At 56.4% G+C, this 55483-nt stretch carries 60 protein-coding genes and 1 tRNA gene (1 of these 61 cut by a window edge); 33 read left to right on the forward strand and 28 right to left on the reverse strand.

The window, feature by feature from the left end:
- Positions 1–357 precede the first annotated feature (357 nt).
- The 4 genes from CLV44_RS05960 to CLV44_RS05975 all read right to left on the reverse strand — a co-directional run bounded on the left by CLV44_RS05960 (position 358) and on the right by CLV44_RS05975 (position 2471).
- A tRNA-Met gene (locus tag CLV44_RS05960) sits at positions 358–434 on the reverse strand.
- A 47-nt stretch (positions 435–481) separates the two neighbouring features.
- Positions 482–856, reverse strand: coding sequence for a PilZ domain-containing protein (locus CLV44_RS05965; RefSeq protein ID WP_106591202.1), 375 nt, complete (start codon positions 854–856; stop codon positions 482–484).
- Entirely contained in the window at positions 856–1656 is an 801-nt protein-coding gene (locus tag CLV44_RS05970; RefSeq protein ID WP_211298092.1) for an OmpA/MotB family protein, read from the reverse strand. Before CLV44_RS05970 ends, CLV44_RS05965 begins: the two co-directional genes overlap by 1 nt.
- The gene (locus CLV44_RS05975; protein WP_106591203.1) at positions 1653–2471 is read right to left on the reverse strand and encodes a motility protein A; all 819 of its coding nucleotides are present in this window, start codon (positions 2469–2471) and stop codon (positions 1653–1655) included. Before CLV44_RS05975 ends, CLV44_RS05970 begins: the two co-directional genes overlap by 4 nt.
- 74 nt (positions 2472–2545) lie before the next feature.
- Here CLV44_RS05975 and CLV44_RS05980 point away from each other — a divergent pair, with 74 nt between their 5' ends.
- The gene (locus tag CLV44_RS05980) at positions 2546–3409 is read left to right on the forward strand and encodes a DUF72 domain-containing protein (protein WP_106591204.1); all 864 of its coding nucleotides are present in this window, start codon (positions 2546–2548) and stop codon (positions 3407–3409) included.
- A 2-nt stretch (positions 3410–3411) separates the two neighbouring features.
- On the opposite strand, the gene apaG is transcribed toward CLV44_RS05980, so the two are convergent.
- The 5 genes from apaG to CLV44_RS06005 are packed head-to-tail and all read right to left on the reverse strand — an operon-like array spanning position 3412 to position 9841.
- Positions 3412–3798 (reverse strand): Co2+/Mg2+ efflux protein ApaG, encoded by a 387-nt coding sequence (gene apaG / locus CLV44_RS05985; RefSeq protein ID WP_106591205.1) that lies wholly within the window; start codon positions 3796–3798, stop codon positions 3412–3414.
- Between the two features lie 18 nt (positions 3799–3816).
- Complete coding sequence (gene rsmA / locus CLV44_RS05990) at positions 3817–4650, reverse strand: 16S rRNA (adenine(1518)-N(6)/adenine(1519)-N(6))-dimethyltransferase RsmA (protein ID WP_106591206.1); 834 nt, start codon at positions 4648–4650, stop codon at positions 3817–3819.
- A 4-nt stretch (positions 4651–4654) separates the two neighbouring features.
- Positions 4655–5647: a 4-hydroxythreonine-4-phosphate dehydrogenase PdxA gene (pdxA, locus tag CLV44_RS05995; protein ID WP_106591207.1), complete on the reverse strand. Its 993-nt coding sequence runs from the start codon at positions 5645–5647 to the stop codon at positions 4655–4657.
- A gap of 2 nt (positions 5648–5649) precedes the next feature.
- Positions 5650–6939 (reverse strand): peptidylprolyl isomerase, encoded by a 1290-nt coding sequence (locus tag CLV44_RS06000; RefSeq protein ID WP_106591208.1) that lies wholly within the window; start codon positions 6937–6939, stop codon positions 5650–5652.
- On the reverse strand, positions 6926–9841 hold the full coding sequence (locus tag CLV44_RS06005; protein WP_170069280.1) for an LPS assembly protein LptD: 2916 nt from the start codon (positions 9839–9841) through the stop codon (positions 6926–6928). Before CLV44_RS06005 ends, CLV44_RS06000 begins: the two co-directional genes overlap by 14 nt.
- 118 nt (positions 9842–9959) lie before the next feature.
- Between CLV44_RS06005 and CLV44_RS06010 the strand changes: the two genes are divergently transcribed.
- From CLV44_RS06010 to djlA, 3 genes are read left to right on the forward strand one after another with little or no spacing between them, the layout of a single operon-like run.
- Positions 9960–10997 (forward strand): aminoglycoside phosphotransferase family protein, encoded by a 1038-nt coding sequence (locus CLV44_RS06010; protein ID WP_106591210.1) that lies wholly within the window; start codon positions 9960–9962, stop codon positions 10995–10997.
- Positions 10994–11680: an N-acetylmuramate alpha-1-phosphate uridylyltransferase MurU gene (murU, locus tag CLV44_RS06015; RefSeq protein ID WP_106591211.1), complete on the forward strand. Its 687-nt coding sequence runs from the start codon at positions 10994–10996 to the stop codon at positions 11678–11680. Before CLV44_RS06010 ends, murU begins: the two co-directional genes overlap by 4 nt.
- A gap of 9 nt (positions 11681–11689) precedes the next feature.
- Positions 11690–12508 carry a co-chaperone DjlA gene (djlA, locus tag CLV44_RS06020; protein ID WP_106591212.1) on the forward strand — a complete coding sequence of 273 codons (819 nt, stop codon included), beginning with the start codon at positions 11690–11692 and terminating at the stop codon, positions 12506–12508.
- On the opposite strand, the gene CLV44_RS06025 is transcribed toward djlA, so the two are convergent.
- Complete coding sequence (locus tag CLV44_RS06025; protein WP_106591213.1) at positions 12483–13463, reverse strand: DUF3530 family protein; 981 nt, start codon at positions 13461–13463, stop codon at positions 12483–12485. The genes djlA and CLV44_RS06025 overlap by 26 nt on opposite strands.
- 110 nt (positions 13464–13573) lie before the next feature.
- Between CLV44_RS06025 and rpe the strand changes: the two genes are divergently transcribed.
- From rpe to CLV44_RS06090, 13 genes are all read left to right on the forward strand, one after another.
- On the forward strand, positions 13574–14248 hold the full coding sequence (rpe, locus tag CLV44_RS06030) for a ribulose-phosphate 3-epimerase (protein ID WP_106591214.1): 675 nt from the start codon (positions 13574–13576) through the stop codon (positions 14246–14248).
- Positions 14248–14928, forward strand: coding sequence for a phosphoglycolate phosphatase (locus tag CLV44_RS06035; RefSeq protein ID WP_106591215.1), 681 nt, complete (start codon positions 14248–14250; stop codon positions 14926–14928). Before rpe ends, CLV44_RS06035 begins: the two co-directional genes overlap by 1 nt.
- Positions 14929–15047: 119 nt before the next feature.
- Complete coding sequence (locus CLV44_RS06040) at positions 15048–16187, forward strand: trypsin-like peptidase domain-containing protein (RefSeq protein ID WP_106591216.1); 1140 nt, start codon at positions 15048–15050, stop codon at positions 16185–16187.
- A 20-nt stretch (positions 16188–16207) separates the two neighbouring features.
- Positions 16208–17335, forward strand: a complete 1128-nt coding sequence (locus tag CLV44_RS06045) for a phosphoribosyltransferase domain-containing protein (protein ID WP_106591217.1) — start codon at positions 16208–16210, stop codon at positions 17333–17335.
- A complete protein-coding gene (locus CLV44_RS06050) occupies positions 17325–18083 on the forward strand; it encodes an HAD family hydrolase (RefSeq protein WP_106591218.1) in 759 nt (252 codons plus the stop codon). The genes CLV44_RS06045 and CLV44_RS06050 overlap by 11 nt, the downstream gene beginning before the upstream one ends.
- On the forward strand, positions 18076–19173 hold the full coding sequence (locus CLV44_RS06055) for a cysteine protease StiP domain-containing protein (protein ID WP_106591219.1): 1098 nt from the start codon (positions 18076–18078) through the stop codon (positions 19171–19173). Before CLV44_RS06050 ends, CLV44_RS06055 begins: the two co-directional genes overlap by 8 nt.
- Positions 19170–20132, forward strand: coding sequence for an HpcH/HpaI aldolase/citrate lyase family protein (locus CLV44_RS06060; RefSeq protein ID WP_106591220.1), 963 nt, complete (start codon positions 19170–19172; stop codon positions 20130–20132). Before CLV44_RS06055 ends, CLV44_RS06060 begins: the two co-directional genes overlap by 4 nt.
- Before the next feature lie 137 nt (positions 20133–20269).
- Complete coding sequence (locus tag CLV44_RS06065; RefSeq protein ID WP_106591221.1) at positions 20270–20854, forward strand: TerD family protein; 585 nt, start codon at positions 20270–20272, stop codon at positions 20852–20854.
- Positions 20851–22002 carry a TerD family protein gene (locus CLV44_RS06070; protein WP_106591222.1) on the forward strand — a complete coding sequence of 384 codons (1152 nt, stop codon included), beginning with the start codon at positions 20851–20853 and terminating at the stop codon, positions 22000–22002. The genes CLV44_RS06065 and CLV44_RS06070 overlap by 4 nt, the downstream gene beginning before the upstream one ends.
- Before the next feature lie 47 nt (positions 22003–22049).
- Entirely contained in the window at positions 22050–22499 is a 450-nt protein-coding gene (locus CLV44_RS06075) for a tellurite resistance TerB family protein (protein ID WP_106591223.1), read from the forward strand.
- A 10-nt stretch (positions 22500–22509) separates the two neighbouring features.
- Positions 22510–23541, forward strand: a complete 1032-nt coding sequence (locus tag CLV44_RS06080) for a TerC/Alx family metal homeostasis membrane protein (protein ID WP_106591224.1) — start codon at positions 22510–22512, stop codon at positions 23539–23541.
- A 36-nt stretch (positions 23542–23577) separates the two neighbouring features.
- Positions 23578–24153, forward strand: coding sequence for a TerD family protein (locus tag CLV44_RS06085; protein WP_106591225.1), 576 nt, complete (start codon positions 23578–23580; stop codon positions 24151–24153).
- Positions 24154–24180: 27 nt separating this feature from the next.
- On the forward strand, positions 24181–24759 hold the full coding sequence (locus CLV44_RS06090) for a TerD family protein (RefSeq protein WP_106591226.1): 579 nt from the start codon (positions 24181–24183) through the stop codon (positions 24757–24759).
- A gap of 79 nt (positions 24760–24838) precedes the next feature.
- Here CLV44_RS06090 and gatB read toward each other — a convergent pair whose 3' ends face one another.
- The 3 genes from gatB to gatC are packed head-to-tail and all read right to left on the reverse strand — an operon-like array spanning position 24839 to position 28069.
- The gene (gatB, locus tag CLV44_RS06095; protein WP_106591227.1) at positions 24839–26293 is read right to left on the reverse strand and encodes an Asp-tRNA(Asn)/Glu-tRNA(Gln) amidotransferase subunit GatB; all 1455 of its coding nucleotides are present in this window, start codon (positions 26291–26293) and stop codon (positions 24839–24841) included.
- Positions 26294–26296: 3 nt separating this feature from the next.
- Positions 26297–27754 carry an Asp-tRNA(Asn)/Glu-tRNA(Gln) amidotransferase subunit GatA gene (gene gatA / locus CLV44_RS06100; RefSeq protein WP_106591228.1) on the reverse strand — a complete coding sequence of 486 codons (1458 nt, stop codon included), beginning with the start codon at positions 27752–27754 and terminating at the stop codon, positions 26297–26299.
- Between the two features lie 27 nt (positions 27755–27781).
- A complete protein-coding gene (gene gatC, locus CLV44_RS06105) occupies positions 27782–28069 on the reverse strand; it encodes an Asp-tRNA(Asn)/Glu-tRNA(Gln) amidotransferase subunit GatC (protein WP_106591229.1) in 288 nt (95 codons plus the stop codon).
- Positions 28070–28269: 200 nt separating this feature from the next.
- On the opposite strand from gatC, the gene CLV44_RS06110 reads away from it, so the two are divergent.
- The 6 genes from CLV44_RS06110 (at position 28270) to CLV44_RS06135 (ending at position 36381) form a co-directional block, all read left to right on the forward strand.
- The gene (locus tag CLV44_RS06110; RefSeq protein WP_106591353.1) at positions 28270–29307 is read left to right on the forward strand and encodes a rod shape-determining protein; all 1038 of its coding nucleotides are present in this window, start codon (positions 28270–28272) and stop codon (positions 29305–29307) included.
- 96 nt (positions 29308–29403) lie between these two features.
- Positions 29404–30216 carry a rod shape-determining protein MreC gene (gene mreC / locus CLV44_RS06115; RefSeq protein WP_245912618.1) on the forward strand — a complete coding sequence of 271 codons (813 nt, stop codon included), beginning with the start codon at positions 29404–29406 and terminating at the stop codon, positions 30214–30216.
- Positions 30209–30694, forward strand: a complete 486-nt coding sequence (gene mreD / locus CLV44_RS06120) for a rod shape-determining protein MreD (protein ID WP_106591231.1) — start codon at positions 30209–30211, stop codon at positions 30692–30694. The genes mreC and mreD overlap by 8 nt, the downstream gene beginning before the upstream one ends.
- Before the next feature lie 5 nt (positions 30695–30699).
- Positions 30700–31272, forward strand: coding sequence for a Maf family protein (locus CLV44_RS06125; RefSeq protein ID WP_106591232.1), 573 nt, complete (start codon positions 30700–30702; stop codon positions 31270–31272).
- Positions 31273–31311: 39 nt separating this feature from the next.
- Positions 31312–32781 carry a ribonuclease G gene (gene rng, locus CLV44_RS06130; protein WP_106591233.1) on the forward strand — a complete coding sequence of 490 codons (1470 nt, stop codon included), beginning with the start codon at positions 31312–31314 and terminating at the stop codon, positions 32779–32781.
- Between the two features lie 12 nt (positions 32782–32793).
- Positions 32794–36381, forward strand: coding sequence for a YhdP family phospholipid transporter (locus CLV44_RS06135; protein ID WP_106591234.1), 3588 nt, complete (start codon positions 32794–32796; stop codon positions 36379–36381).
- A 5-nt stretch (positions 36382–36386) separates the two neighbouring features.
- Here the strand turns inward: CLV44_RS06135 and yjgA are convergent, their stop codons facing one another.
- The 12 genes from yjgA to CLV44_RS06195 all read right to left on the reverse strand — a co-directional run bounded on the left by yjgA (position 36387) and on the right by CLV44_RS06195 (position 45190).
- On the reverse strand, positions 36387–36905 hold the full coding sequence (gene yjgA, locus CLV44_RS06140) for a ribosome biogenesis factor YjgA (RefSeq protein ID WP_106591235.1): 519 nt from the start codon (positions 36903–36905) through the stop codon (positions 36387–36389).
- 11 nt (positions 36906–36916) lie between these two features.
- Positions 36917–38266, reverse strand: a complete 1350-nt coding sequence (mgtE, locus tag CLV44_RS06145) for a magnesium transporter (protein ID WP_106591236.1) — start codon at positions 38264–38266, stop codon at positions 36917–36919.
- A 70-nt stretch (positions 38267–38336) separates the two neighbouring features.
- Positions 38337–38606, reverse strand: coding sequence for an HPr family phosphocarrier protein (locus CLV44_RS06150; protein ID WP_106591237.1), 270 nt, complete (start codon positions 38604–38606; stop codon positions 38337–38339).
- Positions 38599–39483, reverse strand: a complete 885-nt coding sequence (rapZ, locus tag CLV44_RS06155; protein ID WP_106591238.1) for an RNase adapter RapZ — start codon at positions 39481–39483, stop codon at positions 38599–38601. Before rapZ ends, CLV44_RS06150 begins: the two co-directional genes overlap by 8 nt.
- 1 nt (position 39484) lies before the next feature.
- Positions 39485–39946 (reverse strand): PTS sugar transporter subunit IIA, encoded by a 462-nt coding sequence (locus CLV44_RS06160; RefSeq protein ID WP_106591239.1) that lies wholly within the window; start codon positions 39944–39946, stop codon positions 39485–39487.
- A 21-nt stretch (positions 39947–39967) separates the two neighbouring features.
- Positions 39968–40258 carry a ribosome hibernation promoting factor gene (gene hpf / locus CLV44_RS06165; RefSeq protein ID WP_106591240.1) on the reverse strand — a complete coding sequence of 97 codons (291 nt, stop codon included), beginning with the start codon at positions 40256–40258 and terminating at the stop codon, positions 39968–39970.
- 51 nt (positions 40259–40309) lie between these two features.
- Positions 40310–41830 carry an RNA polymerase factor sigma-54 gene (locus CLV44_RS06170; protein WP_106591241.1) on the reverse strand — a complete coding sequence of 507 codons (1521 nt, stop codon included), beginning with the start codon at positions 41828–41830 and terminating at the stop codon, positions 40310–40312.
- Positions 41831–41880: 50 nt separating this feature from the next.
- Positions 41881–42618, reverse strand: coding sequence for an LPS export ABC transporter ATP-binding protein (gene lptB / locus CLV44_RS06175; protein ID WP_245912619.1), 738 nt, complete (start codon positions 42616–42618; stop codon positions 41881–41883).
- Positions 42618–43127, reverse strand: coding sequence for a lipopolysaccharide transport periplasmic protein LptA (gene lptA, locus CLV44_RS06180; protein ID WP_106591242.1), 510 nt, complete (start codon positions 43125–43127; stop codon positions 42618–42620). Before lptA ends, lptB begins: the two co-directional genes overlap by 1 nt.
- Positions 43117–43680, reverse strand: coding sequence for an LPS export ABC transporter periplasmic protein LptC (gene lptC / locus CLV44_RS06185; protein WP_106591243.1), 564 nt, complete (start codon positions 43678–43680; stop codon positions 43117–43119). Before lptC ends, lptA begins: the two co-directional genes overlap by 11 nt.
- Complete coding sequence (locus CLV44_RS06190) at positions 43674–44219, reverse strand: KdsC family phosphatase (protein ID WP_106591244.1); 546 nt, start codon at positions 44217–44219, stop codon at positions 43674–43676. Before CLV44_RS06190 ends, lptC begins: the two co-directional genes overlap by 7 nt.
- Entirely contained in the window at positions 44219–45190 is a 972-nt protein-coding gene (locus CLV44_RS06195) for a KpsF/GutQ family sugar-phosphate isomerase (RefSeq protein ID WP_106591245.1), read from the reverse strand. Before CLV44_RS06195 ends, CLV44_RS06190 begins: the two co-directional genes overlap by 1 nt.
- A 188-nt stretch (positions 45191–45378) precedes the next feature.
- On the opposite strand from CLV44_RS06195, the gene CLV44_RS06200 reads away from it, so the two are divergent.
- The 9 genes from CLV44_RS06200 to hisD all read left to right on the forward strand — a co-directional run bounded on the left by CLV44_RS06200 (position 45379) and on the right by hisD (position 51958).
- Complete coding sequence (locus CLV44_RS06200; protein WP_106591246.1) at positions 45379–46188, forward strand: ATP-binding cassette domain-containing protein; 810 nt, start codon at positions 45379–45381, stop codon at positions 46186–46188.
- 2 nt (positions 46189–46190) lie between these two features.
- A complete protein-coding gene (gene mlaE, locus CLV44_RS06205; RefSeq protein WP_106591247.1) occupies positions 46191–46973 on the forward strand; it encodes a lipid asymmetry maintenance ABC transporter permease subunit MlaE in 783 nt (260 codons plus the stop codon).
- Positions 46974–46975: 2 nt separating this feature from the next.
- Complete coding sequence (gene mlaD / locus CLV44_RS06210) at positions 46976–47434, forward strand: outer membrane lipid asymmetry maintenance protein MlaD (protein WP_106591248.1); 459 nt, start codon at positions 46976–46978, stop codon at positions 47432–47434.
- Between the two features lies 1 nt (position 47435).
- Positions 47436–48098, forward strand: coding sequence for an MlaC/ttg2D family ABC transporter substrate-binding protein (locus CLV44_RS06215; RefSeq protein ID WP_245912620.1), 663 nt, complete (start codon positions 47436–47438; stop codon positions 48096–48098).
- Complete coding sequence (locus tag CLV44_RS06220; RefSeq protein WP_106591249.1) at positions 48073–48375, forward strand: STAS domain-containing protein; 303 nt, start codon at positions 48073–48075, stop codon at positions 48373–48375. The genes CLV44_RS06215 and CLV44_RS06220 overlap by 26 nt, the downstream gene beginning before the upstream one ends.
- A gap of 93 nt (positions 48376–48468) precedes the next feature.
- Positions 48469–48708 carry a BolA family protein gene (locus CLV44_RS06225; RefSeq protein ID WP_106591250.1) on the forward strand — a complete coding sequence of 80 codons (240 nt, stop codon included), beginning with the start codon at positions 48469–48471 and terminating at the stop codon, positions 48706–48708.
- A gap of 19 nt (positions 48709–48727) precedes the next feature.
- Positions 48728–49990: a UDP-N-acetylglucosamine 1-carboxyvinyltransferase gene (gene murA, locus CLV44_RS06230; protein WP_106591251.1), complete on the forward strand. Its 1263-nt coding sequence runs from the start codon at positions 48728–48730 to the stop codon at positions 49988–49990.
- 16 nt (positions 49991–50006) lie between these two features.
- The gene (gene hisG / locus CLV44_RS06235; RefSeq protein ID WP_106591252.1) at positions 50007–50657 is read left to right on the forward strand and encodes an ATP phosphoribosyltransferase; all 651 of its coding nucleotides are present in this window, start codon (positions 50007–50009) and stop codon (positions 50655–50657) included.
- Positions 50654–51958 carry a histidinol dehydrogenase gene (hisD, locus tag CLV44_RS06240; RefSeq protein ID WP_106591253.1) on the forward strand — a complete coding sequence of 435 codons (1305 nt, stop codon included), beginning with the start codon at positions 50654–50656 and terminating at the stop codon, positions 51956–51958. Before hisG ends, hisD begins: the two co-directional genes overlap by 4 nt.
- A gap of 85 nt (positions 51959–52043) precedes the next feature.
- On the opposite strand, the gene CLV44_RS06245 is transcribed toward hisD, so the two are convergent.
- Entirely contained in the window at positions 52044–53195 is a 1152-nt protein-coding gene (locus CLV44_RS06245) for a trypsin-like peptidase domain-containing protein (protein ID WP_106591254.1), read from the reverse strand.
- 84 nt (positions 53196–53279) lie between these two features.
- On the opposite strand from CLV44_RS06245, the gene CLV44_RS06250 reads away from it, so the two are divergent.
- Positions 53280–54041: a Nif3-like dinuclear metal center hexameric protein gene (locus tag CLV44_RS06250; protein WP_106591255.1), complete on the forward strand. Its 762-nt coding sequence runs from the start codon at positions 53280–53282 to the stop codon at positions 54039–54041.
- 44 nt (positions 54042–54085) lie between these two features.
- On the opposite strand, the gene CLV44_RS06255 is transcribed toward CLV44_RS06250, so the two are convergent.
- Complete coding sequence (locus CLV44_RS06255) at positions 54086–54634, reverse strand: Z-ring associated ZapG family protein (RefSeq protein ID WP_106591256.1); 549 nt, start codon at positions 54632–54634, stop codon at positions 54086–54088.
- Between the two features lie 145 nt (positions 54635–54779).
- Positions 54780–55483 carry the 3' portion of a FadR/GntR family transcriptional regulator gene (locus CLV44_RS06260; protein WP_245912621.1) on the reverse strand. The gene runs 31 nt beyond the window's last position, so only the last 704 of its 735 coding nucleotides appear in the window; its start codon lies beyond the right edge, outside the window; the stop codon is at positions 54780–54782.

Below are 55483 nucleotides of genomic sequence, written 5' to 3' on the forward strand. Positions count from 1 at the left end.
TGCAGATGTTCATGAAACGGACCTGGGCGCTGGAAGCCTCCTGGGGCGACCGTGGATTCCATAAGGCGCGCATCAGTGACGCCATCTTTGCTGACAACGCGCCGCTGGGCCCGGGTCAGACCTTCGGGAGGTCATAAAGGCTGAAGCTTATATTGCCGACCCTTGAGTATGTCCGCCGATAACCATGGCCGGTAATACCAGAGGAGCGGTGTGAAAGGGGAGTTGGTCAACGTGACATGAATTGAGCGTTTGGCCGCTCCGTAGGTCCAGCCATAGACCGGTCCCGCCACAGACATTTGCCGTAACTGCCAGACACGAAAAAGCCGGCACCTTTCGGTAACCGGCTTTCTCTAAATTTGGTAGCGGGGGCTGGATTTGAACCAACGACCTTCGGGTTATGAGCCCGACGAGCTACCAGACTGCTCCACCCCGCATCAACTTGGTGCGAATATTAAGGACTTACGGCGCATAGGTCAAGTCTTTATTCCGTTTTGTTGTCCTGATTGCGGATCTGCTCGGACTGGTATCCGGTAATGAACTCCGATAGCAAGCGCTGTTGCTGTGGGTTGAGCTCGGAAAAGTCCGCACACCAGATGTGTCCACTCTTGCGTACCAGGCGCAGCGTACATTCAATTGTGAAAATGCGCTCTGCAATCTTGAACTTGATCACTGCTGCACAGTACTGGAGCGTCAACTGGGTTTCGGTGGTGAAGGCCAGGCCGGTCGCGGAGATGTTGTCTACCTTGACGGGCTTGCCATTTATTCTTACCCGCAGCGGAGCGTCGGGTCCTATCTTGAGGCGGAAGGCGCGACGTCCGCTATCGGTTATATCCGGAATGCGTATGATGGGTTTCATTATTCTAATGCCCGTTTTTCCAACACAAATTCAATGCGACGATTGATGGCTCGATTTTCCGCCGAGGTATTGGGTACCAAGGGTAGCGCCGAGCCATAGCCGGTCGCTGTCAGGCGTTTGGGATTGATACCGGCATCGACCATATAGCGCAGTACGGTTGTAGCACGTACTGCCGACAGCTCCCAATTGGAGGGGAACTGAGCGGTGCTGATCGGGATATCATCCGTGTGCCCTTGTATCTCTAACTTATAGTTCGGATTTTGCGCCAGTGTATCCAGCAAGGCATCCAGCATCGGCAGCATGGCGCGGTTAAACGTTGCCGCACCAGAGCCGAAAAGTACGCCGCCCTTGACGCGCAGTGAAAGTTTGCCATCTTTGGGCGTGCCTATTTCAATAGCATCCTGCATTTGCATTTGTTCGAAAGCGTCTTTCAGGTCGCTGTTCAATTGTTGCCAATCCAGCTTCAGGGCTTGTGCCTGCAAGTCAGCGTCGGACTCCTTGAGCTCTTCACTGCTGCCGCTTTTTACGGGGGATTGAAGGATGACATCATTGATATCGCTGGGGCTGCTGGTAGGGGCGTTATGCTCCAGCGGCACGATACTGTTGGGCGCGCCCGAAACTGCCCGCTGAAAGGCCCCCTGGAATGAGCGCATGGCCTCGGCGAAACGCTCGTTCTCCAGATTGGACATGGAAAACAGCAGCACAAAGAAGACCAGTAGCAGGGTCATCAGATCCGCGTAGGTCATGAGCCAACCCGGTGCGCCGGACTCGTCTGTCAGCTCGCGCTTGCGGCTGCTCACGAGCGTCGTTCCTGTGCAGGCGACTTGGCTTTGCTGGCGCTCGCGGCCTTTTCCTTGCCGATTTTGATGGGTTTGCGCTGCGCTTCTGGCAGGTAGGATGCCAACTGTTCATAGACATGCATGTAATGGTCGTTGGTCAGAATGCTGATGCAGCCCTCACGAATGATCTCAAGGTTGGTCACCTCGGTCAGGGTACGTGCGTGAAGCTTGCCGGCGATGGGCAGAAACACCATGGTTGCCAGCACTGAACCGTAGAATGTTGTGAGCAGGGCAACGGCCATGGCCGGACCGATAGTATCCGGGTTGGACAGCTGGCTCAGCATCTGGATCAGGCCAATCAAGGTGCCGAGCATGCCAAATGCGGGTGCCGACGCAGCCATTTTGCGGAATACATCCTGAACCGAATGATGGCGTGCAATCAGCGAGTCGATCTCATTTTGCAGAGTGTTGCGGATGACCTGCTCCGAGGCGGCTTCCGACAGCAGGTTGCAGGCACGCTTGAGTACATGAGAGTCACTTTCCACATCGCCCAGCTTAAGCAAGCCGTGACGATGCGAGACGCGGCTGAGTTCAAGCATGGTGTCGATCATTTCCTGGGGATTAGTATTGTCCCGGGTAAAGACAATCCAGGCGGCCTTGAAGGCGTTGAGTACATCCTTGAACTGAACCGTCAGCAGGATGGCGGCAATGGTACCACCGGCGACGATCATCAGACCGGGGACATTAACGAAGACGTCGGCATTACCACCCAGAAAAATAGCGCTGATGATCAGGGCCAGACCTGAGATAATGCCTAGTAACGATGCGAAATCCATGTGTTTGAGCACCCTGTGTCAGCCTGTTGGCTGAGCTGGTTTAAACGAAAGTCGAGTATAACAATAGCAAAGCGATGCCGTCAGACTACTTTATTGGCCTACCGCAATGGAAACATCCGCAATGGAGCCGTTCGCTGCTGCAGGATCCTGTGCAGGGCGAGCTTGAGCAATATGCGGCGAGCTTCAACTCGGTAGAAGGGAATACTACGTTTTATGGTTTGCCGAGTGCAGCCAGTGTGTGCCGCTGGGACGAACAAACGCCTCCCGGCTTTCGCTTCTGCTTCAAATTTCCGCAGAGTATCAGTCATCAGGGCGCGCTGCGGAATGTGGATGCAGAAGCGAATGCGTTTCTCGACCGCCTGCAACCGCTGGCATCAAAACTGGGCATGTTATGCCTGCAGTTGCCTTCACGTTTTGGGCCTGAGCAGCTGCCAGATCTGATTCGTTTCCTGAGTGGTTTGCCGGCGGGGCTGCGCTATGCGGTCGAGGTGCGTCATCCCGCCTTTTTTCAGGAAGGGGACGATGAGCAGAGGCTGAATACGATTTTGCAGACGTTCGGCGTGAACCGGGTCAGTTTTGATACCCGTGCCTTGTTTGCCCATCCGCAACCGGATCCGGTGACACAGGAGGCGTTACAGCAGAAGCCACGGCTGCCGTTACGGGTGTTGGCGACCGGTGATGCACCGATGCTGAGGTTTATCGCGCCGTTGGATTTGCAGCAGGGGCAGCGTTGGTTGTCGCCCTGGGTGGACCAGGTTGTACGCTGGATCGGTGAAGGGCGTACGCCCTTCATTTTCATGCATACGCCCAGCAATGGTGAAGCGCCGGAGCTGGGTCGCTGGTTTGCACAGCAGTTGCAACAGCAGCAACCGCGCCTGCGCTCCGGATTCTCGGATTGGTCGTCATTCCGACGCGTGCGCCAGCCCGGCCTGTTTTAAACTCAGTGCAGGGCGTTTGGCTGTGCCAGAGTGAAGGTCTGGATGGGAGCGTCGAATGTTACTTCATCAGTTGTCGTCATGTGATACACCCCCTGCATGCTGCCAACCTCGGTAGCCAGTACTGTCCCGCTGGTGTACTGGTAGGTTTGGCCGGGTTCAATGACGGGTTTCTCACCGACAACGCCTTCGCCTTCCACTTCCTGCACATGCTCGTTGCCATCGGTGATACGCCATTGGCGGCTCAGCAGTTGGACACTTTCCGTGTTGTGGTTGGTGATACTGATCTGGTATGAAAACACGAAGCGGTGTGCATCAGGCTCGGACTGGTCCGGCAGGTACGCAGTGACAACATTGATTTCGATATTGTGGCTGTAGTCGGTGGCATCCATCAGTTCGGGACTATCCTTTCAGTTCGGTTCGCATGGGGGCGTGTTCGCAGCGGCATCCGTCAGCGCATCGCTGATCGCCACAAACTGCGCCAGTGTCAGCCGTTCCGGGCGCAGGCCTGGGTCAATCCCCAGCTGTTGCAAGCGCTCGGCATCGATCAGCGGCTTGAGATTGTTGCGCAATGTTTTACGGCGCTGGCCGAAAGCCGTACGCACCACGTTCTGCAACTGGCGCACATCCTTGGCCGGAATCGGTGGCTCGGTATAGGGTACGAGACGGACGATGGCGGAGTCGACCTTGGGCGCTGGTGAAAAGGCTTCGGGCGGTACGATGAACAGCGGCTCAACCCGGCAGTAGTACTGGGCCATGATGCCCAGGCGGCCATAGTGATTGTCGCCAGGGCCAGCGGCCAGGCGATCCACGACCTCTTTCTGCAGCATGAAGTGCATGTCATGGATAAGGCCGTTGAAGCTGAGCAGGTGGAAGATCAACGGGGTCGAAATATTGTAGGGCAGGTTGCCGACGATGCGCAGCGGGCGTTCATCCTGTTTGAGACTGGCGAAGTCGAACTTGAGGGCATCGGCTTCATGGATGGCGAAAGTGTCGGCATAGCGGAAGAATTGGGTGCGCAGGATGGGCACGAGGTCGCGGTCCAGCTCTACGGCATCCAGGTGGCCATCACAGGCACTCAACAGTTCTTCGGTCAGCGCGCCCAGACCCGGGCCGATTTCGACCATATGCTGGGTGGGCTTCGGGCTGATGGCACGGATGATACGACCAATCACGCCCTGATCATGCAGAAAGTTCTGGCCAAAGCGCTTGCGGGCCTTGTGTCCTACGGGTTTTTTACTCATTGGGTCAATTACCTGATTGGTGGCGTGCCATGTCCAGTGCAAACTGGAGTGCGGTCAGCAGACTGCCGGCGTCGGCGCGGCCGGTACCGGCCAGATCCAGCGCGGTGCCGTGATCGACCGATGTACGGATAATCGGCAGTCCCAGGGTGATATTGGCGGCTCGGCCGAAGCCTTTGTATTTCAGTACCGGCAGTCCCTGGTCATGATACATCGCCAATACGGCATCGGCGTCCTGCAGATGGTGTTCGGTGAACAGTGTGTCCGCCGGCAGCGGACCGACCAGGTTGGCACCGCGCGCACGGAAGGCATCGAGCACGGGGGTAATGGTATCGATCTCTTCTCGTCCCATATGTCCCCCTTCACCGGCATGAGGGTTGAGGCCTGCAACCAGAACGCGCGGGGCATCAATACCGAACGAGCGAGTCAAATCCTGCAGCAGAACGTCAATGACCTCTTCCAGCAATGGTCGGGTGATGGCTGTTGGTACTTCTGCCAAGGGCAGGTGGGTGGTCGCCAGTGCAACCTTGAGCCCTTCTGTAGCCAGCATCATCACCACCTTGCGGGTATGGGTCATCTCCTCAAGGAATTCGGTGTGCCCGCTGAACGCGATGCCAGCGTCATTGATCACGCCCTTGTGTACCGGTGCAGTGACCAGGGCATCATAGGTGCCGGCCATACACCCCAGCGTTGCGATGCGCAGGGTGTCGAGTACGTAGGCAGCATTGGCGGGATCAAGCTGGCCGACCTGGCTGGGAGCGGTCAGCGTGACCGGACAGCAGTAGAGGCTGCCCGGCGGTGCCGGTTGTGCGGGCGCAGCGTCATGGAACGGCAGAATCTGCAGCGGCAGGCCGAGCAGTGCGGCACGCGCCTGCAAGAGTGTCGGGTCGGCAATGACAATCAGCTGGCAGGAGTGTGCCTGCTGAGCCAGTTGAACGCAAAGCTCCGGGCCGATGCCGGCCGGTTCGCCCGGGGTGATGGCAATACGAAGGCAGGTCACGGTCAGATCTTGCGCTCAATGTAGGCCTGAGAGCGGATCTCGCGCAGCCAGTTGCTCAATTCTTCAGTGAACTTGCGCTGACGTATGCTGCTGCGCGCACGGGAAGACAGCATCTCGTCACCCAGATCCTGGGTGCGGTAATCCTGTACTTGCAGGATGTGCCAGCCGAAACGTGACTCGAACGGTTCACTGATTTCGCCTTTGGTCGTGTTGTTCATCACCTGCTCGAATTCAGGCACCATCTGGCCATCCTGGGTCCACCCCAGCGAGCCGCCCTGAGAGCCACTGGCAGAGTCGTCACTGTAACGGCGAGCAAGCTCGTCGAAAGGCTGGCCTTCACGCAGGCGCTGATACAGATCGTTGATCTGTCGCTTGGTCTGCTCGGGACTGCGGATTTCATTCGGTGTCAGCAGGATATGACGCACCAGACTCTGGTTGACCAGCTGGACCTTGCCGCCGCGCTTGTCTTCCACCAGTAGCAGGTGGAAACCACCGGGCGTGCGCACCGGCTGGCTGATCTCGCCCGGTGACAGGCGACGGATGGCGTTGGCCAGCGGCTCCGGCAACTCCGATTCGCGGCGCCAGCCCAGCTCGCCTCCCTGCAGTGCGTTGGGGGCGTTGGATACGGCGATTGCCAGCTCGGCAAAAGGTGTCCCCTGTTCCAGCTGACGTCGTACGTCCAGTGCCTTGGCTTCGGTCTTGCGGATCATCTCCGGTGTGGCACCTTCAGGCAGAGCGAGCAGGATGTTACGCAGCTGGAATTCGCCCTCTACCTGCTGCTGGCCCAGTTCGGAATCGAGGAAGTTCTGCACTTCCTGCTCCGACACGCTGATGCGCCGGTTGACACTGCTCTGCTGGACCTGGGTCAGCAGGATCTCGCGACGAATCTGCTCGCGTGCCTGGGCATAATCCTGACCCTCGGCAATCAGCGCGTCACGGAACTGCTCCAGAGTCATATTATTCTGCTGCGCGATGCGGCCAAGCGCCTCGTTCAATTGGCGGTCGGAAACGCGAATGCCCTGACGTTCGGCGATCTGGAACTGGATGCTTTCCAGAATCAGACGGTCCAGTACCTGTTGGCGTAACACATCTTCAGGCGGCAAACGGGTTTCACCCCGGGCGGCGATTTGTTCGCGGATCAGCTCCAGGCGTTGGTCCAGCTCGCTTTCCAGTACGATGCCTTCATTGACGACGGCCGCAATGCGGTCCAGTACTTCAGCCTGTGCAGGTGCCATGGGAGCGGTCAGCAGTATCAGCGCCAGCAGGGGCTGTCTGAGTTTAGAAAGCGCCATTTTCATCCTCGTTATATCCGGTGATATCTTCCAGGAATTCACGTCCTTCGCCCTGGCCGAAAGCGCCCAGGCCACGCAGTACGAACTGCAGGAAAATGCCATTGTCAGTTTCAAATTCTTCCGCGTTGCCGGCGGTATCGGGGTCAACAACCCAACTGCGGCCGGTCAGGCGGACCTTCCAGCAGCAGCTGGCATACTCGACCCCTAACAGGGTTTCGAGGTTTTCATTGTTTTCCAGATCCTGCTGCCAGCGGCCATAGCCGGTCCAGCTGTGGTTCAAAGGCCAGCGGAAAGCCATGTCCAGCTGCTGGTTGCCGTTCGGATCTTTCTCGATATTATCGCGGTAGCTTACATACAGCAGCCGTTTGTTATCCGGCAGGTAGCTGAGCTTGTAGTTGTGCTCAAGCAGTTCATAAGTGTCGCGCTCAATTTCGCCGTTGTGGGTCAAGCGCAGGTTGCGGGTGAAGTTCCAGTTGGCCAGTGTGGCCAGGTTGGATGCACTTTCCGTTGAGCCGTTGCGCAGGTCACCGGGACGTCCGGCATACTCGCGATCGGCAAAGTAATATGCCTGGGCAGCTCCCAGCCGCAATTTTTCGATACCTTGCTCGGAATATACGGCGCTGGATAGGCCTATGGTTGCCTGCTGGGTGTCAGCGACGCGGTCGTTGCCACTCCAGCCGGTTTCGTTGAACAGGTTGTAGTAGGTAAAACTGAGCTGTGAAGAGTCAAACGCAGGAATATCATTCTGTTCATCAGCGTCGACATCGGCATGCAACAGGAGCAATCTTGGCTCCAGAGTCTGGGTATAGTTACCATCAGCCAATTGGAACGGACGCTCGAGAACCAGACCGCTGTCCATACTGAAAATGCCGGCACTGATTGAGCGACTACCGTTGCGGGCGGCATCCTTGTCATTTTCCAGATCGTATTCTGAATGCCAAAGCGTTGCTGCTGGGCGCAGGTAACCCCAGGTATTCTCGAATGCAGCACTGATGCGTGGACGTACATGAACACGATCCCCGATAGTAGCGGCTGCTGTGCCGGCAGGTGCGTACACACTATCCAGGTCTCGCTCGAAGCGGGTGTATTCTGCCTGGTAGTTTAGATTGAACACACCCGCCAAGTTGTTTTGGTAACCGTTCAGCAAAAGCTGTGGTACTTTTTCATAGGGAGTGGTGCCACCGATGGTTTGATAGCCTTGAGTACGCAGCGTCAGGTTCCATCCTGGCTGCAGGTAGCGCAGCTCGAACAGCTGGTCCAAGTGGTCGTCACGCTGTACTTCTAAGCCGGTTCCCAAGTCTTCGAAGTAATCGTCATCGCTGACGCGTGTGAAGTCAATCCGGCTGTGAAGATTATCCAGCGGTGTTCCGATGTGTTCAAAACCGAGCAACCAGCGGTCATCTTCGTAGCGGCTGTCACTGCCTAACCAGGCCGTGTTCAGACTGTTGTGAGACCAACGATCCATATAGCGGAACTCGTTTTCCAGCAACAGGCCACGCTCACCGATATGGCGCAGTGTCAGGGTGTCGTCAAAGTTGGCCGCCAGGTTGAAATAATAGGGGATGGAAAGATCGACCCCGTCACTGACCGAGTAGCTGATGCTTGGATACAGGAAACCGGACTGGCGACGATCATCAATCGGGAATGACATGTAAGGCGTGTACAGGATCGGGATGCCGGCAATATCCAGGGTGGCGTTGCGCGCAACACCACGACCGGTCTCGGGATTCAGTTCAATCGAACCGGCAGCAATCTGCCAGGCGTTGCTGCCCGGTTCGCAATAGGTGATCGCACCTTCATCCAGGCGAATGCGGCGGTCGCCGTAACGGGTGATCTGCTGGGCCTGGCCACGCATATGTTCCTGGTGCAGGACATATTGGGCATTGCTGAAGCGGGTGTCGCCGCTGAGCATATTGCTATCGGCCTGGTCGCCGAGCAATAGCAGCCCTTGCTCGCGGTAGCGCACCTGACCGAACAGGCGCGCTGTGCTGGTGTTCTGGTCATACTCGCCGCGGGTACTGGTGATCAGGCGGCCACCGCGTTGAACCTGGATGCCGCCTTCCATTTGGGTGACGCCGCCGATCTCGGTGCTGGAGGTCAGCGCATTGACATACACAGGCTGCTGATCCAATGGGCGGTCGTCATCGAGAAAAGTAAATTCCGGTTCGATGTAGCGGCCATAGCATGCGCCTGGCGCTTCACCCGGGGCATAGGCATACCAATCCAGCGCAGCCGCACTGGCTGGCGTGACTGGCTGGATAGAGGAGCCGGCAACCGCCGCTGCAGCGGGTGTGGAGCCCGGCACTTCCTTACAGGCCCATTCGCCGTCACTGGCTGCACAGTTCCATTCGGGTTTGCCGGTGTTCGCTCGGGCGGATACCTGGCCGGAAACTGGCATGGCGCGGGCAGCAGATGTCGCTTGCTGAGATGTTGGCTGGTTGCAGTCCCAGCTATCACCGCTGGCAACACAGTCCCACTCGGTTTGCGGAGCCGTTGAGACTACAGAAGGCACAGCTGTCGGCGGGGTTTGCGGGTTGGCTGGTGGCGGTGGCCAGTTGATCGTCGTTGGCGGAGTAGAGATGGCAGTACTGATTATCTCAGTAGCCACTGGGGCGGTGCTATCAATAGATTGTGCAGCAGGTGTCGAGCTTGTATCAGCAGTATCCGTTGTCTGTCTACGAGACGCGGCTGCAGGGGGCTGTGTCTGCACCGGGGCCGGTTCTGCCACGGTATCCGTTTGCTGCATCAGCGTGTTGTTGACTTCACAGTCCCATTCGCCGGTTGGCGTCAGGTTACAGCTCCACAGGCGTTCCGGGCCTTCTGCTGCATGCAGTGTTTGAGCACTGATCGCAGCGGCTACCGCCAGTGTGAGTTTGAATGCAGCACGGGTGTTAAAGGGCATCAGATCGCCATCCAGTTGCGGTCGAAGGCCGGTTTCACGCCAGCCCGTAAGTCGAGTACCATATCGAGCCATGCATGATAAAGCATTCACAACTTCAAGTGCTAGAGGATAAGAGCGAATGGGGCCGAGGCTGAAGCAGCTTTCACAATGGGTACAGCAGCAGGCAGCTGACCAGGAAATGCAGGTTGGAACCGAGCTGGAACCGGTTTCCGGCGATGCCAGTTTCCGCCGCTATTTCCGTGTGCGGGGAGAAGAGGGCAGCTGGATAGTGGTCGATGCGCCGCCGGAGCACGAAGACTGTGAGCCGTTCATCGCCATCGCGCAGGGTTGGCAGGCACTGGGTATTCCTGTGCCGCGCGTGATCGCCAGTGATGTGGAAAATGGCTTCATGCTGTTGGATGACTTCGGCGATCAACTGCTGTTACCGGCGTTGAACGAAGGCAGCGTTGAAGCGCATTACGCGCAGGCGCTGGAACTGCTGCGTCAGATCCAGCGCGCGACCAATCCGCAACTGCCGCCCTATGATCGAGTCATGCTGGCGCGTGAAATGGCACTGTTCCCTGAATGGTTCCTGACGCGCTTATTGGGGCTGGAGCTGTCCGAAGACGAGTACAAACTTATTGGTCTGGTGGCACGGCTTTTGATCGAATCCGCACAGGCACAGCCGCAGGTAAGCGTGCACCGGGATTACCATGCCCGTAACTTGATGTTGCGCGATGGTGGTGGGCTTGGCGTTATCGATTTCCAGGACGCGGTACAGGGGCCTGTGACCTATGATCTGGTATCGCTGTTGCGTGATTGTTATATCGACTGGCCGGATGAGCAGGTGCGCTTCTGGGTCGAGGCGTTCCGTCAGCGTTTGCTCAAGGACGGTATCGAGGTGAGCGAGGCCGGTTTGTTCCAGCAGCAGTTTGACCTCATGGGCATGCAGCGTCACTTGAAAGTGCTGGGTATCTTTAGCCGGTTATGGCTGCGTGATGACAAGGCAGGGTATCTGGACGATCTGCCGCGTACCCTTGCCTATGTTTACCGTGCCTCGGCACATTACGAAGAGCTGGATACCTTTACCCGCTGGTTGAAGCAACGGGTGATTCCTGCATTCGAAGCGCATTCGCACTTCAGTGGTCGGCTGCCTGAGGACTGGTTGTCGTTATGAAAGCGATGATCCTGGCTGCAGGGTTGGGAACACGAATGCGGCCATTGACCTTGAATACCCCCAAGCCGCTGCTCCAGGTTGGCGGTAAGTGCCTGATTGAATACCACATTGAGCGATTGGTGGCAGCGGGTGTGACCGATATCGTGATTAACCATGCCTGGCTGGGCGAGCAGATTGAGGCGTATCTTGGCGATGGCGCACGCTACGGCGCCCATATTCGCTATTCGGCGGAGTCTGAACCGCTGGAAACAGGGGGTGGGATTCGCAAGGCGTTGCCGTTGCTTTGTGGCCGTGATAAATCTGCGTTTCTGGTACTGAACGGCGATCTGTTCAGTACTCAACCATTATTGCCGTTGCTACAGCAATGTCCGCCGCCGGGTGGCGCGCATCTGGTCTTGACGGAGAACCCGTCCTGGCATCCGGAGGGTGATTTTGCGTTGTCGGAGCAGGGGCAGGTTAGTGCCGAAGGGGCGTCACGACTGACCTTCAGTGGTATCAGCGTGCTGACCCCTGAGCTGTTTGCCGGAGTTGATGCGACCGCGTTTGCATTGGCGCCGTTACTGCGTGAGGCAATGGCGCAGGGGCGGGTCACCGGCAGTCGTCTTGATGGGTATTGGGAAGACGTGGGCACGCCTGATCGATTGCGGGCGCTGGATCAGCGCCTGTCTGCCGGTACTATTTGAGGATATTTCATGCAGGAACTGATCGCACAACTGAAACACAACCGCACTGGCCTGGTGATTGGTGGTTTGATCGGCCTGCTCAGTGGTGGTCCGGTCGGATTGCTGCTGGGCGGTACCGTCGGCTTTCTGTTGCAGCGTGCGCTGCGTCGCAAGTTGCAGGACTACAATCCGCAGCAGCTCTTTTTCCGCGCAACCTTCAGTGTTATGGGGCGGTTGGCAAAAGCAGATGGCCGTGTGTCCGAGCAGGAGATCCGTTTTGCCCGTGAGGTGATGACGCGCATGGGGCTTAGTGATGCCCGTAAGCGCGATGCGATCGCATGCTTTAATGAGGGCAAGGACGAGGATTTTGACTTAGCCCAAGTGCTGCGGCCGCTGTCGATTCTGTTACGCAATCGCGCGGCGGTGAAACTGATGTTCATCGAAATTCAGCTGCAGGCGGCGATGGCGGATGGCGAAGTCAGCCCGGCAGAGCAGGCTGTGCTCCAGCAGGTGTTTACGCTGCTGCAGTTTACGCCGGAAGAGGTCGAGTTGTTGATGTCACGGATGCGGGCGGAAGATGCCTTTCGACGTCATTCATGGGAGTCGCACCAGCAGAGCGGATTCAATTCGGCCGGTTTGCTTGAAGATGCCTATGGTGTGTTGGGCGTCAGTGCGGATGCCACTGATGCCGAAGTGAAAAAGGCATGGCGCAAGCTGATGAGTCAGCACCACCCGGACAAGCTGATTGCCAAGGGTGTACCGGAAGACATGGTGCAGCTGGCCAAGGAGCGAACGCAGGAAATTCAGGCAGCCTACGACCGAGTCAAGTCGGCTCGCGGGATGCGCTGATCGGTTTGCTGCCGGGAGAGGTCTGAACCGGAAGCGATGGCGTTTCTGTTTTCTTGCCTCTGAGCTTGCGGCTGTCATCCAATATGATCCGTTCCAACAGTCCACGGACATGTCGCGTCAACCAGGGCATATCGGCTTGCCAGCCACGAAACGCACCGGGCAGACGGCTTTGGTGGTAGTGCTTCAGACTAGCGCGCTGGGCTAGCAGGCGCCGTTGGCGAGCGTCAGGCTCTGCGTTGGGATAGCCCGGCAATGGTGCATGATACAGATCGATCAAAGTACGCCGCCCGGTCAGGGGCAGAAGAGCCTCCAGGGACTGCTCGGTTTCGGGTGAGGGGCGTGGATCTATCAACAACAAATTGACGCCATCATCTTTGCCTTGTGCCCAGGCAGCACTCCAAACCGCGCTGCGGCCCATGCCGGTGATGATGCGCTGTCGTAGATCGGGGGCGCGCCGAACCAGTGTGTTGTGAGCTTCCTGTAGACGTTGTTGCATCTGCTGTGCAAAAGACATTGCCGGTGGTGTAGCATTTGAGCTTGGATCGGTATTTTCATCAACCGTCAGGTTTGTGGCTGTAGCAGTACCTGTCGTTTGAGCCGTGCGCTGCGGGGTTTGGTTGCTGGGCAGCTCAGGTGGCTCGACTGCAATGACAGTCCAGCCGTGTTCCGGTAAATAGGCCATGAGTGCGCGCACCTGTTCCAGCCAGCTATTGCCGCTGCCAGGGTCCGGCAGCAACAATACAGCGCCCAAGGGCTTGGGTGTCATGGCCGGCCGATACAGCAGGCGAAACTGATCGCCCTCGACATTCACGTCTATCAGCTCATGGCTGCCGCCCAGTTGTTGCAGAATGTATGCCTGTGGGGTGTCACTACCGGCGCTGTAGCGCGGCAGGTCGGCGGCAGAGGAAGCGGGGGCGCTGATCAAGCAGGCCAGCACAAGGAGTCGTTTTAACATGCCGTGATTATCGGCTGATCATGGTTTGGCCGCAAGCATGGATAGAGCTGCTGAATCCGACGCCCGCCTTGGGTACAATAGCGCCATTGTTAACCAGCGAACGAGTTCCCATGGCCGACTTCAAAATTGCCCCTTCGATCCTATCTGCCGATTTTGCCCGTTTGGGTGAAGAGGTTGAAAACGTACTGGCTGCCGGTGCGGATATTGTCCACTTCGATGTGATGGACAACCACTATGTGCCCAACCTGACGATTGGCCCGATGGTATGCAAGGCGCTGCGCAAACATGGCATTACTGCGCCGATTGATGCCCACCTGATGGTCAAGCCGGTGGATCGCATGATCGGTGAGTTCATCGATGCTGGTGCCAGCTACATTACCTTCCACCCGGAAGCCTCCGAGCATATCGACCGCTCACTGCAGATGATCCGCGATGGCGGCTGTCAGTCCGGTCTGGTATTCAATCCGGGCACGCCGCTGCACTACCTTGATCACGTGATGGACAAGGTGGACATGATCCTACTGATGTCGGTAAACCCGGGCTTTGGCGGCCAGAAGTTCATCCCGTCTACGCTGGATAAGCTGCGCCTGGTACGTGAGCGTATTGATGCCAGTGGTCGTGATATCCGACTGGAAGTGGATGGCGGTGTGGGTATCGCCAATATTGCCGAGATCGCGGCGGCAGGTGCGGATACCTTTGTGGCTGGCTCAGCCATCTTTAATACCGATGACTATGCGGCCACGATTGCGGCAATGCGCGCAGAGCTGGCCAAGGTTGGCGGCTGATGCGTAGTCTGTTCAACGGTGAACTGCCACGGTGTGTCATGTTTGATCTGGATGGCACCCTGGTAGACAGCGCGCTGGATCTGACCGCGGCTGTGGATAACATGCTGCAGGCACTGGGACGGGTGCCTGCAGGTGAAGCGCAGGTGCGCCAGTGGGTCGGCAACGGTGCGCCGGTGCTGGTGATGCGTGCGCTCAGTGGCGAGATGCATCCGGCTGATGATGCGGTGGAGCCGGAACTGTTTCAGGCGGCGTTCGATGTCTTCCTGGCGGCGTACACTCAAAGCAACGGCCGTTACAGCAAATTGTATCCCGGCGTGGAAGAACTGCTGGTACATCTGCAACAGGCAGGTGTACCCATGGCGGTCGTCACCAACAAGCCGATGGCCTTTACCACGCCGTTGTTGAAAGCACTGAAAATCGATCACTACTTCGATCAAGTGCTGGGTGGTGACAGTTTGCCAGTGAAAAAGCCGGATCCGCTACCGCTGCTGACCGTGCTGGAAGCCTCCGGCTGTGCATCGGAGTGGGCGCTGATGTTGGGCGATTCCCGTCATGATGTTGATGCGGCGCGTGCTGCAGGCTGTCCGGTCGTGTGTGTCAGCTATGGCTATAACCATGGTGAACCGGTGGAAAACTGCTCACCGGATCGGGTTGTGGACAGTTTCGTTGAGTTGATTTAAAGCTGACGGTATTTGAGTTTTCAGGTTGTGTGGGATCGACTTTTATCCTGTTTAGCTAAGTGATAACGTACTGTTATCTTCATACCCACTGTTTGTATCAGCACACGGAGTGTGCCTTCATGAAAGTTATTGCTTTAGGCGCAAATGTCTCCATACCAAGTAGTAAATGTACCTGGATGCTGACGTCAGCCAAGCACTCCTCTCTGGGTGAATATGCCGCTCTGGCCCTGTTGCCGGTTGATGCCAAGCGCCAGCCGCAAGGCAGTCCAGCACTGTTTCATGTTGAGCAGTCATGGATGGAGTGGCAAGGCGATCCGCATACACCTCGTTGTGATATTGACCTCGACAAACTTCCTGATGGAAGTGATCGAGTACTGCTGGTGTTGTACACATTTTCTGCCCAAGGGCCTGTCAGCGAACTTGCAGGTGTGAAATTGCAGGTGAATGCTCAGATTGAACATGAAGTCGATCTGAGTGGGCATGGTGACGCAGCAATGATCATCGGAGAGTTCTACTGTCGTGCAGAGCAGTGGAAGTTTCGTGCGTTGGCAGAAGGGTCGGCCTATGGATTGGCGGCATTGGGACGCAGGTTGGGCATAGATATTGATGATGCTCATCCACGTAAAAGTGCAGAGGCTTCTCGACTCGGAGGGGCGCCTGCGCAGGCCAGCGGTTCAGGCTTTGCTGTGACACATAATCGTATTTTGACATGTGCGCATGTTATTGAAGGCATGAGCGATATCTATATCACTTCGTTTGAAGGACGCTACCGGGCAGAACCGGTGATGGTTGATCGTCAGAACGACTTGGCGCTGCTGCGCGTTCAAGATGTACCTGCGCTGATACCTGTTGTATTCAAAAACGGTGTGGGTTGTCAGTTGGGCGAAAAAATAGTGGCTTTGGGTTTTCCGCTGTCCGGGTTGGCGGGTGGCGGGGTGCATGCGACCAGTGGAGACGTATCTGCTCTGTTTGGCTTGCATAATGATGCCAGTCTGTTGCAATTCACCGCACCTATTCAACCGGGTTCTAGCGGTAGCCCTGTGTTGGATGGCTCTGGCGCTGTGATCGGTATGGTTACATCGACAGTACCCGATGCTCAGAACATGAATTTCGCTGTGAAATCCGTGTTATTGGTCGCTTTTCTCGCGGCCTGTGGTGTCGACATACCTTCGAACTCCCTCAACCGGGATTGCCCCACTGCGGAAATGATCCGCACGCTTCAACCCTCTTTGTGGCGTATTGAGGCGAGAAATACATAAATTTTCTGAGCATGAATTACATGGATAGCATCACATCCCCCGAAAGACATAATGTGCAGCTGATGCGTGGTCAGCTGGAAGTCATGGTTGATCATGCAGTTATTGAACCTGATCGCTTGTTTGATATTGCTGAGCGTCGGAATCCCCGGCGAGCCTTTCTATTTGTATCCAAAGTGTTAGGTCGTCACATTCCTGCACGCCCATCGCTGATGTCAGCCAGCGCTCAGCAGTTGGCTGATGGTATACCGGCTGATTTGCCCGGGCCCGTCTTGGTGGTGGGTATGGCAGAAACGGCTGTCGGTCTTGGTGCCAGTGTGCACCGTGCTTTCAGTACAGACCGTGATGATGTGGTTTACCTGACCAGCACTCGACACCCGCTGGGTACTGAACTCTTTACTCGATTTGAAGAAGAGCATAGTCACGCGAGTGCTCACCTTATCCACATGCCTCAGGACGATACACTCCGAGCGTTGATGTTGAATGCTCGCTCACTGGTCATGGTGGACGATGAGGCTTCAACCGGGAAAACATTTATTAATCTTTATCAAGCCTTGGTGAATGCAGGCTTGAAGCATGTTGAGCGAGTCGTGACATGTGTGTTGACGGACTGGTCATCCGGCAGTGTCGGTGAGTCGATCGGGGTTCCTGTGTCTCAAACGTCCCTGTTACAGGGGCGCTATCAGTTTATTGAAGATCCTGAAGCTCCTCTGCCAGAAATGCCCGAAGTCGCGACGGTATCTGCCGGGGAGTGGCCGGTTCGCCCCGACAATGACTGGGGACGGCTGGGGACGCGTAATGTAAATGACACGCTGGCTCCAGGACTTCAGGTTCGTCCGGGTGAGCGTGTGCTTGTTGTTGGCACAGGGGAATTTGTATGGCGGCCTTTTTTGCTGGCTGAGCGTTTGGAGCGTGAAGGCGCTGACGTATTCTTCAGTTCTACGACGCGTTCTCCGATCGCTCGCGGTCATGCGATCAAGCATGCGCTTGCGTTCACGGATAACTACGGCCTTGGTATTCCCAATTATCTTTATAACGTCCGTCCGGGTGAATTTGATCGAGTGTTGATCTGCTCGGAAACATCCGCTCAAGCCGTTAGTCGAGAGCTAACGGAGATATTGCAGGCAGAGGTGATCGTAGATGCAGGCTGAGCGCCCATTAGTGTTTGTTGATCTTGATGACACTCTGTTCCAGACGGCTCGCAAAATGCTGCAGGGGGCTTCCCGGTATACCGCCACCCTCGATGCAGAAGGGCAACCTAATGGCTATATGAGTTCAGTGCAGAAAATGTTTGCCGATTGGTTGCTTGCCAGCGCAGATGTCGTACCGGTTACTGCTCGAAGCACCGATGTTTACCGAAGGGTTGTTCTGCCTTTTACCCAAGGAGCCGTGTGCTCTCATGGCGGTATTATCCTCCGTGCTGATGGCACACCGGATCAGGATTGGGCGATGCAAATGGCAGCTACACTGGAGCCCTTGCAGGAGCGGCTTCATGCCTTGACTGTCCATATCCTGGAAGCAGGAGAGATGATTGGTGTGTCATTGCGTACATGGGTCGTTGAGGAAGCGGGTATAGGCCAATATGTAGTGGCGAAGCACAATGGTGCTGGGGACGCCGTGTTAGGTGACGTATTGGCTGTAATCAAAGCCAAAGGTCTGGTAGCCGGTATGCATGTCCACCGTAACGGGAATAATTTGGCACTCCTTCCTGTGGGTTTAGAGAAAAAACATGCCGTACAGGAATGGCTGCGCAGGGATAGAGAAATACATGGAGAGCGTCCTGTTCTGGGAATGGGTGACAGTATTACTGATCTTGGCTTCATGCAGTCATGTGATTTATGGGCAACCCCTTCGGGCAGTCAGTTGGCTGCTCTGGTAGAGGATAATAGTCATGACTGACAAACTGGCTGCGCTGGAAACGGTAGGCAGTGGCAGTTATGCCACTGCCGATGTGCATTTTCTGTTGCGCGCTGTAGAAGTCGATACAACGGATATCGAAGAAAAGGAGCGCTTGATACAGAGCGGTCAAAAGCATTATTCCGACATGATAAGTTTGGAACGTCCGCCTTCTGAGATGCACATGGCACTGTATACGCAGGCAATGGAGCGCAACAGCTGCCGAATGTCCAAGGATATACAGTCGTTGGCGCAAGCGTTACACACTTTGTATGCTGGAGAGCCTTTGGCTCTGGTGTCGTTTGTCCGTGCAGGCTTGCCGCCTGGGGTGCTTTTGCGCCGTGCGCTTGAAGGGATGGGCCTAACAACGCGACATTACGGTATTAGTATCGTGCGTGACCGGGGGATCGATACCGTTGCACTGGACGCTGTAATCGAAGCTCATGGCGCAGCTAATATTGTTTTCGTGGATGGATGGACTGGCAAGGGAGCTATTGCCGGTGAATTGCAAACGGCACTCAGTCAAGATCCACGTTTTCCGGAGAAGCCTCGACTCGTAGTACTGGCCGATCCGTGTGGGCGTGCCTGGCTGGCGGCTTCTGCAGATGACTGGGTTATTCCGTCCGGCATTCTGGGGGCTACTGTTTCCGGGCTGGTATCGCGATCTATCTGGCCGACAGATGACGGCCTGCATGGCTGTGTTGTTTATGAGCATCTGCGGGAGCATGACATGACCCGTGCGTTTATTGATCATATCGACGCCGAACGGGTGCAATTGGGGCCAGTTGCTTCAGCGACGCCGTGGAGTGAGAGTAAAAAAGAGTCCCTCCAGATCAAGGCTTCAGGGGTCATCAGCATGCTGGCCGAGCGCTTTGATGTCACTAACGTCAATAGAATAAAACCAGGCATTGCAGAAGCGACTCGTGCTGTATTGAGGCGGGTTCCTGACCGTGTTCTGGTACGTGATCGCGGGGATGCTGATGTGCAGTTGTTACAGTATCTGACTGATCGGGCTGGCGTCGCAGTCGAAGAGGTGGGCGATGATATTGCGCCATATAAAGCCGTTACCATTATCAAGGCGGTAGGCCAATGAGCATGCCTTCACCTTATGCATTGGGTGCCACCCTTTACATGCCAGCCACCCGCGGAGATCTGCTGGATGTAGTGTTTCGTGACAAGCTTCCCTCGCTTAGATCTCTGGTGATATGTCTGGAAGATGCGGTGGCCGAGATCGATGTGGCGACGGCCTTGGCTAATCTGTCTCGACTGTTAAGCGCAATCGACCAGCGGGGAGGGCGTCTTGAAGAGGGGCCCTTGCTATTTGTACGACCCCGCGATGCGAAAATGGCCGAGATACTGAATGAGTGGTCATTGATCAAACATGTCGATGGCTTTGTTGTGCCCAAGCTGACGTTGGGAAACCTTTTATCTTGGCAGAAGGCGGTAACGAATCCAGAACTTTGCCTGATGCCTACACTGGAAACACCGGATGTTTTCAGTCCGGAATCCATGACGAATCTGGCCGAAGCGCTTCAGGAAACCCTTCACGACCGTATCATAGCGCTAAGGATTGGAGGGAACGATCTACTAGGTGGGTTGGGGCTGCGGCGCAACCCGGTTACGACGCTTTATAGCACACCGATGAGCTATGTGATCTCGATGCTTTCAGGCGTGATGGGGTCGCACGGTTTTGCGCTGACAGCACCGGTGTTTGAGCAGCTATCGACGCCGAGGCTTCTTGAGCAGGAGCTGGAGCTTGATGTGGCGCATGGACTTGTTGGAAAAACAGCGATTCATCCGGATCAGATCGATATTATTCACGATAAATTGCGTGTCAGCCTGGATGATCTGAATTCGGCACGCCAGATTGTTCAGGAAAAAACGACAGCGGTATTCAAGCATAACGATGCAATGTGTGAGCCTGCGACGCATTACAAATGGGCTACCAATATATTGGAACGCGCCAAGTGGCATGGGGTTCAGCAGCCGTGTGAGAGACATGGTCGCGAGCCTTTTCAGGTGCAGGCGCGTGTGGCAGATTTCGGCTGCTGATGGCTTCTTGGCGTATAAAAGGCTGTCGAAAGCATAATAAGTAGATGGCCAGCAGCCCAAACGATTGAACGAAATAGCCGAACTTGATGTCGGTAGAAATGCGAACTCAAATTACTAACGTAACAAGGAATGTGAAAATGGCGCTGACGCTGAGTAAGAATCAAAGTATTTCCCTGGAGAAAACCGCCGGAACCGGTTTGACGTCTATCAGCCTTGGTCTTGGCTGGGACCCTGTGAAAACCGGTTTCCTGGGCAAGCTGATGGGTGGCGGCAGCATCGATCTGGATGCTTCTTGTATCCTGTTCGATCAGGGGCTTCAGCCAATTGATGTTGTCTGGTTTCGGCAGTTGGCATCCAAGGATGGTTCTGTCACTCATTCCGGAGACAATCTGACTGGGGAGGGTGATGGTGATGATGAGACTATCCATGTAAACCTGCCGAATCTGCCTGCTGCGGTTAAGCACTTGGTATTCACCGTGAACAGTTTTACCGGTCAAAATTTCGAGAAAGTCGAGAATGCGTATTGCCGCATACTGGATCAGGCAGGTAATAAGGAGTTGGCGCGCTTCAATCTGTCTGAAAAGGGCCAGCACACCGGTATTGTCATGTCCACCCTGACTCGAGAAGGCAGTGGCTGGCAGTTTAAGGCCATAGGCCAAACAACTCGTGGCCGCACGGTTGACGATTTGGTTGGCTTGGCTGCTCAGGCGGTACGTTCATGATAGCACTGGTGCCTGGAGGTAACGCTCCGGTCACATCCGGGCAGGTTTACGTCAAAATCGATTACACACCTGTTCCCAATGCCGATATTGATGTGTCCGGTTTTGCCTTGGGTGCGGCTGGAAAAGTACGTGGCGACGGTGACATGTGCTTTTATGGTCAGACCCGTGTGCTGGACAGTGCTATCCAGATGACAGAGTCATCGGCGGGCCTCGCTGTTTTTGTATTGGATTTAAGTCGGTTGGAAAGTGGGATCGACAAGGTGGCGTTAACCGCGACAATCCATGAGAACAAGGCAAGCTTTGACCGTGTATCTCGGCTATCGGTTTCTGTTGGCGATGATATCGTTGCCGATATTCCTACTACAGGAATGCAGGAGACCGCTCTGATTCTTGGCGAAATCTATCGGCGCGCAGAGGGGTGGAAGTTTCGTTGTGTTGCTCAAGGCTTTGCGGGAGGACTTGAACCATTAGCTGAGCACTTTGGGGTTGAGGTTGCGGCATCTGCCGCTTCCACCCCGCCACCGCCACCGCCACCTCAAGGCAAACCGTCGGTTAATTTGAGCAAGGTTACCCTTGATAAAAGCCGTTCGTCGATCAGTCTGGCAAAAAGTACGGCCGACTTTGGGGAAATCAAGGTCAATCTCAATTGGCACCGTGGCACCAGTGGTGGCTTTTTTTCTCGTAACCGTGCTATCGATCTTGATGTCGGCTGTTTGTTCGAGTTGAAAAACGGAAGCAAGGGGGTTGTCCAGGCGCTGGGTAATGCCTTTGGTGACCTTGCATATGAGCCTTACATTCAATTGATGGGCGATGATCGGACAGGGTCCATCGATGGCGGTGAATGGCTTCATATCAACGGACACAAGTGGAGCGAGATTCGTCGCGTGCTGGTGTACGCGTTTATTTATGAAGGTGCACCTGACTGGAAGCAAACCGATGGCGTCATCACGATTCATATGCCTGACCAGCCAGACATTGAAGTTCGTTTGAACGAGGAGGGTGGGCGCTACGGAATGTGTGCAATTGCGATGCTGGAAAATGACAACGGTGCAGTCAAGATTACCCGTCTGGTTGACTTCCATAAAGGACATTCCTATATGGATAAGGCCTATGGCTGGGGAATGCGCTGGAGTGCAGGTTCTAAATAGTAGTCACCGGCAGGCGTGTGCCTGTCGCCACTTTTGAGGAATACATTATGCTTGATTGGTTGAAAACAAATGCGACAGCAGCGCGTAACAAGCTGAGTACTGAAGTGGGCAAGTTCAAGAACAAGGACTTCATGACGGCAACAGCGAACGCTTGTGCGATGATTGCTGCGGCGGACGGTGAGGTTTCATCTGCCGAAAAGATGAAAATGACCGGCTTTATTAACAATAGTCCCGAGCTACAAGTATTTAATCTTAAAGATGTGATCAAGGTTTTCAATGATGCTTGTGGCAAGTTTGAATTCGATTTCCAGATCGGTCAGGCTGAGGCGTTAAAAACAATCAACAAGATCAAGAGTAATGATGGCGCTGCTCGGTTGTTGGTGCGTGTTGCCTGTGCCATTGGTGCTTCGGATGGTGATTTTGATGGCAAGGAAAAAGATGCTTGTCGTTTGATCTGTAAGGAGCTGGGTCTCAATCCGGCCGACTTCGACCTCTGAGGATCCAATAGTGGAGACGACACAACTGGGCTTCCCACCGTTAACGATGGCCGTATTTGTTGGCATTGCCTTAGGTGCTTTGCTGCTGGATATGGTGACACATCGGGACGAAAAACCGATTACTTTGCTGCGAGCCTCAGTTTGGTCTGTTTTTTGGGTCGCTATCTCTCTGGCTTTTGCTGGTTTCCTTTATGTTCAGCACGGGCCGGATATAGCCTCATTGTTCATTACAGGCTATGCACTTGAAAAAGTGCTAAGTGTCGATAATCTGTTTGTGTTCATGGCCATATTTGCATGGTTTAAGGTTCCAGATGGGCTTCGGCACAGGGTGCTTTACTGGGGCATTATTGGGGCTATCGTGTTCCGTGGCATCTTTGTGGTTATCGGGACGGGGTTGTTGGCGTTCGGACCCTGGGTCGAGATCCTGTTTGCAGTCATCGTAGCCTGGACGGCGGTGATGATGCTCAGGTCTGAAGAGGGGGACGAAGAAGAAGACTACTCTCAGCATATGGCTTACCGTTTTGCCCAAAAACTGTTTCCGGTTTGGCCCAAACTATATGGGCACAATTTTTTTGTATCTCGGAAAAAGCTGGAAATTGAAGTCCAGAAACCTGAAAACAGTGGTATCAGCCTGGCTACGAAAGGCAAAATTTTTGCAACTCCACTGCTATTGTGCCTATTTGTGGTTGAGGTGTCAGATGTCCTGTTTGCATTTGATTCGGTACCTGCGGTGATAGCCGTTAGCCGTGAGCCTCTGATCGTATATTCCGCGATGCTGTTTGCGATTCTTGGTTTGAGGACGCTCTATTTCGTACTTGAAGCACTCAAGCGATACTTGGTGCATTTGGAAAAGGCCGTAATCGTGTTGCTGTTTTTCATTGCTGGAAAGCTGGCATTGAATGCAACTAATCACCTTTTTCACCACGGTATAAGTATTGATCCCGATACTAGTCTGCTCATCGTGTTGGTGGTGTTGGCGATCGGTATTGTGGCCAGTGCTCTTTTCCCTGAAAAAGAAGAAGCACAGACCGATAGTTTGTAATTTTCCGTAGCAAAAAACTTACAAGGAGAAGTATTCATGGCTTTGTCTCTGCAAAAAGGCGGCAATCTGTCTCTGTCAAAAACTGATCCGAGTTTGACCAAAATACTGGTCGGGCTGGGTTGGGATCCGCGAGCTACTGATGGCACAGAGTTCGATCTGGATGCGAGTGCATTTCTATTGAATGCGGCGGGTAAGGTGCGTGGTGAAGCGGATTTTATTTTCTACAACCAACTGCGCAGTGTCGAAGGAGCTGTAGAGCATACTGGGGATAACCGCACCGGTGAGGGTGATGGCGACGATGAGGTTATTAAGGTAGATCTCAGTCTGGTTCCTGCTGACATTGACAGGATCGCTTTCACTGTCACTATTCATGATGCTGAAGCCCGCAAACAGAATTTTGGTCAAGTCAGCAACTCGTTTATTCGTGTTGTGAATGAAATCTCGGGTGCAGAAATTGTGCGTTATGATTTGGCCGAGGATGCATCAACTGAAACAGCAATGATTTTTGCCGAGTTGTATCGGCATAATGGCGAATGGAAGTTCCGTGCAGTAGGCCAAGGCTATGCCGGAGGGCTTAAGGCATTGGCCAATGGCTATGGAATGAATTTCTGATATTTTCTTATTACAAGGAGTAGGGTAATGGCTATTAGTTTGTCCAAAGGCGGTAATGTATCTCTCACCAAGGAAGCGCCTGGTTTGAGTGAAATTATTGTGGGTTTGGGTTGGGATCCGCGTGTAACAGACGGGACTGAATTTGACCTGGATGCATCTGTGTTTATTACGGGTGAAGATGGTAAGGTTCTGAATGATTCCAGCTTTATTTTCTACAACAATAAACAATCAGCAGACGGTTCTGTTGAGCACCAGGGCGATAATCGCTCCGGTGAAGGTGAGGGCGATGACGAGCAAGTCGTTGTCAAACTGACTGGGCTGGCAGCAGACGTTAAAAAGCTGGTGTTCGCTGTGACTATTCACGAAGCAGAAGCCCGCCAGCAGAACTTTGGTCAGGTTTCCAACGCCTTTATCCGTGTTGTGAATAAAGCGGATAATAAGGAAATTGCTCGTTTTGACCTGTCTGAGGATGCATCGGTCGAGACTGCCATGATCTTTGGTGAAGTATACCGTCATAATGATGAGTTCAAATTCAAAGCTATTGGTCAGGGTTTTGCTGGCGGCCTCAAGCCGTTGGCAGAGGCGCACGGCGTCAATATCGGTTAATACGGTGAAAAAATAACCGTATGAAAAAAGGCCGGTCCCTTTAAGGGAACCGGCCTTTTTGTATAAAATACAGCTGAGTTCAGTCGCAGAGCGCGTCCAGTTTCTGCTTCAGGATGCCGGTCACGGCTCCCGGATTGGCTTTGCCGCCGGTCGCTTTCATCACTTGCCCCATGAAGAAGCCCAGCATCTTGCCGCGCTTGTCCGGTTCCGCTGCCTTGTACTGCTCGACCTGCTTGTCGGCGTTGGCGATCACGTCGTCGACGATCTTTTCAATGGCACCGGTATCGGTAACCTGTTTCAGGCCTTCGGCTTCGATAATCTCGTCGGCGCTGCCACCCTTGCTCCACATCAGTTCGAACACCTTCTTGGCGATGTTGCCGGAGATGGTGTTGTCCTTGATGCGGACCAGCAGACCACCGAGCTGATCAGCCGTAACCGGGCTGTCCTTGATGTCGGTGTCGTTCTGGTTGAGGAACTTGGCCAGTTCGCCCATTACCCAGTTGGCGGCCAGTTTGGCGTCACCACACTGCTTGACGACCTGCTCGTAGTAGTCGGCCTGAGCACGGTAGGCGGACAGTACGCCGGCATCGTATTCGGACAGGCTGTATTCGCTGGTGAAGCGTGCGCGGCGGGCGTCCGGCAGTTCCGGTAGAGTGGCGCGAACGGCTTCAATGTAGTCGTCGTCAATCACTACCGGCAGCAGGTCGGGGCAGGGGAAGTAACGGTAATCGTTGGCTTCTTCCTTGGAGCGCATACTGCGGGTTTCGTTCTTGTCCGGGTCGTAGAGGCGGGTTTCCTGGACTACGGTGCCGCCGTCTTCGATGAGGTCGATCTGGCGTGCCACTTCAGTGTCGATGGCACGTTCGATGAAACGGAACGAGTTGATGTTTTTCAGTTCGGTACGCGTACCCAGCGCTTCCTGCCCCTTCGGGCGGATGGAAACGTTGCAGTCGCAGCGCATGGAGCCTTCGGCCATGTTGCCATCGCAGATGCCCAGCGTGGTAACAATGGCGTGTACCTTGCGGGCATAGGCGGCGGCTTCCTTGGAAGAGCGCATGTCCGGGTCGGAGACGATCTCGACCAGCGGGGTGCCGGCACGGTTCAGGTCGATGCCGGACATGCCGTGGAAATCTTCATGCAGGGATTTGCCCGCATCTTCTTCCAGGTGGGCATGGTGCAGCCCGACGCGACGTTGTACGCCCTCATCGGTTTCGATGTCGATGTATCCAGGCCCTACAATCGGCTCGGCCAGCTGAGTTGTCTGGTAGCCCTTGGGCAGGTCGGGGTAAAAGTAGTTCTTGCGCTCGAATACGGAGCGTTTGCCGATCTCGGCGTTCACGGCCAGACCGAACAGCACGGCCATGCGCAGTGCGTTTTCGTTGAACACCGGCAGGGTGCCCGGCAGTGCCAGATCAACCGCGCAGGCCTGTGTGTTGGGCTCGGCACCGAATGCGGTGCTGGCACCGGAAAAAATCTTGGTTTTGGTCGACAGCTGGACATGAATTTCCAGGCCGATAACGACTTCCCATTCCATCGTTTACACCTCCAGTCCGGCAGGGGTCTGTTTATGCCAGTCAGTTGCCTGCTGGAACTGATGTGCCACGTTGAGCAGCTTGGATTCGGCAAAGTAGTTGCCGATGATCTGTAGTCCAACCGGCAGGCCGTTGGTCTGGCCGCAGGGGATGGAGATGCCAGGCAGGCCCGCAAGGTTCAGTGACAGGGTGAAGATATCTTCCATGTACATGGAGACCGGATCGCTACTTTTCTCGCCCAGTTTGAACGCCGTTTGCGGTGTGGTCGGGCCCATGATGACGTCGACGTCGTTCAGCACGGCGACAAAATCCTGCTGGATCATGCGGCGAATCTGCTGTGCCTTGTTGTAGTAGGCATCGTAATAACCGGCAGATAGCGCGTAAGCACCCACCATGATGCGGCGCTTCACTTCAGTGCCGAAGCCTTCGCCGCGGCTGCGCTTGTACAGGTCTTCCAGGTCGACCGGGTTCTCGCAGCGGTAGCCATAACGCACGCCGTCGAAGCGGGACAGGTTGGAAGAGGCTTCTGCCGGGGCCAGGATGTAGTAGGCCGGGATACACAGCTCGGTGTTGGGCAGGCTGACTTCCTTGACGCTGGCGCCCAGTTTTTCAAACTCGGCCACGGCGTTGCGCACCTGCTCGGCGACACCGGCATCCAGTGCGGCTGAGAAGTACTCTTTCGGCAGGCCGATCTTGAGGCCGGCCAGTGGCTGGTTCAGCCCGGCCGTGTAGTCTTCGCTGTCACGTTCGGCACTGGTGGAGTCCATCGGGTCGAAACCGGCCATCGCGTTCAGCACCATGGCGCAGTCTTCAGCGGTGCGAGCCATGGGGCCCGCCTGGTCCAGTGAAGACGCGAAGGCGATCATGCCGTAGCGGGAGACGCGGCCATACGTTGGCTTGAGGCCGGTGATACCACAAAGTGCAGCAGGCTGACGGATGGAACCACCGGTGTCTGAGCCGGTCGCGGCCGGGGTCAGGCGGGCAGCCACGGCAGCCGCAGAGCCGCCGGAAGAGCCGCCCGGTACACGGTCGGTACCCCAGGGATTGCGCACAGGACCGTAGAAGCTGCTCTCGTTGGAGGAGCCCATGGCGAACTCATCCATGTTCAGCTTACCCAAGGTCACGGTGCCGGCATTTTTCAAGCGGCTGACAATCGTGGCGTCATAGGGCGAAATAAAGTTGTCCAGCATCTTTGAGGCGCTGGAGGTGCGTACACCCTGAGTGCAGAACAGATCTTTATGCGCAATCGGCAGGCCGCAAAGGGCACCGGTGTTGCCGGTGGCGCGGGCCTCGTCAGCGGCTTTGGCCTGGGCCAGTGCCTGTTCTTCGGTAACAGTAATAAAGCTGTTGTACTGGCTATCCAGTGCATTAATGCGCTGCAGGTAGGCCTGGGTCAGTTCGGTACTGCTGAAGTCGCCGCGTTCCAGCCCCTGGGCCAGTTCGGCAAGTGTCTTGTCAAACATGTGTAATTCCTTGAACGTGAGCGGGGCTTATTCAATGACCTTGGGTACCAGGAAAAGACCGTTTTCGGTCGCCGGGGCAACGGCCTGCAGCGCTTCACGCTGGTTGGTCTCGCTCACTTCGTCGGCGCGCAGACGCTGTACCGCATCCAGCGGGTGGGCCAGCGGCTCGACCCCCTCGGTGTTGGTTGCCTGCATCTGATCCACCAGGTTCAGAATGCTGTTGAGGGCTTGGCTGTAGCTGTCGATATCGGCCGCATCAATCTGCAGGCGCGCCAGATGGGCTATTTGTTCCACATCGGATCGGTCCAGTGACATAGGTCCGCTTCTCGCTCTGGTCAGTCTGTTTGCTTAAGGGCGCCTGAATGCCGGAAGCCCTGAAACAGGTGAGGTTGGAAAGGATGAATGAAGCATAAGATAGCATGTTTGAACCTTGCTCAAAATCCCTGCCGTTGTTAGAGTTGTGGGTCTTTCAGACCAGCGGCCACTCCAGCAAACCTCAGGGTATCTACAGTCACATGTTCAAGAAAATTCGAGGCCTGTTCTCCAGCGATCTTTCCATCGACTTGGGCACCGCCAACACACTGATTTATGTGCGTGATCGCGACATTATCCTGGATGAACCTTCAGTGGTGGCTATTCGTGTAAACGGCAATCAGAAAACGGTTGCAGCGGTGGGCACTGACGCCAAGCGCATGCTGGGCCGCACGCCCGGCAATATTACGGCGATCCGGCCGATGAAAGACGGTGTTATTGCCGACTTCCATGTCACCGAAAAAATGCTGCAATATTTCATCAGCAAGGTGCATGACAACAGCTTCATGACGCCGAGCCCGCGTGTGCTCGTATGCGTACCCTGCAAGTCCACTCAGGTTGAACGTCGCGCGATCAAGGAATCGGCGATCGGTGCCGGTGCTCGTGAGGTATACCTGATTGAGGAGCCGATGGCGGCCGCGATCGGTGCAGGTTTGCCCGTTGACGAAGCTACCGGTTCCATGGTGGTGGATATTGGTGGTGGTACCACCGAAATCGCGGTGATTTCACTGAACGGTATTGTTTACGCCGAGTCCGTTCGCGTGGGTGGTGATCGCTTTGATGAAGCGATTGTGACTTATGTACGCCGCAACTACGGCAGCCTGATCGGTGATGCCACGGCTGAGCGGATCAAGCAGGAAGTGGGTGCGGCATACCCGTCCAGCGAAATTCTTGAAATCGATGTCCGTGGCCGCAACCTGGCGGAAGGCATTCCGCGCAGCTTCACCCTGAACAGCAACGAAATTCTGGAAGCGCTGCAAGAGCCACTGTCTGCAATTGTGCAATCGGTGAAAAGTGCGCTGGAGCAGTGCCCGCCCGAACTGGCCGCCGACATTGCCGAACATGGTATCGTGCTGACCGGTGGTGGCGCGTTGCTGCGCAACATCGACCGTTTGATCAGCGAAGAAACCGGTTTGCCGGTGATTGTGGCTGAAGATCCGCTGACCTGTGTTGCCCGTGGCGGCGGCAAGGCGCTGGAAATGCTCGATAAGCACGCGTTCGAAATTCTCACGTTCGAGTGATTGTGTGTGAGCATGGGATGTCGTCAGCGGGTGGTTGCCGTCAGGGGGTGAGGTATTAAGCCGATCTTCAGTGGCGGCTCGCCGCGTCGTCTGTTCATGCTGCTGCTGCTGTTGGCAGCACTGTTGATGGTGGCCGATCTCAACTGGCCCAAGATGAAGGAAGGGCGTGCCTGGCTCTCCCTGCTGGTGACGCCGTTACAGTGGGTAGTCGATATCCCGACACGGGTTGCAGACAACTTGTCTGGTGTGGTGGTTGATCGTGCCACGCTGCTGCGTGATAACGAAGCCCTGAAATCCGAAGCCTTGATCCTTGAACGCAAGGTGCAGCAGATGGCTGCGCTGACAGCGGAGAATATCCGCCTGCGCGAGCTGCTCACCGCTGCAGAAAGTCTGGAGCCGGACACACGTCTGGTTGAGTTGATTGGCGTCAACCCCGATCCTTTCCAGCATGAAGTGATCCTGAATCAGGGCTCCGAAGATGGTGTGTTTGCCGGTCAGCCGGTATTGGACGCTGGCGGCGTGATGGGACAGATCGTGTCGTTGGCGCACTACACCAGTCGGGCCATGCTGGTCACGGATGCCCGCTCGGCAATACCGGTTGAAGTCAACCGCAACGGTTTTCGTTCGATTGCACTTGGCAAGGGTACGCTGGGTGAGCTGGAGCTGGAACATGTGCCCGATACCGTTGATATTCGCGAAGGTGACCTGCTGGTGACCTCTGGCTTGGGTGGGCGCTTCCCCCGTGGTTATCCGGTCGCACGGGTACGGGAAGTCGTGCGTGACCCTGGACGCCCATTTACGCTGGTCAGGGCCGAGCCTGCGGCACGGCTGGACCGCAGCCGTCATCTGCTGTTGGTGGATTACCGCTCGGAGCTGACGGCAGCCGTGCGTGAGACTGTAGATGACTGAGCAACGTGGCGGTGGTCTGATCATCTTTGCGACGTTTCTGGTCGGCATGGTGCTCAGTCAAATGCCGCTGCCTGATATGCTGGTATGGGCGCGCCCCGAGTGGGTCGTGTTGATGCTGATCTACTGGGTGATGGCCTTGCCACATCGGGTTGGTCTGGGCGGCGCTTTCCTGTTGGGTGTTCTGTTGGATGTGGTGCGCGGCAGCGTGCTGGGCCTGAGTGCCTTGTCATTGACTCTGATTGCCTTCGTTGTCTTGATACTCTACAAGCGCCTGCGCCGGTTTCCGTTATGGCAGCAGTCGTTTATGGTATTGGTACTGGTTGGACTTAACCAGTTGCTGTTTCACTGGATGCAGAGCATTACCGGAACTACCGGTGGCTCGCTGCTGTTTCTATTGCCGGCCCTGGTCAGCGCACTGGTCTGGCCCTGGCTGTATCTGCTGCTACGTGCCGTTCGTCACACTTTCTACATACAGTGAGTTTCATGTCTGAACTGATCCTGGCATCTGCTTCTCCCCGTCGTCGAGAATTGTTGACGCAAATCGGGGTATCCTTTCGTTGTGACCCCGTCGATATTGATGAAACACCCACCGCGCAGGAATCTGCTCGGGATTACGTCGAGCGGCTGGCGCTGGAAAAGGCACAAGCCTGTCTGCACCGGCACGGGGATGCAGTAATACTCGGGTCTGATACCAGTGTGGTGGTCGATGGCTGTATCCTTGGCAAGCCCGTAGACGAGAACGATGCCGTGCAGATGCTGCAGCGCTTGTCCGGGCGTTGCCATCAGGTGATGACGGCGATAGCGGTTGTCTCTGCACAACAGCAGCAGGTTCAGACGGTGGTGACAGATGTCACCTTTGTTACGTTGGATGAAGCACGTTGTCGCGCCTACTGGCGGACGGGCGAGCCTTGCGACAAGGCGGGCGCTTATGGCATACAGGGGTTGGGTGCCGTGCTGGTGAAACGTATCGAAGGCAGCTATTCCGCCGTGGTTGGTTTGCCGTTGATGGAAACCGCTGATCTGTTGCAACAATTTGACATCCCGGTCTGGCAGTAGCCATACATGAATAACAACAGCTGATCGAGGGCACAGAGGATGGGTGAAGAGATCCTGATCAACTTCACGCCGATGGAAACGCGCGTGGCAGTGATCGAAAATGGTATGCCGCAGGAGATCTACGTCGAGCGTGCCAAGCGTCGGGGTATTGTCGGCAATATCTATCAGGGCAAGGTAGTGCGTGTGTTGCCGGGCATGCAGGCGGCGTTTGTCGATATCGGCCTGGAGCGGGCTGCCTTCATCCATGTGGATGAGGTGGTGGATCAGGGTCTGTCGACGGAGCAGCGTAATGCCATGTCCATTGCACAGGTGCTGCGTGAAGGCCAGGCGTTACTGGTACAGGTCACCAAAGACCCGATCGGCACCAAGGGTGCGCGCCTGACGACACATATTTCCATACCGTCACGCTATCTGGTGTTGATGCCGGGCAGTACGCATATTGGCGTATCCCAGCGTATCGAAGACCCGCAGGAACGTGATCGTCTGCGTACCCGTATGCAAAGCCTGATGCAGGATGAAACAAGTACGCCGGAGTGGGGCGTCATTCTGCGTACGGTGGCTGAGGGCATCTCCGAAATAGAGCTGGAGAGTGATCTACAGTTTTTGCGCCGGTTGTGGGAATCGATTCGCCAAAAGATCAAGAAGGTCAAGGCTCCGGCGATTGTGTATGAAGACCTGCCGTTGAATATGCGCGCTCTGCGCGACATGGCGCATGGCGGTATCGAGCGGATCCGAATCGACTCGCGCGAGACCTTTCAGCGTGCCCGTGAATTTGTGCAGGCGCTGGTGCCGGAGATCGAAAGCAAGCTGGAGTACTATCCCGGTGAGCGGCCGATTTTCGACATGTTCAATGTCGAAGAGGAGATGCAGAAAGCCTTGGGTCGCAAGGTTGAACTGAAATCTGGCGGTTATCTGATCTTTGATCAGACCGAAGCGATGACCACCGTGGATGTGAATACCGGTGCCTTTGTCGGCCATCGCAACCTGGAAGAAACCATCTTTAAAACCAACCTGGAAGCGGCAACCGCGATTGGCCGTCAGCTGCGCTTGCGCAATCTGGGCGGTATTATCATCATCGATTTCATCGACATGGAAGACTCGGATCATCAGCGCCAGGTGCTGCGCACGCTGGAGCGGGTGCTGGAAAAAGACCATGCCAAGTGCAAGGTCACCGGAGTGTCCGAACTTGGGTTGGTGGAAATGACCCGAAAGCGGACCCGCGAGAGTCTGGAACAGGTATTGTGTGAGCCCTGTATCCACTGTCAAGGTCGTGGCTCGCTGAAGACGCCGGAAACGGTGTGTTATGAAATATTCCGTGAAATTTTGCGCCAGCATCGTGCCTACGATACTGAAACCTATCTGGTGCTGGCGGCGCAGTCCGTGGTGGAGCACTTGCTGGATGATGCATCCGATTATGTTGCCGAACTTGAGGATTTTATTGGTAAAACGGTCCGTTTCCAGGTTGAGCCGCTCTATACACCCGAGCAGTTCGACGTTGTACTCCGCTAACCGGTCCTGACCGTGCGGCGCCATCTGAGCCGAGCCTGGTGGCTGAGTGTCATCCTGCTGTTGCTGTTAGCGTTGCTGCTGACGGCGGCACGGGTGTTGCTGCAGTCTGTTGACCGGTGGCGCCCTGATCTCGAAGCCTACCTTAGCCAAACACTGAGTGCTCCGGTTGTTATTGGGCAACTACACGGGCAGTGGAACTATGCCTATCCGGTTCTGACCGTGGACCGGCTTGACGTACGTACGCCGGCTGCTTCCGGCCCGGAAGGGCAGCTGGTGCTTGACCGCCTGACGCTGGAGTTGGATCCCTTTGCCTCACTACTGGCCCGTGCCCCGATCTTCAACCGTTTTGAAGCCCAGGGTGCGCGGATGCGTTGGCATCAGCGCAGTGGAGCATGGTTACATCGTCCGGGGGCGGCACCGGAAGCTCCGGCCCGAGAGGGTATTTCCATCGCTGCCTGGGAACGTCTGTTGGCGGTGCTGTTACAGCAGCCCTATGCCGTAATTCGTGACGTTGAGTTGGCTTTGGTACCTGAACAGGGGCAGAGTCTGGTAATTTCGCCTGCCGATATCGAGCTGGAAAACGCTCCGAATAAACACCGTCTCAGTGGTCTGTTCCGCATGCCGTTGTTGGGTGAGGCGACGGAGATGGCCTTTGTCGTCGAGACTGAGTCGGTATTGGAGCCGAATGCTCTGGACGCTCGCTACCGGGTGTTTTTTGATATGAAACACCTCGGGCCTGAGCTGTTCCGGCTATTCGGACGTGAGTGGGGTGTGGAACAGCTGGATCTGAATACTCGGATCTGGAGTGAATTCGAGCATCGTCGGCTGCAGAGCGCACAGGCAGAAGTGGCGCTGTCACAACTTGCGCTGACGAGCCCCGGCGTACCTTATCCACAATCGGCCCGTGTCGATATCAGCGTGCAACCCCGTGGCGATCACTACCAACTGCAGCTTGAACGTCTGCAACTGGCTCATGAGCAGGCCCGTTTTGAACTGCCGTTACTGATGCTGCAGGGCTCGTTGCCGTGGTCGGGCCGCCCTGATGGTGTGCAGGCCGGTATTCCCGAACTGGATATTGAGGCGTTGTCGAGCTGGCTGGCAACGGCCCCTGGTATGCCGACTGCAGCGGCCGCGTTGCTGGGTGAATTGCAAGTGCGGGGGCGGTTGCAACAGCTGAGCGTGGACATGCCGGTTGGTGGCAACTGGCAGGCGTTGCAGCTGACGGCAGATCTGGAACAGTTGCAGGTGAGCGCATGGCACGGTGCCCCTGCTTTGGTGGGCGTCAGCGGTCGCCTGGAAGCGGGAATGAAGAGTGGTCGTATCGATCTGGACAGTACCGATTTCAGCATGCATTTCCCTGAGTTGTATCCACAGCATTGGAACTATCAGCAGGCACAGGGTCGGATCAAGTGGGCTGTGGATCAGCGTGGTGTGCGTGTAGGCAGTGAGCATTTGCAACTGCGCAATGAGCATGTCAATGCGGGCGGGCGTTTCAGTATCGATCTGCCGTTCGACCAGAGTCGCCAGAGCGAGTTGGTGCTGATGATCGGCATGACCGATAGTGATGGGCGGCAAGCACCGGTCTATACACCTGCAGATGCGGTCGGTCAGGGCCTGCACCGTTGGCTTGAGCAGGCGCTCAAGAGCGGGAAGCTGCGTCAGGGCGGGTTGCTGTTGCGCACGGGAACCCGCCGCTTGCAGCAGCCGACATCGCCGGTGGTGCAGCTGTTTTTCGATATTGCGGATGGGCAGTTGGCGTACCAGCCAGGCTGGCCGGCCATAACCGCCGGTGATCTGTATGTACTGGTGCGTGATGCCGGTGTTGCGATCAATATCAACCGGGCGAAGCTGTTGCAAAGTGACATTCCGTCCGGTTGGGTGTATCTGCCACCGGGTGAGCACACCTTGCAGGTTGAAACCCTGCTCCAGGGGCCTGTGAGCGATCTGGACCATATCCTCAAACAGACGCCACTGGCGCAGCTGTTGGGGAGCCCTGTGCAGGAATGGACGCTTGATCGTGGGCAGGCGAAAACGCGGTTGAGCCTCGCGATTCCGTTGGTCGATAGCATGACGCCGGCAGTGGAGGTAACGGTTGCACTGGACCAGGCCCGTCTGCGTCGTCAGACGCTGGAGGTGTCCGGCATTTCGGGTGAATTGAACTATCACCAGGGTACCGGGCTGAGTGCTGACAAGCTGCAGGGCTCCTTTCTTGGTCAGCCGGTGCAGGCCCGTATCGATACCCAAGAGCAGAATTATCGGGTGCAGCTGCAGGGACAGTCGGAAATGACGCAACTGCAGCAATGGTTACAGCTGCCGATACTGGAAGCGAGTGCGGGCCTGGCGCAGTGGCAGGCACAGCTGGATCTGTGCCGTGAGGCACAGTGTCCACAATTGACGGTCCGCTCGGACTTACAGGGTGTGGGCCTGACATTACCGGGTATTCTGGCCAAAACAGCCGATCAGCCGGCACCGCTCGCGCTGACCCTGGGTCTGATGCCGGAGGTGCATGTGCAGGCACTGGATCTACGTTTGCCGGCAGACGGTATTGTCCCGCTGCAGGTGCGTGCCGCTGCATCCGGTAGTGAGCCGCTGCGCGTACGACTGGATCATCCCCAGTTGTCGGGCGAAGTGGCATTGGCCTCGTCGACACAGCCTCTGACGCTGCACCTTGAGCACTTACAACTGGACGCCTTGATGCCTGCCGCCGAGTCGGTAGCCAATGGCGTGCAGCCGTCTTCGGTGCCAACGCCCCATCAATTGACTGATCCGACAGCCATCGCACGGCTGCCACTCACGGCTGTACGCATTCGGGACCTATGGTTTGATGGCAAGCCGCTTGGTGAGTGGCGTTTCAGGTTACAGCCAGCCGTGGATGGACTTCAGGTTCGTGATCTTGAGGCGTCTCTGGAGCAGCTGACTGTGCGTGGTGAACTCGATTGGGTGCAAAGCGAAACGCCGTATACGGCAACGTCACTGACACTGGCGGGCAAGGATCTGGGGCGCTTGCTGAAGACCTGGGGTTATGGTCGAGTCATGGAAACCGAGCAGTTGGACGGGATGCTGCAGCTGCAATGGTCTGGTGCGCCCTGGCAGTTTGCACCGGATGATCTGGATGGAGAGTTTATATTTGATCTGGGCAATACCCGGCTGATTGAAACCACTGACAGCAGCAACATCCTGCGCGTGTTCGGTATTCTCAATTTCAACTCACTGGCACGCCGGTTGCGACTGGACTTCAGTGATCTGTTTAAAAAGGGCATCAGCTTCGACAGTATCAATGGTCATTACCGGCTGGAAAATGGTGTTGCCCGTACGGTGAAGCCGTTGCGGCTGCAGGGGCCATCGGCCAACATGCAGTTGAGCGGGGAGGTGAATCTGGTGACTGAACAGCTGAATAAATCGGTTGAGGTGACGTTGCCACTCAGCAGTAATGCGCCGTTGGCAGCAGTGCTGCTCGGAGCCCCCCAGGTTGCAGGGGCGGTGTTTGTCATCGATAAGCTGATTGGTGACCGGCTGGAGCGCTTCAGTACGCTCAGTTACCGCTTGTCAGGGCATTGGGATGACCCGCAGCTGGAGCTGCAGGTTATCCCGGAAGGCTGATGCAATCAGACTTCGTACAACTCGCGGATATACTTGAACAGCTTGCGTGAATGGGTTGGCGGCTGTTCGCGTTGACGTTCGCGCTGTGCATTGCGGATCAGCTGGCGCAAATGCTGAATATCGGCGTTCGGGTGAGCTTCGATAAAGCTTTGCAACTCGGCATTGCCCCCATCAATCAGGCGCTCGCGCCACTGCTCCATGCCGTGGAACAGTTGGTTGTGGGCAGCACTGGACGAGTCAAAGCGGTCCACGACTTCGCGAATTGCATCGGCATCCGCTGTGCGCATCAATCTGCCGATGTACTGCAGATGACGGCCCTTGGCGTTGTTGGATTTCAGCCGTGAATATTCTGCAATAGCACTTCTTAGTTGGTCGTCAATGGGCAGTCTGGCCTGCTGGTCCGGGCGCAGTTCAGCCATGTGTTTGCCCAGCTGCTGCAGTTCTTCGGCTTCCCGCTTGAGCTGGGACTTGCTGGGCGGCAGCTCTTCGGCGTCGTCCGGGTGGTTCGGGTCAAAGTCGGTCATAGGATCTTCCATCAAGCAAAAAACAGGGTTGCCAGGCCCAGAAAGGCAAAAAAGCCGACAACATCGGTAATGGTAGTCAGCAATACGCTACCGGCCAAGGCCGGGTCGATCCCCGCTGATTTGAGGATCATCGGTAACAGGGTGCCGGCCATGGCCCCTGCCAGCAGGTTGATCACGATGGCCAGGGCGATGACGATGCCAACCGTCAGGTCCTGGAACCAGAGCACGGCGACAACGGCGACAACCAGCGCCCACAGCAGACCGTTGAGTGCGCCGACGATCAGCTCGCGGTTGAACAGCCAGCCGATGTTGGAGCGTTCAACGTGCCCCAGTGCCTGGCCACGGATCATCAGGGTCAACGTCTGGCTACCGGCAATGCCGCCCATGGAGGCGACAATCGGCATCAGTACGGCGAGGGCGACCACTTTATCAATGGTGTCCTCGAACAGGCCAATCACGGCGGACGCGATGAAGGCGGTAATCAGGTTGATGCCGAGCCAGACTGCGCGTCGTCGAGTGGTCTTCATGATCGGTGCAAAGGTATCTTCGTCCTCGTCGAGACCGGCCATGCTCATCAGCGAATGGTCGGCATCTTCACGGATGACGTCAACCACGTCATCAATGGTGATACGGCCGAGCAGTTTGCCTTGGGCATCGATAACGGGGGCGGAGATCAGATCCAGCTGTTCGAACTGGCGGGCTACGCTTTCGTCAGGCATGTCCGCCGGAATCGCTTCGACTCCGGTGTTCATCACCTCACGTACCAGTACATCCGGATCGGTGGTCAGCAGTCGGGTCAGCGGCAGTACGCCAATGTAGGCACCCTTGCGGCTGACCACGAACAGGGTGTCGGTCATTTCCGGGATTTCCTTGTGCCGGCGCAGGTAGCGCAACACGGTCTCCACAGTAATGTCCGGCCGAATGGTCACCGTATCGGTGTTCATCAGGCCGCCGGCAGTATCCTCGGGGTACGAGAGCACCTGTTCAACACGCTCACGGTTTTCCTGGTCCATGATCTGCAGCAGTTCTTTCATTACCCGGTCGGGTAACTGCTGCAGAATGTCGACCATATCATCCGTTTCCAGCGTCTCGGTTATCGCCAGAACTTCGGAGGCTTCCATGCGGCTTAGAATATCGGCCTGGGCTTCGTCGCCGAGGTACTGCAGAACCTCGCCTTCCAGGTTTTTGTGCAGCAGATTCCACAGAATCTGGCGCTCGCGAGGCGGCGTTTTTTCCAGCAGGTGAGCCACTTCAGCAGGGCGTAGCCCCTTGTTGAGCATAAACCGAAGCTGCTGGAGTTCACCCACCTCCAGTGCGGCACTGAGCGTTTCCAGGTTGGAGGGCGTGTCCGGCTGGCTCATGGGTGTATCTCACTCACAGGGTTTGTCGCAGAAATTGCCGCAACGTGTGCAGATGGCGCAGAAACGTTGGTTATTCGGGTTCGTCGAAGCGGTTGTTGATCAGTGTTTCCAAGGCATTCAAGGCGTCCAGTTCATCCTCGCCATGGGCGCTGAGCTGGATTTTCGTGCCCTTGTTGGCGGCCAGCATCATGACCGACATGATGCTTTTGCCATCAATCTCGCGGTCTTCGCGGGTGATGCGTATATCGGCCTGGAATTGACTGGCTGTGGTCACCAGTTTGGCCGCCGCCCGGGCGTGTAGCCCCAGTTTGTTGATAATGGTCAGTTGCTTTTCAATCATGTGGATGTCCCGCAGCAGGCTGACTCAGTTCACGGTGCAGCACCTGGACATTATCCATATGCGCGCGGAAATAACCAGCCAGTTGCTCAGCGACATAGACAGAGCGGTGCTGGCCACCGGTACAGCCGATGCCGATGGTAATGTAACTGCGGTTGTTGGCCTGAAAACGGGGCAGCCATTTGTCGACGAATTCACGGATATCCTGCACCATTTCACTGACGTCATCGGCGCGGGATAAAAAGTCGACGACGGCCGGGTCGCGGCCGGTAAAGCCACGCAGTTCAGGTACCCAGTAAGGGTTGGGCAGTGAGCGCACATCGAAGGTGAAGTCGACATCAAGCGGGACGCCGTGCTTGAAACCGAAGGACTCGAATTGCAGTGACAGGGTCTGTTCACTGCGGCCAGCCACGCGCAACTTTATTTCGTCCCGGAGCTCGTAGAGTGACAGGCGAGTGGTATCGATGCGCAGGTCGGCAAGGTTGGCGATCGGTTCAAGCAGTTCGCGTTCGGTGCGGATTGCCTGTTGCAGGCTCTGGTTCTGATCGGTCAGCGGGTGGCGACGTCGAGTTGCATTGTAGCGCCGCAACAGGGTGGATTCACCGGCATCAAGAAACAGGGTTTCGCTGTTCAGTTCCGGGTGTTGACGCAGCTGCTGCATCACTGCCGGGAACTGTTTCAGATTACTGGGCAGGTTGCGTGCATCGATACTGACTGCGATCGACTGGGCCGGATACTCCTCGGCCAGCATCAACCGGATCAGCTCGGGCAGCAGCAGGGCGGGCAGGTTGTCGATGCAATAGAAGCCGACATCCTCCAGCGCCTGCAACGCAGTACTTTTGCCGGATCCGGAACGGCCGCTGAGAACGACCAGACGCATGTTATCGCTCCTGACACAGGCGCTGTACACGGCTGAGCAGACTCGCGGAGTCTTCACAGGCGCGCAGTGCTTCACGTGCTTCCGAGTGGTTGAACAATTCTGCCAGTCCGGCCAGGGTCTGCAAGTGTTCCTCGGCACCCTGTTCAGGTACCAGCAGGAGGCACACCAGATCCACCGGGCGGTTATCGATGGCGTCAAAGTCGATGGGTGATGACAGGGTCATCAGCATCCCGATCGCTTTGTCGACACCGGCCATGCGGCAGTGCGGAATCGCGACCCCTTCACCGATACCGGTGCTGCCAAGGCGCTCACGATTAATAAGGCCGCTGAATATGTCTTCAGCGGCCGGGCCGTCCAATTGCTCGGCAATTGTTTGGCTGGCGAGTTCGAGGACCCGCTTCTTGCTGACCACATCTACATGGCAGAGGGTGCGAGATGGGGTCAGCAGTTCAGATAGTTGCATGTCGTGACGTGCTGCTACCGGTTATTTGTGGGATTTCATTTTTTCTTTGTGCTTGATGATCTGGCGATCCAGTTTATCGACCATCCCATCAATCGCAGCATACATATCGTCGTGTTCGTTGGATGCAAACACTTCTCCGCCTGCCAGATGGATATCAGCCTCGGCTTTCTGGCGCTGCTTTTCAACACTGAGTGTTACCTGTGCATTGGTGATGTTATCGAAGTGGCGCTCCAGGCGGTCAAACTTGGTACGAACGTATTCGTTAAGGGCGTCAGTCAGTTCGACGTGATGGCCAGTGATGTTGATCTGCATAGGTTTTCTCCTCGTGATGGACACGTTCTTTCAGCGTTCCTTTCACTCTCATTAAACCAGACGCTTGCGCTCATTAGAAGGCGGAATGTTCATTGCTTCACGATATTTTGCAATCGTGCGTCTGGCGACATTGATTCCCTGTTCTTTTAGCAGCTGAGCGATCTTGTTGTCACTGAGCGGTTTGGTGGTGCTCTCATTATTGACCAGTTTCTTGATCAAGGCCCGTATGGCCGTAGAAGAGGCCGCTCCGCCATCGGATGTGCTGACATGGCTGGAAAAGAAATACTTGAGCTCGAAGATGCCTCTGGGAGTGTGCATGTACTTCTGGGTGGTGACACGAGAAATGGTGGACTCGTGCATCTCCACGGCCTCTGCAATGTCATGCAGCACCATCGGTTTCATGCCTTCTTCGCCCTCTTCGAAAAAATCGATCTGGCGGGCGACGATTTCGGTGGCTACCTTGAGCAGGGTTTCGTTGCGGCTAAGCAGGCTTTTCAGGAACCAGCGTGCTTCCTGCAGATGGTTTTTCAGGTAGGTATTATCGGCACTATTATCGGCGCGCCGGATCAGATCGGCATACTGGGTATTGATACGCAGGCGCGGTGACGCATCGTTGTTGAGGCTAACATTCCAGTGGCCCTGTATCTTGCGCACAATAATGTCCGGAATGACGTATTCGGGCTGTTCCGAACTGATCAGGGTGCCGGGTTTTGGATTCAGGCTCTGGATCAGGCTGATTACCTGTTGCAGACTGTCTTCCTTGAGGCGCAGACGGCGCATCAGGCTGCGATAGTCGTGGCTGCCGAGCAGGTGCAAGTGGTCGCGCACCAGCCGTATGGCTTCGTTGAGCAGTGGGGTTGTTTCAGGCAGTTGGCGCAGTTGCAGTTGCAGGCATTCGCTCAGGTCTCGGGCGCAGACGCCGGCCGGATCGAATTGCTGGACTCTGTGCAGCACGGCTTCGACTTCGGCAATGTCGGCTTCTGCGAACAGGGCGGCTTCGCTCTGCTGGAAATGCTCCAGAACGTCGTCGAGTGTCGTGCGCAGATAGCCATCGGCATCAACCGCGTCGATCAACGCCAGCGCGACCATACGGTCGCTGTCATTCATCGGCGTAAGGTTGAGCTGCCACAGCAGATGGTCCTGAAGGTTGTCTTCGGCGCAGTCGTTGTCGCCGGGCTCCCAATCACTGTCCCGTTCAGGGCCGGGTGTGCTCTGGCTCTGGAAGGTATCATCCCACTGGCTATCGGTGGCCAGTTCGGCCGGGATCTGCTCATTCCAGCTGTCTTCGCCGTGGGTCTCGTCGTCCCAGGCCTCGTCCGCAGACGCTTCCTGAGCGTCATGTTCGTTATCACCCTGTTCCCGCGCCTGTTCCTGCTTGTCGGCCTCGGCCTCGGCTTCGGCGGCAGCCGTTTCCTGGTCATCTTCGGCTTCAAGCAAGGGGTTGCTTTCCAGGGCTTCCTGAATTTCCTGCTGCAGATCCAGAGTCGACAGCTGCAGCAAGCGAATAGCCTGCTGCAGCTGAGGTGTCATGGTCAGTTGTTGGCCGATCTTGAGTTGTAACGACTGCTTCATATACACCTTGCCGAATTGACAGAGTTAGGGGATGGCATGGCTGGCGCGGTTCAGAGCGAGAACTGCTCTCCAAGATAGGCCCTGCGTACCTGTTCGTTGTTCAGTATATCCTGTGGATTGCCCTGGGCGAGGATGCCGCCTTCACTGACGATATAGGCCTGCTCACAGATATCAAGGGTCTCACGGACATTATGGTCGGTGATCAGGATGCCGATATTGCGCGACTGCAGGTGGCGTATGGTCTGTTTGATATCACTGACGGAGATCGGGTCGACACCGGCGAAGGGTTCGTCCAGCAGAATGAAATCCGGTTCGGTAGCCAGGGCGCGGGCAATTTCAACCCGGCGTCGCTCACCGCCTGACAGTGCCATGCCGAGGCTGTCACGCAAGTGGGTAATATGAAACTCTTCCAGCAGCTGCTCAAGCAGCGTGGAGCGCTGTGCGGCGGACAGCTCCTTGCGCGTTTCCAGAATGGCGAGCAGGTTGTCACGCACGCTGAGTTTGCGGAACACTGAAGCTTCCTGGGGCAGGTAGCCGATGCCGCGACGCGCGCGCTCGTGCATGGGCAGGCGAGTCACATCGTCATCGTCGATGCGGATCTGGCCCCGGTCTGCGTTCACCAGTCCCACAATCATGTAGAAGCAGGTGGTCTTGCCAGCTCCGTTGGGGCCGAGCAGGCCGATGATCTGGCCGCTGTTCATCTGCAGTGAGACATCACGCACGACCTGACGTCCCTTGTAGCTTTTGGCCAGGTTCAGTGCTTGCAGCTGTTTTATCGGCGCTGGCATCAGTTGCCTCCGCTTTTCGGCTGAATCACCATTTGTACGCGTTGTCCGGCATCGGTGTCGCTGCCGAAGGCGTTGACGATGGCTTTTTCCATGTTGTAAATGATGCGCTCGCCGGTAAAACTGTCCTGACCCTGGTCAACCCGTGCCGACTCGGTAATGGTCACTTCCTGCTGGGTGACGTGATAATCCATCCGCTCGCCGTAGGCCTTGGTCAATGCCTGATCCTTGCGTGGCTGTTGCTGGAACTCGGCGGGTTTGCCGGTCGAGATGATGCGTTCAACGTTGCCGGCAGCGGTGCGATGCAGCTCGACTCGCTGGCCGCGAATAACCATGGTGCCCTGTACGATTTCAACCCGTCCGCTGTACACGGTTACGCCGGTACGTTCATTCATGCTGGCACGGTCGGCGCTGATATGGATCGGCTGTTGCTGGTCTTCGGGCAGTGCGTGTGCCGCGAACGGCAACGTCAGCAGGGTGGCCAGTAGCAGTGGTTGAAGTTTATTGCGCATGATATTCACCCTTGACGTTCGAAAGCAGCTCTATCCGTTGTTGATCGAAAAATATATCCATGCCGACTGCTGAGGTCATATCGTCACCGCGCTGTACCCTTACCAAGGCATCGGTATGGGCAAACTCACGGGGTGGATACAGCGTCAGATGGTCGGTGGTCATCCGTGCCGGCAGTCCGGCAGCGGGTGTATCATGCAGTTGTACATTGCCGGTCAGCAGAATCTGTTCCTGCGAATCGGGCAGTGTGCCGCTATCGGCTTGCAGCTGGTAGTGCCCGCCGGGCTGGCGTGGAATACGCGTGACCGGGGTGTCCAGTTGCATGGCGGCCTGTTCCGGGTAGTGCTGCATCAGCGGTGTGGTGAGCACTTGCCCGGTAGTCCCATCCTCTTGCCAGCGGGTAATTTCTGCCTGACGGATGAAGAAATCGACCTGTTCAACGTCATCGCCGGTCACGGAGATTAACGGTTCTTCACCGGTTTTCAACCCCAACCAAAGCAAAGGGGCCGCCAGCAGTACGGCAGCAACCAGCAGGCGCTGACGCTGGTTCAGCATCCGCGGTACTCCGCATAGATGGCGTCCAGTTTGTTCTGGGCGGCCAGAATCAGTTCGCAGAACTCACGTGCGGCACCCTTGCCACCGGCCGCAGTGCTGGTCCAGTTGGCGTCTTTGCGCACCAGCGGGTGGCCGTTGGGTACGCAGGCGCCGAACGCACAGGCGCGAATTGCGGACAGATCGGGCAGGTCGTCGCCGATATAGGCGGTGTCGGCCGCTGAATGATCGCTGTGTGCCCAGAGTTCGTTGAGGGCGACCAGCTTGTCTTCACGCCCCTGGCGCAGGTAGGTGATGCCCAGTGCTTCGGCACGGTGCTCGACCTGAGGTGAGCGGCGTCCGGTAATGATTGCGGTTTCGATGCCGCAGCGCTGCAATAGCTTGATACCGAGCCCGTCCAGGGTGTGGAAGCTTTTGACTTCGCGGCCATCTGCCAGGAAGTTCAGGCGACCATCGGTCAGGATGCCGTCGACATCGAATACGGCCAGACGGATACCGGAGAGGGCGTCTCTCAGCTGGGGTGAAAGGCTGTCCAGGTGCATTAGATAACTCCCGCTTTGAGCATGTCATGCATATTGAGGGCACCGACCGGGCGGTCCTGTGCATCCACTACCAGCAGGGCGTTGATCTTGCGTTCCTGCATCAGGCTCAGGGCTTCTGCCGCGAGAATGCCGGGCTGAATCCGGGTGGCATCGGCGGTCATGACATCCTTGATCAGGGTCGTGGCCAGGTCGACACCCTGGTCGAGGGTGCGGCGCAGGTCGCCGTCGGTGAAGATGCCCAGCAGGCGCTGGTTACTGTCGGTGACGGCGGTCATGCCCAGGTGTTTGCGAGTCACTTCCATCAATGCTTCACGTACCGGAGTATCGGCCTGGACCAATGGGATGTCGTCGCCGGTATGCATGATGTCGTCGACCTTGAGCAGCAAACGACGTCCGAGGCTGCCACCGGGATGGGAAAAGGCAAAGTCTTCACTGCTGAAACCGCGTGCTTCCAGCAGGGCGATGGCAAGGGCGTCGCCCAGTACCAGCTGCGAGGTGGTGCTGGACGTGGGTGCGAGTCCCAGCGGGCAGGCTTCGCGGTCAACCGGAATATGCAGGCTGACATCTGCCGTGCGCGCCAGGGTTGATGCCGCGTTGGCGGTCATGCTGATCAGCGGGGCACCCATGCGTTTGATCAATGGCAGAATGGTAATGACTTCGGCGGTTTCGCCGGAATTGGACAGTGCGAGCACCACGTCATTACCGGTAAACATGCCCAGATCACCATGGCTGGCCTCGCCCGGGTGAACAAAGAAGGCCGGGGTACCAGTGCTGGCCAGGGTCGCGGCAATCTTGTTGCCGATATGACCGGACTTGCCCATGCCGGTGACGATAACCCGCCCCCGGCAATTGAACAGCAGGTCGCAAGCCTGGCTGAAGGTCTGGTCCAGGTGATTGAGGAGCTCCTGGACAGCTTCGAGTTCAAGCTGGATGGTCTGGCGACCGGATTTCAAATAGTCAGTAGCGGTCATGAAGCGATGCCTGTCTTACGCGATCGGTTACAAAACGCCATTCTACCTCAGACCGGCGTGAAGAATGAAATCGGTGCGCCGGCGTTTGGATTCACGTTTGCGGGTGACAATGGTATATTGCGCTGTCAAATTTCTGCCGGCCGACTCTGTGCCGGCTTGGTGAATGGAAGCAGGAGTTTTCCGGGTCAATGAAGCCTGCAGACGATAGCATTATCGATGTTCAGGGGTTGAGCTTCTCCCGTGGTGAGCGGGCAATCTTTGATGCCGTGGATATTCAGATTCCACGTGGCAAAATCACGGCAATCATGGGGCCTTCGGGTACGGGCAAAACCACGCTGTTAAAATTGATCGGCGGCCAATTGCGCCCGGAAGGCGGTAAAATCCTGCTGGACGGTGACAATATCCCGTCACTCGGGCGGCGAGAACTCTTTGAGGTGCGTGAGCGCATGGGCATGTTGTTTCAGAGCGGTGCTCTGTTTACCGACATGACCGTTTTTGAAAACGTCGCTTTCCCCTTGCGGGTACATACCGAACTGCCTGATGACATGATCCGTGATGTGGTACTGATGAAGCTTCAGGCGGTGGGCTTGCGCGGTGCGCGCGAGCTGATGCCTAGCGAGCTTTCCGGTGGCATGGCGCGGCGGGTGGCACTGGCGCGCGCGATTGCGCTGGATCCTGACATTGTCATGTATGACGAACCCTTTACCGGCCAAGACCCGATAGCCATGGGGGTGCTGGTCAATCTGATTCGGCGTTTGAACCAGGCGCTGGGGCATACCAGTATTATTGTCTCGCATGACATCAAGGAAACGCTGGGCATTGCCGACTATATCTATCTGCTCTCTGATGCCAAGGTGATCGCCCAGGGCACGCCGGAAGAGCTGGCCGATGTCGATTCCGAACAAGTGCGCCAGTTCATGCAAGGGTTGCCGGACGGCCCGGTGCCGTTTCACTTCAAAGCGCCTGATTATTATCAGGATCTGCTACAGGAACTCTGATCATGCTGGAACTCTTACAGCGACTGGGTCATAAAACCCTGTCGCGCCTGGCCGCGATAGGGCGTGCCGGGCAGGTGCTGGTGCAATCGTTGGTGGCGGCACCGCAGCCGCTGGTCATGTTGCCGCTGGTGCTGAAACAGATCTACTTCGTTGGCGTGTTGTCGCTGGTCATCATTGTGGTCTCCGGTGGCTTCATCGGCATGGTTTTGGGGCTGCAGGGCTATACCATTCTGGTCGACTACGGCTCGGAGCAGGCGGTGGGGCAGATGGTGGCGCTCAGCCTGGTGCGCGAGTTGGCACCGGTGGTGGCCGCCTTGCTGTTTGCCGGTCGGGCCGGTTCTGCGTTGACAGCTGAAATCGGCCTGATGAAGGCCACTGAGCAGCTGGCCAGTCTGGAAATGATCGGGGTCGACCCGCTGCGCCGTATTGTGGCACCTCGCCTGTGGGCAGGCTTCATCTGCATGCCGATTCTGGCAATCATCTTTGCCGTAGTCGGCATCTGGGGTGGTTCATTGGTGGCAGTAGACTGGCTGGGCATTTATGAAGGTTCGTTCTGGGCCAACATGCAGCAGTCAGTAGATTTTTATGATGACGTGCTTAACGGCATCATCAAGGCGGTGTGTTTCGGGGTGGTAGTAACCTGGATTGCCGTATTTGAGGGGTATGATTGTATCCCGACTTCTGAAGGAATCAGTCAGGCAACGACGCGTACTGTGGTGTATTCATCACTGGCAGTCCTCGGTCTGGACTTTATCCTGACAGCATTGATGTTTGGAGAATTGTAAAAATGCGTATGCGAACCGTTGAAATCGGTGTCGGTGCTTTCATGTTGGCGGGTATTCTGGCGCTGGTGGTGCTGGTGCTGAATGTCAGTGGCCTGAATCTGTCCGAACAGACCGGGGGCTACAAGGTATATGCCCGCTTTGACAATATCGGCGGCTTGACGCCGCGCGCCAAGGTGGCAATGTCCGGCGTGCAGATTGGTCAGGTCACGGCAATCCGAATCGACCGGGATATGCTGATGGCCGAAGTCGAAATGGAAATCTTCAATGATGTCGACTACTTGACCACGGATAGCTCGGCCAGCATTCTGACGGCTGGCCTGCTGGGTGAGCAGTATATCGGTCTGGTGCCGGGTGCCGAAGATGAAATTCTGGGGAGTGGCGACTACATTCGTGATACCCAGTCGGCGCTGGTTCTGGAAGAACTGATCGGCAAGTTTTTGTTCAACAAGGTGAGTGAATGACATGATGTTGAAACAGTGGATGACGGCGCTGCTGATGGCAGTGGCCCTGTGGATCAATCCAGCGGTGGCTGAAGCCAACTGGCAGGAGGCCAGCGAAGTTGTGGATACAGCGACTCGCGATATGCTGGCATTGATGGAGCGTGACGAGTTGACTCGTGAGGAAAATACCGAGCAGCTTATGCAGGAAATCGAGACCATCATTTCGCCAGTGGTTGATTTCCCCTATATCGCCAAGCGGGTCATGGGCAAATATCATCGCCGTGCTTCGCCTGAAGAGCAGGCACGCTTTGCCGACGTGTTCAAAACCACGTTGCTGCGTACCTATGCCAAATCGGTTGCGGGCTTTGAGTTGCAGCAATACCAGATTCAGAAACCGAACGGGACCAGTCCGGAGCCGGACAAGCAGGTGGTTAACGTCGATCTGAGCGCGGCCAACGGTGAGGTGTATACGCTGGTGTATTACATGCTCAAGCAAGACGGACGCTGGACGCTGGTAAACGTGCTGGTGGATGGCATCAATCTGCGCATTACCTTCCGTAATCAGTTTGCGGACCTCTACCAGCAGAACCGCACCATTGGCAAAACCATTGAAGCCTGGGCCGTTAAAATGCAGGACGTCAAACTGGAGAAAACCGGTAATGAAGACGACAGCAGCGAAGGTTGAAGCACCTGCGGCGGGCCAGGTCCAGCTCAGTGGTGAGCTGACATTTGCTTCCGTCCTGCAGGTACGTACGCCACTGCTGAATCAGCTGGAAGCCGCCGGCGATGCCTGCACGCTGGATCTTGCTGGCGTGACGCGGGTCGACAGTTCGGCGTTATCACTCTGGCTGGTGTGTCAGCGACATGCCAGTCAGCGCAAACAACAGCTTAAGCTGAGCGGAATTTCTGCTGATTTTCGGGCCATTGCCGTATTGGTTGGCCTGGGCGACCAGTTGGATTGACGGTCGTATACAGGGGGCGTGATCGCCTTTTGCGCCCCTTTTCGGTATCATTCCGCGTTATTACAGAGCACACGTTAGGTACGGGAGCACCGCATGCAGGCTGAAGACGTCAAACAGATTCTGGAACAGCAGCTTGAAGGCTGTACCGCACATACCGAAGGCGAAGGGTGTGACTTCAAGGTCACCGTCGTGGGGGATGTGTTTGCCGGCTTGACCCCGGTGAAAAAACAGCAGCTGGTATACGCCTGCCTGAGTGACCAGATCGCCAGTGGTGCGATTCATGCCGTTACGATCAAAACCTATACCCCGGAACAGTGGTCCGCTCTGAGCTGATGCCACACAGGAAACCCTGATGGATAAACTGATTATTGAAGGTGGCGCCTGCCTGAACGGTGACGTCCGTATCTCTGGTGCCAAAAACTCGGCACTGCCGATCCTGGCTGCCACACTGCTGGCCGATGAGCCTGTTACCATCTGTAACCTGCCGCATCTGCACGATATCACCACCATGCTGGAGCTGCTGCGCCGCATGGGTGTGGATCTGGTGGTAGATGAGAAGCTCAGTGTCGAGATCAATGCCAGCACCATCACCGATCTGTGCGCGCCGTATGAACTGGTTAAGACCATGCGCGCGTCGATTCTGGTACTGGGTCCGTTGTTGGCGCACTTCGGGCGTGCGGAAGTCTCGCTGCCGGGTGGCTGTGCCATCGGCAGTCGTCCGGTTGACCTGCATATCCGTGGCCTCGAAGCGATGGGTGCCGATATCCAGGTGGAAGGCGGTTATATCCGTGCCACCAGCAACGGCCGTTTGAAGGGGGCTCGCGTATTCTTTGACGTAGTCACCGTGACCGGCACCGAGAACATCATGATGGCTGCGGCACTGGCCGACGGCACCAGCGTTCTTGAGAATGCTGCACGGGAACCGGAGATCGTCGATCTGGCCAACTGCCTGAACGCCATGGGCGCGGACGTTCGGGGTGCGGGCACCGATACCATCACCATCCACGGTGTCGAGTCACTGAAGGGGTGCCGTTATTCCGTACTGCCTGACCGTATCGAGACAGGTACCTATTTGGTTGCTGCCGCAGCGACCGGTGGTCGGATCAAGTGCAAGCACACCCGTCCTGACACACTGGATGCGGTACTGCTGAAACTGAAGGAAGCCGGTGCCGAGATCGAAACCGGTGAAGATTGGATCAGTCTGGACATGCATGGTCAGCGTCCCAGGGCCGTCAGCGTGACCACGGCTCCCTATCCGGCTTTCCCGACTGACATGCAGGCGCAGTTTGCTGCGCTGAATGCAGTGGCAATCGGCGTCGGTAAAATTCGCGAAACCGTATTCGAAAATCGTTTCATGCACATTCAGGAAATGATCCGAATGGGTGCAAACATCTCTATTGAAGGCAACACGGCCATCATTGAAGGTGTGAGTACGCTACAGGGCGCGCCCGTGATGGCAACCGACCTGCGTGCATCGGCCAGTCTGGTGATCGCGGCATTGGTCGCCAAAGGCGAGACCGAGATCAACCGCATCTACCACATTGACCGTGGTTATGAATGTATCGAAGAGAAACTGCAGCTACTGGGTGCACGTATTCGTCGTGTACCCGGCTGAGTGAGCGAAGAGGCCAATGAAACCACAGCTGACCATTGCCCTGTCGAAAGGGCGCATCCTGAAAGAGACGCTGCCGTTACTGGCAGCGGCGGATATCGTACCCGCTGAAGATATTTTCAGCAGTCGTAAACTGATATTCGATACCAATCATGACCATATCAAGTTGGTGGTGATCCGTGCCACCGACGTGCCGACCTACGTCGAGTATGGCGGTGCCGACATGGGCGTGGCGGGCAAGGATGTGCTAATGGAGCATGGCGGCGCCGGCCTCTACGAGCCTCTGGATCTGGAAATTGCGGCATGCCGGTTGATGGTTGCGGGCATGAAAGATGCGGCACCGGTGGAAGGCCGAATGAAGGTGGCCACCAAGTTCGTTAACCTGACCCGTGAATATTTCGCCCGTCAGGGACGCCAGGTGGACATCATCAAGCTCTACGGTGCGATGGAACTGGCACCGATCATGGGGCTGGCCGACCGTATTGTTGATATCGTTGATACCGGTAATACTCTGCGTGCCAATGGTCTGGAGCCGATGCAGCACATTGCTGATATCAGCTCGCGTCTGGTTGTTGGACAGCCATCGATGAAAATGAAACATGCCCTGATTCAGCCTATTCTGGACCAGTTGCAGCTGGCGATCGACCGGCGTCGGGAGGGAGGCGAATGAGTATCTCCATTCGACGTCTGGATACGGCGCAAGCGGATTTCGATCAGCAACTGGAAGCATTGCTGGCCTGGGAAAGCGTCTCCGACGGCAAGGTCAACGAGATCGTCAACGAGGTCATTGCACGGGTGCGTGCCGAAGGTGATACGGCGCTGGTGGAATACACCAACCGTTTTGACCGTACATCGGCCAGCAGCATGCAGGATCTGGAGTTGGGACAGGCGCGACTGCAGCAGGCACTGAACGGCCTGCCGGCTGATCAGCGTGCAGCATTGGAGAAAGCGGCTGAACGTGTACGTGCTTACCATGAACGCCAGAAGGGCGAATCCTGGCAGTACACCGAAGCCGATGGCACCATGCTGGGGCAGCAGATTACGCCGATGGATCGGGTTGGCATCTATGTCCCCGGTGGCAAGGCCGCTTACCCGTCTTCCGTACTGATGAACGCACTGCCGGCCCATGTGGCTGGAGTGAAAGAGATCATCATGGTCGTGCCGACACCTGAAGGCGTGCTCAACGAGCTGGTGCTGGCCGCCGCCGCACTGGCGGGTGTTGACCGCGTATTCACCTTGGGCGGTGCCCAGGCCGTGGCTGCCTTGGCCTATGGTACGCAGACCGTACCGCGGGTCGATAAAATTGTCGGTCCGGGCAATATCTTTGTAGCTACCGCCAAGCGTGCCGTATTTGGCACGGTGGGTATCGACATGATCGCCGGGCCCTCTGAAATTCTGGTGCTGTGTGATGGCCTGACCGATCCCGACTGGGTAGCGATGGACCTGTTTTCCCAGGCCGAGCATGACGAAGATGCCCAGTCGATCCTGCTGTGTCCGGATGCAGACTACATCGATCAGGTGGAGGCCAGCATCAACAAGCTGCTGCCGACCATGGAGCGCCGTGAGATCATCGAGATTTCATTACAGAACCGTGCGGCATTGATCAAAGTGGCCGATATGGAACAAGGCACGGCCTTGAGTAACCGTATTGCACCTGAGCATCTGGAACTGTCCGTGGCGGATCCTGAGGCCATGTTGCCGCAGATTCACCATGCCGGTGCGATCTTCATGGGGCGTTATACCGCCGAAGCACTGGGCGACTACTGCGCCGGCCCCAACCATGTGCTGCCAACATCCGGTACTGCGCGCTTCTCCTCACCACTGGGTGTCTATGACTTCCAGAAACGCTCTTCGCTGATCATGTTCTCTGCGGATGGCGCGTCGGAGATGGGTAAAGTAGCCTCTGTACTGGCACGGGGCGAAAGCCTGACGGCGCATGCGCGTTCTGCCGAGTACCGTATCAAGGATTGATAGCGTTCAGGTTATCCACACGTGCAGATACACAAAAAGCTCCCTTGGGAGCTTTTTGTGTATTGGGCCTATCCAGCCTGCTGATTCAGTTTCGGCTCTGCGGGCGTTCGCCAATGCTGGCTGCCAGACTCATCTCGTGGCCATTACGTAGAATGCCCAGCTCGATACTGGCGCCGGGTTTGAACTGTGCAATACGGGTCATGGCATCGTAACTGTTGCTGACCGGTTCACCGCCGATCTGCAGCAGCACGTCACCCGGTTGCAGTCCGGCCTGGTGGGCGGGTCCGTTACGGAAAATGCCGGCGATGATCAGCCCAGTGCGATCACCGACACTGAAGGACTCGGCGAGGCGCGGTGTCAGTTCCTGAATTTCGATGCCCAGCCAGCCACGAATGACGCGGCCATGGGAGATCAGGTCCTGCATGACCTGACGTGCCAATGTTGATGGAATGGCAAACCCGATTCCCTGTGAGCCACCGGATTTGGAAAAGATGGCGGTGTTGATGCCGATCAGGTTGCCGTGGGCATTGATCAAGGCACCGCCGGAGTTGCCGGGATTGATGGCCGCATCGGTCTGGATAAAGTCCTCGTAGGTACTCAACCCCAGACGGTTACGCCCGGTCGCGCTGATGATGCCCATGGTAACCGTCTGGCCGACACCGAACGGGTTGCCGATGGCCAGAGCAACATCACCGATTCTCAGCTCGTCGCTGGCCAGGGTAATACTGGGCAGTTCATCCAGCTCGATTTTCAGCACTGCCAGATCCGTTTCCGGGTCAAGTCCAACGACCTCGGCTTGGGCTTCGCGGCCATCGCGCAGTGCCACCACAATGCTGTCGGCACCGCTGATGACATGGTTGTTGGTGACCACATAGCCCTGTTCATTGAGGATCACGCCGGAGCCCAGGCTAGACTCGATCCGCTCCCGTTGCGGCAATTTTTCGGCATTGAAATAGTTGCGAAACAGGGGGTCATTGAGCAGCGGGTTTGCGGGTTGGCGAACCAGTGTGCGCGTGTAGATGTTGACCACGGCGGGCGCTGCACGGTCTACCGCATCGGCATAAGAGACCACGCCCGTTGCGTTGCTGCTGACCGGTGCCGGAGTGACAGCTGCCGCTTCGCGAATTTCAACGGTGGTGACCGGCGGAGCGATCAGTTGTGGGTAAAACTGAACAATGAGTAACGCGGCCAAAATGCCGGTTACAACAGGCCAGATCAGGTAGGAGACTTTACGCATCGACTTGCTTGCACCTGTAAATCATTTCAGTATGCGTATCATTATACGGTTCCAGACTTATTTTGAACAACGATGGGAGAGTACATGGCCACGTCAATTGATCAATTGGTCCACTATTGTGATCAGCTACTGCAGGTGGAACGCTTTCGCGACTACTGTCCGAATGGGTTGCAGGTCGAGGGGCGTCGTGAGGTCAAGCGAGTGGTCAGCGGTGTCACGGCTTGTCAGGCGTTGCTGGATGAGGCTCTGGCCTGGCAAGCCGATCTGGTGCTGGTGCACCACGGTTATTTCTGGAAGGGGGAGCCAGCGCCGGTTACCGGGATCAAGCGCAAGCGTCTGCAGACGCTGCTGACTGCCGATATCAATCTGGTGGCCTATCATCTGCCGTTGGATGCGCATCCAGAGTTGGGCAATAACGCCCAACTGGCACGTCGTTTGGGCATTACGCTGCAAGGCCCGCTGGAGTCGGGACAGGATCCAGCGATCGGCAATATGGGTGAACTGGAGCAGCCGTTAACGGTGGCGGAATTCGGGCAGAGAGTCGAACAGGTCTTGGGTCGAGTGCCGCAGTTGATTACCGGTGGGGAGCATAGGGTGAAGCGGGTTGCATTGTGTACCGGGGCGGCCGAACGCATGATTGATCTGGCGTTGCTACAGCAGGCAGATCTGTATCTCAGTGGTGAAATTTCAGAACCGGTGGTGCATGTTGCCCGCGAAGCGGGTATTCACTATTGCGGTGCCGGTCATCACGCCACCGAGCGTTATGGTGTGCAGGCTCTGGGTGAGCATCTGGCGCAGGCGTTTGAATTGGAACATCGGTTTATCGACATCGATAATCCGGTATGAACGGGTGCCGGACGGGTTGGTCTCCCGTCCGGCATGCTGAAGGCTCAGGCTTTTTCGGCGCGGCGTGTTTCGGTCGGTTCATCATCGCCATAGGCGGTGGGGTCGTTTACCACCGGTGGCGTCACGCCTTCTTCCTTGTCACCGTGTTTCAGGCCGTATTCTTCCGACAGAGTACCGGCTTCATCCGCTTTCTTGGGCGCATAGTCACGCGGCGGTTCGGGCAGCTCTTCCTGGTCGTTGTTGTCCAGTGCATCGGTTACAGTTGGAATGGCGGCGTTCTGAGCCGGTTCCAGTTCGTGCTGGAGAGCGGCAGACGCTGGCAGCCCCGGGCACAGGCTTTCGGCGCTGTTGGCCAGATGCTGGTGGACCTTGCGGTATTGTTCACTCAGGCCGTTCACCAACTCGGCCGTGGTCTCAAAATGGGTACCCACTTGGCGTTTGTATTGTTCCAGCTCAGCGCGGGCGCTGTCCAGTTCATCTACCAGCGTCTGTTCACGGCTGGAGCTGCCGCCGGCACGTCCAAGCAAAAAGCCGATCAGAGCACCAATCCCAAGAGCGACAAGGGTTACTACCCAGATATTCGTTTGTTCCACGCATCAGTCCTCGGTCACAAAATCTGTTCACGGGTCATATTAAAGCAAAGCGGCTTTGAAACCCATGCGGTCGGGTATTATTCCCTGCCACTACCTGCAGTCTATTATCGATTGGTCGACTTGCGTGCTGAATTTTGTTGCGACTTCAGCGTCGGTCCTGGCGCGCCTGTTCCATTTGCTGCCCCAATCTAAGTGCCTGTTGATGTACCAGTGCACAGGCTTCTGTGCTGTGACCACTGCTCAGGTACGCCAGCAGCTGCCTGTGTTCGGCAATGACGGTGGTGCGATCACGGTAGCGGACAGTAACCATGTTGCTGACGGGCTGCAATGCTTCGATCACCAGGTGCATGATCAACTGGATCAAAGGGTTACCGGTCGCATCGGCCAGCGCACGGTGGAAGTCCACATCGGCGGCACAGAAGGCTTCGGCACTGCTGGTATCATCTTCCTGGCGCTCCAGTGCGGCGACCATGGCCTGGTGCCCATCTGTTGTCATTTTAGCTGCGGCGAGTCGGCAGCAGAGCTGCTCCAGTGCACTGCGTGCTTCGATGATATCGGCTGAACTGAATGTACCCATGCCGACCAGCAAGGTCGACAGGCTGGTCAGTTGTTCACTGACGTCGCTCAACTGTGGGCGGGCGACAAAGGTACCACCGGTCGGCCCGCGTCGGGAGTGGATCAGGTTCTGTGCAGCCAGGCGTTTGAGTGCTTCGCGCACGGTGGGTCTGGAAACCTGAAAGCGCTCAGCAAGCTCGCCTTCAGTCGGTAAACGATCATCGGCTTGCAGTTCCCCGGTGCGAATGGATTCGTGAATTCGCTCGGCGATCTGTTGTGACAGGCTTTTCTTGC

The sequence above is a fragment of the Marinobacterium halophilum genome (genome assembly GCF_003014615.1).
Lineage (GTDB): Bacteria > Pseudomonadota > Gammaproteobacteria > Pseudomonadales > Balneatricaceae > Marinobacterium > Marinobacterium halophilum.

Bases quoted from the DNA above. Each gene is read 5' to 3' on its own strand.
- CLV44_RS05965 (WP_106591202.1), bottom strand. From the start codon at position 856: ATGAAACCCATCATACGCATTCCGGATATAACCGATAGCGGACGTCGC.
- CLV44_RS05975 (WP_106591203.1), bottom strand. From the start codon at position 2,471: ATGGATTTCGCATCGTTACTAGGCATTATCTCAGGTCTGGCCCTGATC.
- CLV44_RS05980 (WP_106591204.1), top strand. From the start codon at position 2,546: ATGCCGTCAGACTACTTTATTGGCCTACCGCAATGGAAACATCCGCAA.
- apaG (WP_106591205.1), bottom strand. From the start codon at position 3,798: ATGGATGCCACCGACTACAGCCACAATATCGAAATCAATGTTGTCACT.
- rsmA (WP_106591206.1), bottom strand. From the start codon at position 4,650: ATGAGTAAAAAACCCGTAGGACACAAGGCCCGCAAGCGCTTTGGCCAG.
- CLV44_RS06000 (WP_106591208.1), bottom strand. From the start codon at position 6,939: ATGGCGCTTTCTAAACTCAGACAGCCCCTGCTGGCGCTGATACTGCTG.
- CLV44_RS06005 (WP_170069280.1), bottom strand. From the start codon at position 9,841: ATGCCCTTTAACACCCGTGCTGCATTCAAACTCACACTGGCGGTAGCC.
- CLV44_RS06010 (WP_106591210.1), top strand. From the start codon at position 9,960: ATGGGGCCGAGGCTGAAGCAGCTTTCACAATGGGTACAGCAGCAGGCA.
- murU (WP_106591211.1), top strand. From the start codon at position 10,994: ATGAAAGCGATGATCCTGGCTGCAGGGTTGGGAACACGAATGCGGCCA.
- djlA (WP_106591212.1), top strand. From the start codon at position 11,690: ATGCAGGAACTGATCGCACAACTGAAACACAACCGCACTGGCCTGGTG.
- CLV44_RS06025 (WP_106591213.1), bottom strand. From the start codon at position 13,463: ATGTTAAAACGACTCCTTGTGCTGGCCTGCTTGATCAGCGCCCCCGCT.
- rpe (WP_106591214.1), top strand. From the start codon at position 13,574: ATGGCCGACTTCAAAATTGCCCCTTCGATCCTATCTGCCGATTTTGCC.
- CLV44_RS06035 (WP_106591215.1), top strand. From the start codon at position 14,248: ATGCGTAGTCTGTTCAACGGTGAACTGCCACGGTGTGTCATGTTTGAT.
- CLV44_RS06040 (WP_106591216.1), top strand. From the start codon at position 15,048: ATGAAAGTTATTGCTTTAGGCGCAAATGTCTCCATACCAAGTAGTAAA.
- CLV44_RS06045 (WP_106591217.1), top strand. From the start codon at position 16,208: ATGGATAGCATCACATCCCCCGAAAGACATAATGTGCAGCTGATGCGT.
- CLV44_RS06050 (WP_106591218.1), top strand. From the start codon at position 17,325: ATGCAGGCTGAGCGCCCATTAGTGTTTGTTGATCTTGATGACACTCTG.
- CLV44_RS06055 (WP_106591219.1), top strand. From the start codon at position 18,076: ATGACTGACAAACTGGCTGCGCTGGAAACGGTAGGCAGTGGCAGTTAT.
- CLV44_RS06060 (WP_106591220.1), top strand. From the start codon at position 19,170: ATGAGCATGCCTTCACCTTATGCATTGGGTGCCACCCTTTACATGCCA.
- CLV44_RS06065 (WP_106591221.1), top strand. From the start codon at position 20,270: ATGGCGCTGACGCTGAGTAAGAATCAAAGTATTTCCCTGGAGAAAACC.
- CLV44_RS06070 (WP_106591222.1), top strand. From the start codon at position 20,851: ATGATAGCACTGGTGCCTGGAGGTAACGCTCCGGTCACATCCGGGCAG.
- CLV44_RS06075 (WP_106591223.1), top strand. From the start codon at position 22,050: ATGCTTGATTGGTTGAAAACAAATGCGACAGCAGCGCGTAACAAGCTG.
- CLV44_RS06085 (WP_106591225.1), top strand. From the start codon at position 23,578: ATGGCTTTGTCTCTGCAAAAAGGCGGCAATCTGTCTCTGTCAAAAACT.
- CLV44_RS06090 (WP_106591226.1), top strand. From the start codon at position 24,181: ATGGCTATTAGTTTGTCCAAAGGCGGTAATGTATCTCTCACCAAGGAA.
- gatB (WP_106591227.1), bottom strand. From the start codon at position 26,293: ATGGAATGGGAAGTCGTTATCGGCCTGGAAATTCATGTCCAGCTGTCG.
- gatA (WP_106591228.1), bottom strand. From the start codon at position 27,754: ATGTTTGACAAGACACTTGCCGAACTGGCCCAGGGGCTGGAACGCGGC.
- gatC (WP_106591229.1), bottom strand. From the start codon at position 28,069: ATGTCACTGGACCGATCCGATGTGGAACAAATAGCCCATCTGGCGCGC.
- CLV44_RS06110 (WP_106591353.1), top strand. From the start codon at position 28,270: ATGTTCAAGAAAATTCGAGGCCTGTTCTCCAGCGATCTTTCCATCGAC.
- mreC (WP_245912618.1), top strand. From the start codon at position 29,404: ATGCTGCTGCTGCTGTTGGCAGCACTGTTGATGGTGGCCGATCTCAAC.
- mreD (WP_106591231.1), top strand. From the start codon at position 30,209: ATGACTGAGCAACGTGGCGGTGGTCTGATCATCTTTGCGACGTTTCTG.
- CLV44_RS06125 (WP_106591232.1), top strand. From the start codon at position 30,700: ATGTCTGAACTGATCCTGGCATCTGCTTCTCCCCGTCGTCGAGAATTG.
- rng (WP_106591233.1), top strand. From the start codon at position 31,312: ATGGGTGAAGAGATCCTGATCAACTTCACGCCGATGGAAACGCGCGTG.
- yjgA (WP_106591235.1), bottom strand. From the start codon at position 36,905: ATGACCGACTTTGACCCGAACCACCCGGACGACGCCGAAGAGCTGCCG.
- mgtE (WP_106591236.1), bottom strand. From the start codon at position 38,266: ATGAGCCAGCCGGACACGCCCTCCAACCTGGAAACGCTCAGTGCCGCA.
- CLV44_RS06150 (WP_106591237.1), bottom strand. From the start codon at position 38,606: ATGATTGAAAAGCAACTGACCATTATCAACAAACTGGGGCTACACGCC.
- rapZ (WP_106591238.1), bottom strand. From the start codon at position 39,483: ATGCGTCTGGTCGTTCTCAGCGGCCGTTCCGGATCCGGCAAAAGTACT.
- CLV44_RS06160 (WP_106591239.1), bottom strand. From the start codon at position 39,946: ATGCAACTATCTGAACTGCTGACCCCATCTCGCACCCTCTGCCATGTA.
- hpf (WP_106591240.1), bottom strand. From the start codon at position 40,258: ATGCAGATCAACATCACTGGCCATCACGTCGAACTGACTGACGCCCTT.
- CLV44_RS06170 (WP_106591241.1), bottom strand. From the start codon at position 41,830: ATGAAGCAGTCGTTACAACTCAAGATCGGCCAACAACTGACCATGACA.
- lptB (WP_245912619.1), bottom strand. From the start codon at position 42,618: ATGCCAGCGCCGATAAAACAGCTGCAAGCACTGAACCTGGCCAAAAGC.
- lptA (WP_106591242.1), bottom strand. From the start codon at position 43,127: ATGCGCAATAAACTTCAACCACTGCTACTGGCCACCCTGCTGACGTTG.
- lptC (WP_106591243.1), bottom strand. From the start codon at position 43,680: ATGCTGAACCAGCGTCAGCGCCTGCTGGTTGCTGCCGTACTGCTGGCG.
- CLV44_RS06190 (WP_106591244.1), bottom strand. From the start codon at position 44,219: ATGCACCTGGACAGCCTTTCACCCCAGCTGAGAGACGCCCTCTCCGGT.
- CLV44_RS06195 (WP_106591245.1), bottom strand. From the start codon at position 45,190: ATGACCGCTACTGACTATTTGAAATCCGGTCGCCAGACCATCCAGCTT.
- CLV44_RS06200 (WP_106591246.1), top strand. From the start codon at position 45,379: ATGAAGCCTGCAGACGATAGCATTATCGATGTTCAGGGGTTGAGCTTC.
- mlaE (WP_106591247.1), top strand. From the start codon at position 46,191: ATGCTGGAACTCTTACAGCGACTGGGTCATAAAACCCTGTCGCGCCTG.
- mlaD (WP_106591248.1), top strand. From the start codon at position 46,976: ATGCGTATGCGAACCGTTGAAATCGGTGTCGGTGCTTTCATGTTGGCG.
- CLV44_RS06215 (WP_245912620.1), top strand. From the start codon at position 47,436: ATGATGTTGAAACAGTGGATGACGGCGCTGCTGATGGCAGTGGCCCTG.
- CLV44_RS06220 (WP_106591249.1), top strand. From the start codon at position 48,073: ATGAAGACGACAGCAGCGAAGGTTGAAGCACCTGCGGCGGGCCAGGTC.
- CLV44_RS06225 (WP_106591250.1), top strand. From the start codon at position 48,469: ATGCAGGCTGAAGACGTCAAACAGATTCTGGAACAGCAGCTTGAAGGC.
- murA (WP_106591251.1), top strand. From the start codon at position 48,728: ATGGATAAACTGATTATTGAAGGTGGCGCCTGCCTGAACGGTGACGTC.
- hisG (WP_106591252.1), top strand. From the start codon at position 50,007: ATGAAACCACAGCTGACCATTGCCCTGTCGAAAGGGCGCATCCTGAAA.
- hisD (WP_106591253.1), top strand. From the start codon at position 50,654: ATGAGTATCTCCATTCGACGTCTGGATACGGCGCAAGCGGATTTCGAT.
- CLV44_RS06245 (WP_106591254.1), bottom strand. From the start codon at position 53,195: ATGCGTAAAGTCTCCTACCTGATCTGGCCTGTTGTAACCGGCATTTTG.
- CLV44_RS06250 (WP_106591255.1), top strand. From the start codon at position 53,280: ATGGCCACGTCAATTGATCAATTGGTCCACTATTGTGATCAGCTACTG.